A 56,929-nucleotide genomic window follows, 5' to 3' on the forward strand; every position below is an offset into this window, starting at 1 on the left:
CATTACCGTGACTACTATCTGAGTCTGAGACAAGCCATAAAGGGTCTATTCAAACACCAGCGCAGTTTTGACTACCTCCGAGACGTTGCAAAAAAATCACATAAAGATAAGCAAGATAACTACTCAAAGATCGCCGAGAATTTTATCACTTGGGCACAGGGGAAGAATATTTATCACTATGATCCCCCTAAAGCTAGTTACCGGTATAGAGATACGGAAGTTCTATGTAATCCTGAGCTTTACTATAAAGTGGATGGTGAGGATCGTTTGCTGAAGCTGCATTTCAATAGCACTAAAAAAATGAATCAGCAGCGGGCAAATATTATTTGCTTTCTTATCAGCGAGTCATGTGATGTTCCTCTCCCAGAGTGTCGTGTTCTTGATCTGAGCATGAGAAAAATCTATAGCTTTAAAGGGTCGCCTGATACCCAGCTTGAAATGGTGGAAAGTGAAATAAGGCGGATAGAAAGTGAGTGGGACGATCTTTAAGGCTGGCTTAGCAAAGCTTAAATGTCATTTTTATGGTTAGATGTTGCTGGAGATATTTTGATGCGTAAGTTTTCCGAGCGAGTTGGCTTAGTAAGTAATGCCGAAATAATCCAGAGAAGCTCTATGAATAATGAGTTGCGTAACTCTCTTTGGAATGTGATTTATTTATACTTTATAACAAATGGAGGAGACTATCGCTCTGCTTATAAAGATAAACAATATAATGATTTTTTCGTTTCATACTACGTTGATTTTTTAAAGCAACCGATTGATACTTTGTCTGACTACTCGTTTCAAGAAGTTTCAAAGTATAGAGATAACTTTTTCCGTTGTGCTTGGTTTGAGGTTTACGAAAATTTAGAGTTTTTATACAGCTGGTGTGTTGAGAGAACTAGCTATGGAGAGGATCTCAAGTATAATTTTAATCTTGTATTGGAAAAGGAGTCTTCAGCTTATAGATTTGTTGGCGATATTCTATCAGAAATAATTTCTGAAGAAGAAATTAATGAAGTTGAAAAAGCCTTAAGTAAAGAAAATAAATATTCATCTATAAAAGAACACCTTTCACAAGCTTTAATACTTATGTCTGATCGAAAGTCGCCAGATTACAGAAATTCTGGTAAAGAGTCTATCTCATCTATTGAGGCGCTAGTCAAAGTTGTGACGGGTAAGTCAGGCACATTAGGGCAGTTGATTAAGGAACTTGAGCGCGAGAAAATGATTCCGCCGACCTTAAAAACCGTATATTCCACTCTTTATGGGTATACATGTGAGGAAGATGGTATTCGTCATGCGCTCAATGAAGTTTCTAAGTTTGAATATCCTGAAGCTAGATATATGCTTATTGTATGTAGTGCATTTGTAAATTATGTAATTGAAGTTTATGAGCAAAAGTCACTAGAAGTCGCAAGCTCATAGCTTGCTACGCTTAGCTGTCCCCTTCATCCGCATACACCTTATCAGTTCACCCCAGTTAGTCGTGTAGCGCGCTCCGGTACACGCAGCGTAGGTGTCAGGTTCGTGCTTTTCTCGCAGCCACAGGCGAACCGTTCCCTTGCCCATCTTCTCGTTCAGTGCGTCCATGGCGGCCATTATCTTTTGGCTGCGCTGGCATTACTCTTCCGTTTGCGGTGTGTCCATCAGGCTGAGCTGGAGAAGAGCGCCAGCCTGCACGTAATTTTCGTCACGCTGTAAACACCGCATAGACCATCTGCAGCGCCAACCCCATCAACATAAAGGCGAACACGCGCTTGAGTAGGGCAACAGGCAGCTTATGGGCGAGCTTTGCGCCGATGGGAGCGGTTAGGATACTGAAGGGCGCCATTAGCACTAGGGCAGGCAGATAAACGTAGCCGAGCGCTGTGCTGGGCAGGCCTTGGGTAGACCAGCCGTTGATCACGTAGCCCAGCGCTCCGGCGACCGCAATCGGTAGCCCTACGGCTGCCGAGGTACCGATCGCGCGGGGAAGCTTTACGTTGCACCACGTTAAGAAGGGCACTGTCAGTGAGCCACCGCCAATGGCCACGAGGGCTGAAATACCGCCGATACCCAGGCCCACACCGCTTACGCCCACTGGGCCAGGTAGGCCACGGCTCGGTTTGGGCTTAATGTTTGCCAGCATTTGAAGCGACATTAGCACCATAAAGCAGGCAAAAAAGATGGCTAGGCCTCGGGTGGGGATTAGCGCGGCGATAAAGGTGGCCAAAAACGTGCCCACTAAAATGCCGGGGGTAATAAACCGAACGATGTCCCAACGAACCGCTCCGTGCCGGTGGTGGGAAAGCAGGCTGGCGGTGGATGCGGGAATGATCGCTGCCATAGCCGTCCCCAAGGCCAAGTGAGCGAGGTGCTCGTGGGGTACGCCTTGCAGTACGAAAAGCGACGTTAAAATTGGCACCATGATACCGCCACCGCCGATCCCCAGTAAGCCCGCCATCAGCCCCACAAAGCCGCCCAGTGCTATATACGCCAACCACCAAATGATATCCAAAGTCGCTACCCTCTAAAAATGTGTTGTTAGCATGATAAGCACATTGTACCGGAAGCGGGGTGCGTGGCGGGGCAGAAGAAGAGTATTCCACTGTGGCGGCGGCTATGCAGTGGTAAGCTGCAGATTAGGCAACGTTCTGGAGTATGTATGCGCAAAGTAATAAGCCGTGTTGGGGTGATGATGTTGTCCGTTGCGCTACTGGCAGGCTGTGGTGAAACACAGGAGTCGAGTGGGCCGGCATCAACCACCGAGCAAGCGCCAGCCTCTGAACCTTCGGTTACTGAAGCAGCAGGTGATCAAGCTGACGTTGAAGAGGCAGAAGTTGAGGAAGCGGAAGAAGTCGCGCCACTTGCTGTCGAGATATCGGCACACGTATCGCTACGTAGTGATCGGCGCCTAATGGTAGAGGGCGAAAGCAACTTACCCGACGAGACATTAGTGCAGATTATAGTCGAGCGTGAGATTAGTAGCGTGCGTTGGCGCGAGCGGACACGTATAGAGGATGGCATGTTCGCAGCGGGGCCCTTTGGCCCGGGCAGTGGTTTACCCGATGGTGGCTATGTCGTGCAGGTTGAGGTTTCCGAAGGAAGCGTGCAGCCGGAAGCCGTGCAAGCGCGTATTGGCCACAAGGGCCAGCACCTGGCGGGAGAGCTGGTAAGCCAATCCCGCCATGGGCTGGGCCAAGTGGCCACCTACTCACGGCGCTTCTTGGTGGGGAGTGAGCCAAGACAAACGCGTGACCAGGTGGAGGTGCTAGAGAGTCCGGGGAGGTAGACGCTTTAGGCAGGATGCCAATGGGCTAACAGTACTGCATGAATAGCGGTGTCGCTTGGGGCTTTTGCGAAGTGCTCAATGACGAAACGATCGTCGCGTTGCACTAAATAATGGCCCGCTTTGTGAAACACGAGGGTTGGCCCAAGCAGCATTAAGTCGCCTGCGCTAATGGGCGAAAAGTCAGTGCCTTTCCCAGGTGTTGCCATTACGCATGGCGCTTTCCAGTCAATGTTCAGCGGCAGATGACTAGGTACTTTAATGGTTGTTGCCTGTACCTGTTCCCAGGGGAGGGGGCCGGTATGGGTCAACGTTAATAGTTCTGGGGCGCTTTCACCTTCCAATAGTGTGGCCAGGGAACAGTCGAGAGCGTCAGCGAGCGCAACGAGGCGTTCATGACCGATCTGTTTGATTGCTCCGGATTCCCAATAGGAAATAGTGACATCTGAGACGCCAACTTTGCGAGCAAGGGCAGCTTTGTTGAGCTTGGCCCTAAGCCGGAGTTGCTTGATACGTGAGCCTAGCGATTCCATTTCGTCTTCCTGATGAATGAGCTAAAGAGCTCGTGAATGACTTCCACTATGGAATTTCTTCCAGTATAGGTTAGTGGCACTTTGAACACACAATATTCGTTTGGCTCGATCATGGGGTATGCCCCCAAGGTGATGTTGCAGAACCATATTAAGCGATTGTGCTTTAGCGCGCATTGTTCGATAAAATAACGTTGGGCTAATTTCTCTGACGCTTTCTAGCGGCAGTTGTTCCCTGCAGGGCGCTGTTGGTTACGCTTAAGGTGCGTATAATATCGCTAAGCATTTTTGCCAATAGGACGTTTTCATGACAGTACGTACTCGCATCGCACCTTCTCCGACAGGCGACCCCCACGTTGGTACGGCTTACATCGCGCTTTTTAATCTATGTTTTGCGCGTCAGCATGGCGGCCAATTTATCCTCCGTATAGAAGACACTGATCGGGTGCGCTCTACGCCTGAGTCGGAACAGATGATTCTCGATTCGCTGCGTTGGCTGGGGCTTGAGTGGGATGAAGGGCCCGATGTGGGTGGGCCGCATGGCCCTTATCGGCAAAGCGAGCGTGGCGATATTTATGCCCAATACGCCCAGCAACTGCTTGATAACGGACATGCATTTAAGTGTTATCGCACCAGTGAAGAGCTGGATGAGCTGCGTGAGGCACGCAAAGCAGCGGGGTTGCAGTTGGCTTTGAAGCCCGCAGACTTGGCGCTTGATGAGCAAGAACAAGCTCGCCGTGAGCAAGAAGGCTGGCCTTATGTGGTGCGTATGAACGTGCCTGCCGAAGGTGTTTGCGTGGTTAATGACATGCTGCGTGGCACGATTGAAGTAGAATGGGCACAAGTCGATGCACAAATTCTGCTTAAATCGGACGGCATGCCTACCTACCATTTAGCCAATGTGGTTGACGATCACCTGATGGCTATTACCCACGTATTGCGTGGCGAAGAGTGGATTAACTCGGCACCTAAGCACCAACTGCTGTATGAATATTTTGGTTGGGAAATGCCGCAACTTTGCCATATGCCGCTGCTGCGCAACCCGGATAAATCCAAGCTTTCGAAGCGCAAGAACCCAACTTCCATCAATTACTACCGTCGGATGGGGTTTTTGCCTCAGGCCGTGACCAACTATTTGGGGCGAATGGGGTGGTCGATGCCCGATGAGCGCGAAAAATTTAGCCTGCAAGAAATGATGGCTGAATTTGATGTTCAGCGTGTCTCGTTAGGGGGGCCTGTATTTGACCTGGAAAAGCTGACTTGGCTGAACGGCGTCTATATTCGTGAAGATTTGGATGACGATGCGCTGTTGAGCGCGCTGCGGGAGTGGGCCTTCAATGACGACTACGTTAAGCAGATATTGCCACAAGTACGGCCACGGGTAGAAACGCTCTCCCAGGTAATGCCGTTGGCAGGGCACTTTTTCTCGGGCTTACCAGTGCTGACAAAAGAGTCCTTTGATAGCGTGAAGCTTGAAGAAGATGAGTTGGTAAAGCTGCTCCAGTTCCTGGTCTGGCGATTTGAAGGTGTTTCGGCTTGGAATAAAGATGCGCTTTTACATGAAGTAAAGATACTGGCTGAGCACTTTGATTTAAAAATGAAGGCGTTTCTGGCGCCAGTGTTTATTGCCATTACCGGTAGTACGTCTAGCACCTCAGTGATGGATGCGATGGCGATTCTTGGCTCTGATGTCACCCGAGCACGGTTGCGAAGTGCTGTAGAGGTATTGGGCGGTGTTTCCAAAAAGCAGGCTAAGCGCTTTGAGAAGGAATTTCGTGAAATTGCGTAAACGCGGTTTACCGAAGCGCTAGCGATTACAAAAGCGTCTATTTTCTCTACGTAGTTTGTAGTGTAAATAGGCGCTTTTTTTATTGACGAAGATCAGCACAATCAGTATTATACGCTCCGTCTTCGCGACATGTGGGGCCTTAGCTCAGCTGGGAGAGCGCAACACTGGCAGTGTTGAGGTCAGCGGTTCGATCCCGCTAGGCTCCACCAATTCGCATAGCGATTGAAAGCTTGTGAATCGTTGCTCGTGAAGCCGCGCTTGTGATTGATTGTCATACGTCCCATTCGTCTAGTGGTCTAGGACACCGCCCTTTCACGGCGGTAACAGGGGTTCGAACCCCCTATGGGACGCCATCATTTAGTGACTCCTTTCCCGTTTGATTTTCTAGTAATGAGATTTCTCATTAGCTGGTTTTTTCGCATTCCTGCCATTTACAGAAAAGCTACAAATCGCCATTTTCTAGACGATTTTATGCTTGACTTGTCCACTTTTGCCACTCCGGCTTTGAGGTTGTGCACAACCCTTTGTTGTTGGCGCAAAAAATCTTGAACAGAACTTAAATCGTTTAAAAACAATTACTTATGTTAGATCAAAAAATGACCAATTTAAGGCTGGCCCACTGTCCATGGCGATTACGGGACGTTTTGAAGTGGTTGTGAACAGGGTTATCCACAGATAGTGTGGAAAACCCTGATCCAGGCCGAGAAGCAAAAAAGTCAAGCGTTATTAGGACCTGCTCAGGCGTTTTGATGATAGCCATATAGTCTAGAGGCTAAGCTAAAAACGGCTTGTTAAAGACGCTATTCAATAGAGCAATCTGTCTGTCGGCAGAGCGGACATAAAGAGGCTTTCTGCAAGGCAGTCTTACGCAAGGCATCCTTGGGTGTTGATAAGATCGTTAAGGCGTGTAGCGACGCATTGAGGCTTTCGTGGCTTTACGTTGAACAGCCTCTACGCAAAAGGCCGCCCGTAGGCGGCCTTTTGAAATGCAATCAACCATGCTGCCGTTGATTTTATTTTGCGGGATAGTCACGTTGGTCGTGGCCCACATAGAGCTGACGCGGACGACCGATTTTGTAGCTTTCGCTGAGCATTTCGTTCCAGTGAGAGATCCAGCCAATGGTGCGCGATACCGCAAAAATCACGGTAAACATATTGGTGGGGATGCCCATCGCTTTTAGAATGATGCCCGAATAGAAATCAACGTTCGGGTAGAGCTTGCGCTCGATGAAGTATTCATCTTCCAAGGCAATCTGCTCAAGACGCTTGGCAATTTTGAGTTGCGGGTCGTCGGCCATGCCGAGCTCTGCAAGCACTTCGTCGCAAGTCTCTTTCATTACCTTGGCACGTGGATCAAAGTTGCGATAAACGCGGTGTCCAAAGCCCATCAGCTTGAACGGGTCGTCTTTATCCTTGGCTTTATCGACAAAGCGCTGAATGTTCTCTTCCGAGTCTTCGCCGATTTCATCAAGCATGGCCAGTACGGCTTCGTTAGCACCGCCGTGCGCGGGGCCCCAAAGTGCCGCGATACCTGCGCTAATACAGGCGAACGGGTTAGCGCCCGTGGAACCTGCCAGGCGTACGGTCGATGTTGAAGCGTTCTGCTCGTGGTCCGCATGCAGCATAAAGATGCGGTCCATGGCTTTCGCGTATACCGGATTGATTTTGTACTCTTCGCACGGGTTGCTGAACATCATGTAGAGGAAGTTCTCTGCATAGCTCAGGTCGTTGCGCGGATAGTTGAAGGGCTGGCCCACATTATACTTGTGCGACATCGCCGCCAGTGTCGGCATCTTGGCAATCAGGCGAATAGCACTGATAACACGATCTTCTTCCTGAGTAATGTCCATGTGGTCGTGGTAGAAGGCCGCTAAGCCGCCCACTACGCCGCATAAAATGGACATCGGGTGCGCATCGCGGCGGAACCCTTTAAAGAAGTTATTAATTTGATCGTGAACCATGGTGTGATTACGAATACGCGATTCAAAGTCGGCGTACTGTTCGTCGTTAGGTAGCTCACCAAACAGCAGGGTGTAGCACACTTCTACGAAATTAGACTCTTTGGCCAGTTGGTCGATGGGGTAGCCGCGGTGTAGCAGCACGCCCTTGCCACCATCGATATAAGTGATGGCAGACTGGCAGGAAGAGGTGGCCATAAAGCCGGGATCGTAGGTGAACAGGCCTTCAGCGCCTAGGCCGCGTACGTCGATGACGTCGGGGCCAAGTGTGCCGGAATACATGGGTAGTTCGATCGGTTTATCCAGACCGTCTACCGTCAATGTCGCTTTCCTGTCAGCCATGCTGGCCTCCTTTCGAATTCGGGTTGGGACGTAAAGTCGTTGCTGCGCATACCGCGCCGGCGAAAAGGCTTGCCCACTATAGAAGTGTGCGACATTTTGTCAATTAGCCTAATCGCTAGCTGCAAGTTGTACAGGTGTTTTTGTTATGAGTGGTTTTGTATATGATGAGTAAGCCTACCTGATGGAAATATACCTAAAATTTTCGATAGGCTAACATAATATGTTAACAGGCTTATCAAACTGCTGGTCTACTCCTACTATAGCTATGCTGCAGCGCAAAATCGACTCAGTATGACGACAATTTTCTTGCACCATAGTCGTGTTAGACCTGAGTTCGGTTTGTAAGCGAGGGCGAAGGTTCTTATAATCCACGGCGCGCGACCGGCAGATAGGTGGTCGTGCCCGACTTGGCAACGGCCGAGCCCCTTCCAGCAACCACCGTCCGCTCGGGCCATGCCCGACCTGTCGCAGAGCGGGCCAAGAGAGTGTGTACAAAGCCGTGAATAGCAAACGACCCGTAAACCTAGATCTTTCTACAATACATTTCCCACTGCCGGCCCTGACGTCGATTACCCACCGCATCACGGGTGTCATCCTGTTCGTCGGGCTGATTTTCGCTTTTTGGGCGCTGGGTAAGTCCTTGTCATCTCCGGCGGGCTTCGACGCCGTTAGCGATGCGTTAGCCAATAATTTTTTGGCTAAGTTCATTGCTTGGGGTCTGTTGTCCGCCTTGGCATTCCATTTTGTAGCAGGTATTAAACACATGCTGATGGATGCCGATATTGGGGTAACCCTTGAAGGCGGCGTGCAAAAAGCGCAGATCACCGTCGTGGTCAGTGCTGTTCTGATTATTCTGGCAGGAGTTTGGGTATGGTAACCAACATTACAAGTTTTGGCCGTAGTGGGCTTTCTGACTGGCTGATGCAGCGCGTATCGGCTGTCATTCTGGCACTTTATACGGTCTTTATCGTTGCCTTCCTGCTGTTTAATCCGGACCTCGATTACTACGCGTGGAGTGGTCTGTTCAACCAGACGTGGATGCGTATTTTCTCGCTATTGGCCTTTATAGCCTTAGCCGCGCACGCCTGGATTGGCCTGTGGACCGTCACTACCGACTATCTCAAGTCCACCCGCCTGCGCGTGGGTGCCCAAGCTGTCATTATTTTGGGCATTTTCGTGTACTTGGTGTGGGGCATTCAAATTTTGTGGGGAGCTTGATTACATGTCTAATCTGCGTAGCCTGACGTTCGACGCCATTATCGTTGGCGGTGGTGGCTCTGGCCTGCGAGCCGCACTGGAACTGGCGAAGTCCGGTAAAAAGACGGCCGTGTTATCGAAAGTTTTCCCGACCCGCTCGCATACCGTTTCTGCCCAGGGTGGTATTACCTGTGCGATCGCGTCCGATGATCCGAATGATGACTGGCGCTGGCACATGTATGACACCGTTAAAGGCGGCGATTATATCGCTGACCAGGACGCGGCTGAGTATATGTGTTCCGAAGGGCCGAAAGCGGTATTTGAACTTGAGCACATGGGCCTGCCGTTCTCGCGTTTTGACAACGGCCGCATCTATCAGCGTCCGTTTGGTGGTCAGTCCAAGAATTTTGGTGAAGGTGGCCAGGCGGCACGTACTTGTGCGGCGGCTGACCGTACCGGTCACGCACTACTACACACGCTTTATCAGAATAACTTGAAGAACAATACCGTGTTCCTCAATGAGTGGTACGCGGTTGATTTGGTCAAAAACGCCAGCGGTGACGTGGTGGGTTGTATCGCCATGTGCATCGAAACCGGTGAAGTGGTTCACGTTAAATCCAAGGCCACGGTACTGGCGACCGGTGGTGCAGGCCGTATTTATGCCTCTACTACCAACGCACTGATCAATACCGGTGATGGTATCGGCATGGCGCTACGCGCTGGCTTCCCGATGCAGGACATGGAAATGTGGCAGTTCCACCCGACCGGTATCTACGGTGCGGGCACGCTGGTCACAGAAGGTTGCCGTGGTGAAGGTGGCTACCTGATCAATAAGGACGGCGAACGCTTCATGGAGCGCTATGCGCCGAACGCCAAAGATTTGGCGGGCCGTGACGTCGTCGCCCGTTCGATGGTGATGGAAATTCTGGAAGGTCGTGGCTGCGGCGAGAAGGGCGATCACGTCTTCCTGAAACTCGATCACTTGGGTGAAGAAGTACTTGGTAAACGCCTGCCCGGTATCGTTGAGCTTTCCAAGACGTTTGCTCACGTTGACCCGGCCAAAGACCCGATCCCGGTCGTACCGACCTGCCACTACATGATGGGCGGTATTCCGACCAACATTCACGGTCAGGCGATTACCATGGACGAAAACGGCAACGACCATATCGTTAATGGTCTGTTTGCCTGTGGTGAAGCGGCGTGTGTATCTGTGCACGGCGCTAACCGCTTGGGTGGTAACTCACTGCTGGATCTGGTGGTATTCGGTCGTGCCGCTGGCATGTTTATCGAAGGCGCGCTGAACGAAGGCATCGAGTACCTGGATGCTTCCGAGTCGGATATCGAATTCGCCATGAAGCGGATCACGCGCTGGAACGAGTCTGAAGGCGGCGAAAGCATTCCTGAGCTGAAAGCTGAGCTTCAGGACATCATGCAGACTTCCTTTGGCGTCTTCCGTGAAGAGAAAAACATGCTGGAAGGCGTCGATAAGCTAGCGCTACTGCGTGAGCGTATCGCTAACGCCCACCTGCCTGACAAGTCCAACGCCTTTAACACCGCACGTGTAGAAGCATTAGAGCTTGATAACCTAATGGAAGTGGCAGAAGCGACGGCGATCGCTGCCCTGGAGCGTAAAGAGAGCCGTGGTGCGCACTCGCGCTACGACTATCCAGACCGTGATGATGTCAACTGGCTAAAGCACTCGCTCTTCTTCCCAGCAACGAAAGAACTAAAGAAGCGCGACGTTAACTTTAAGCCGAAAACTGTTGATACGTTCGAGCCTAAGGTTCGTACCTACTAAACGCCGCATTGACGAGAGGGAGTCAAAATGTCCAACCTTCAGGTATCCGTATACCGTTACAATCCGGAAACCGACTCCGCACCTTACATGCAGGAGTTTCAGGTCGATACCAAAGGCCGCGATGTAATGGTGCTGGATGTTCTTCATATGATGAAAGAACAAGACAGCGGTTTGGCGTTTCGCCGCAGCTGCCGTGAAGGCGTTTGCGGTTCAGACGGCATGAACATGAACGGTAAAAACGGCTTGGCATGTATTACGCCGTTGTCAGACGTTGTGAAAAACAACAAGCTGGTGCTGCGCCCGTTGCCGGGTTTGCCGGTTATCCGCGATATGGTCGTGGATATGGGCTTGTTCTATAAGCAGTACGAGCGTATTCAGCCGTACTTGCAGAACGATACGCCAGCGCCGGCCATTGAACGCCTGCAGTCGCCGGAAGAGCGCGACAAGCTAGACGGCTTGTATGAGTGTATTCTATGTGCATGCTGTTCAACGTCTTGCCCGTCATTCTGGTGGAATCCGGAGAAATTCGTGGGTCCGGCGGGTCTGCTGCAATCTTACCGCTTCCTGGCCGATTCTCGTGATACGGCTACCCGCGAGCGTTTGAGCGACCTGGAAGATCCGTTCTCGGTATTCCGCTGCCGTGGCATCATGAATTGTGTGGCGGTTTGTCCAAAAGGGCTCAATCCCACGCGGGCGATCGGTAAAATTCGCGAAATGTTACTCGCGGATGCTACCTAAGCCACTGACATCTTAGTAAAAATGCGTGTGCCACTTAAGTTGGTTGATAATGCCACTTAAATCATGAGGCTTCGCTTGTTATCATAGGGTTTGTCACGTGGTGCGGCGTCGCGTCGCACCGCTGGTCAGACAAGTTTGAAAGCCGGTGCCTGGGGTACCGGCTTTCGAGCATGAACTGAAGACGAAACACCTTATGACCGCTAGATGTGACATAAAGTGTTAATGAAGAAAAGCGTTAGATGAAGAATAGCTAGACGAACAGGGTTTCCGGCCGTTGGCCGGCACCGCCGGCAAATGTCCCGCCCCGCCGGCAGGGCAATAGCGATGTCGCCGCACGTTTGCGACGATACCGATACCACCCCATCAGTGCAGGGTGACCGAGAGATGCAACAAGGCATAATGGAGTTGATGTGGCGTTCCTCACACGTTAGTGGCGGTAATGTTCACTACGTGGAAGCGCTTTACGAGCAGTACCTCGCCGATCCTGAGTCTGTCCCTAATGAATGGCGCAGCTATTTTGATGAATTGCCGCGTCCCGAGGGCAGTGCCTCCCACGATGTTCCACTAAGCCCAGTCCGTGATCAGTTCTACCAGTTGGGGCGCGAAAGTCGTCCGGGCCGTGTAGTCGCCGCTGCCGATAGCGGGGAAAACAAAAAGCAGGTGAAAGTCCTGCAGCTGATTAACGCATACCGCTTTCGTGGCCATCAAAAGGCCAATATCGACCCGCTAGGACTGCGTAATCCCACCCCCGTCCCCGACCTCGACCTGTCCTTTCATCAGCTCTCAAAAGCTGATTTGGATACCGAGTTCCAGACCGGTTCTTTCTTTTTAGGTATCGACAAAGCGCCTCTGCGTGACATCGTTGATGCGCTGGAGCGCACTTATTGCCGCTCTATCGGTTGCGAAATCATGCATATCGTCGATACCGAAGAGAAACGCTGGTTGCAGCGACGTTTTGAGTCGGTACGCAGTGCGCCTGATTTCAGCGCCGATGTGCGTAAACACGTGCTGGAGCGTCTGTCGGCTGCCGAAGGTTTGGAGAATTATCTGGCATCCAAGTATCCAGGTACCAAACGCTTTGGCCTCGAAGGCGGTGAAACATTTGTGCCGATGATGGATGAACTGATCCAACGTGCTGGTGGTTATGGCACCAAGGAAGTGGTCATCGGTATGGCGCACCGTGGGCGTCTGAACCTATTGGTCAATATTTTGGGTAAAAACCCAGCTGACTTGATTGATGAGTTTGACGGCAAGAAAGTCATTGAGCGCGGCTCAGGCGACGTGAAGTACCACCAGGGGTTCAGTTCAAACGTCATGTCCCCGGGTGGCGAAGTCCATTTGGCGATGTCGTTTAACCCATCGCACCTGGAAATCGTAGCGCCTGTCGTGGAAGGCTCGGTGCGTGCGCGTCAGGACCGTCGTAACGACGAAGAGGGCAGCAAAGTGCTGCCGATTAACGTTCACGGTGATGCGGCGTTTGCCGGTCAAGGCGTGGTGATGGAGACATTCCAGATGTCTCAAACACGTGCCTATAAAACCGGTGGCACGATTCATATCGTGATTAACAACCAGGTGGGTTTCACCACATCGCACCCACAGGATGCACGCTCCACCGAATACTGCACTGATATTGCCAAGATGGTTCAAGCGCCTATTTTCCATGTCAATGGCGATGACCCGGATGCAGTGTTGCACGCTACTCAAGTGGCTCTCGACTATCGCCAGCAGTTCAAAAAAGACGTGGTGATTGATCTTGTTTGCTACCGTCGTCGTGGCCACAACGAAGCTGATGAGCCGTCAGGCACACAGCCGATGATGTACGCCAAGATCAAAGATCATCCCTCTGCGCGTTCGTTGTATGCCCAGCGCCTGGTTGATCAGGGCGTGATCTCTGAAGAGTCCGCCAAAGCGATGGTCGAAACCTATCGCGATGATCTCGTCGCAGGCAATCACGTTGCCAACGCATTGGTGCAAGAGCCCAATGCCTCTCTATTCGTTGATTGGGCACCTTACCTGGGCCACGAATGGACCGGCGACGCCGATACAACGATGGACATGAAGCGTCTGCAGCAGTTGGCTGCTCGCATGTGCGAAGTGCCGGACGGCGTCGATGTGCAGCGTCAAGTAGCCAAGATTTACGAAGATCGCCGTAAAATGCAGGCCGGTGGTTTGGCGCTTAACTGGGGCTTTGCTGAAACGCTGGCCTACGCCACGTTGCTGGATCAAGGGCATCCGATTCGGATTACCGGGCAAGACGTAGGGCGCGGCACTTTCTCCCACCGCCATGCGGTGGTGCATAACCAGAAAGATGGCTCTACCTATGTGCCGCTTCAGAACATGGCCGATGGTCAGCCGCGTTTCACCATTCATGACTCCTTCCTATCGGAAGAAGCCGTGCTGGCGTTTGAGTATGGTTACTCAACCACCGCGCCGAATGATCTGGTGATCTGGGAAGCCCAGTTCGGGGACTTCTTTAACGGTGCCCAAGTCGTTGTGGATCAGTTCATCTCCTCGGGCGAGACCAAGTGGGGCCGGGTGTGTGGTTTAACCATGCTGTTGCCACACGGGTATGAAGGCCAGGGTCCTGAGCACTCTTCGGCGCGCTTGGAGCGCTTCCTGCAAATGTGTGCCGAGCACAATATGCAGGTCTGCGTACCGACCACACCTGCGCAGATTTATCATCTACTGCGTCGTCAGGTGATTCGTCCGCTGCGTAAGCCGCTTATCGTGATGACACCTAAATCGCTGCTGCGTCATAAAGAAGCGACGTCGAGCCTCGAAGATCTGGCCCACGGTAAGTTCCATATGGTGCTTGCTGACCAAGCGGATCTTGCGCCGGAGAAGGTCACACGCGTGGTGCTTTGTGCTGGCAAGGTCTATTACGACCTGGCTGCGTGGCGCGCTGAGAATGAGCGCCATGACACAGCAATTTTACGTCTTGAGCAGCTATATCCCTTCCCGAAAGAAGAGCTTCTGGAAGCGGTGCAAGGCTATGCCAACGTAGAAGACATCGTGTGGTGTCAGGAGGAGCCGCTGAATCAGGGCGCCTGGTACTCCAGTCAGCACAATATGCGTGCAGTGGCCGATATGCTGAAAGACGGCCTCGGACGTGAGTTGAAATTTGCAGGACGTCCTGCCTCTGCTGCACCAGCAGCTGGCTATATGTCCGTCCATACTGAACAGCAGCGCCAGCTGGTGGAAGACGCTTTCAATTTATAAGCGGCCACTGGATTTAGAGAACACATAAGGGAAACGACATGGCTACTGAGATCAAAGCGCCAACCTTTCCGGAATCCGTTGCCGAAGGCACAGTGGCGGCGTGGCATAAAAAGCCGGGTGACAGCGTTGAGCGTGACGAGCTGATTGTTGAAATTGAAACCGACAAAGTGGTGCTGGAAGTCGTCGCACCGGAAGCGGGTACCCTGACCGACGTGATGGCCGAAGAGGGCGATACCGTCGAGTCTGAGCAGGTGCTGGGTAAAATCGGCGAAGGCAGTGCGTCGGGCAGCAAAGAAGAGAAATCTTCTGGCGATGACAGTGCTGAAAAAACCGAAGAGAAGCCTGACGCAAAGGCGTCTGAAGAGAAGCAAGAAAAGCCTGCCAGTGGCGGTAACGGCGGCGGCAAGCAGCACGACGTAAAAGCGCCCAGCTTCCCTGAGTCAATCCAGGAAGGCACCGTGGCCACTTGGCACAAAAAAGTCGGTGAAGCGGTCAAGCGTGATGACGTTCTGGCCGACATCGAGACTGATAAAGTGGTGCTTGAAGTGGTTGCACCGGCCGATGGCGCCCTGGCTGAAATCAAAGCCGAAGAGGGTAGCCAAGTAGAATCCGAAGCGCTACTGGCAACCTTTGTTGAAGGTGGTGGCAGCGATCAGACAAGCGCCACTTCATCAACTCCCGCATCCAACAGCGATGCCGGTGACGATGGCGCCGATGAAAAAGTGGGCGATAAAATTCTTGCCCCGGCAGCACGCAAAATGGTCGCTGAACACGATCTGGACGTTTCCAAGATTGAGGGCACCGGCAAAGGTGGCCGCATCCTGAAAGAAGACGTTCAGAAAGCGGTCAAAGACGGTTCCGCCAAGAAAGCAGCCAAATCGGCTGCACCGGCGAAATCGGCTGCAGCCCCGGCGGCTGAGGGTGAGCGCATCGAGAAGCGCGTACCGATGAGCCGTCTGCGTCAAACCATCGCCAAGCGTCTGGTTCAGGCGCAGCAAACAGCGGCGATGCTGACCACGTACAACGAAGTGGACATGACCGAAATCATGGCCCTGCGTGCTCAATACAAAGAAACGTTCCTAAAAGCGCACGATATCAAGCTGGGCTTTATGGGCTTCTTTGTAAAAGCAGCGTCTGAAGGGCTCAAGCGCTTCCCGGACGTCAACGCCTCTATCGATGGCACCGACATCGTATATCACGGTTATCAAGATATCGGTGTTGCGGTCTCTACCGACCGTGGCTTGGTCGTGCCGGTACTGCGTGACACGGACAGCATGAAAATTGCTGATGTCGAACGCAAAATTGTCGATTTCGGCAAGCGTGGTCGTGACGGCAAGCTGGGCATGGACGACATGATTGGTGGTACCTTCACCATCACCAATGGCGGTACCTTTGGTTCCTTGATGTCGACCCCGATCATCAATCCGCCGCAAACCGCCATTCTGGGCATGCACAAAATCCAGGATCGTCCGATGGCAGTCAACGGCAAGGTCGAGATTCGCCCGATGATGTATCTGGCGCTCTCCTATGACCACCGTATGATCGACGGCAAAGACGCCGTCCAATTCTTGGTTACCTTGAAAGAATTGCTGGAAGACCCGGCACGTCTGCTGCTGGATGTCTAAAGTATAAGCGTCATCGTTATTGAAATAATGATTGAGTACGCTACTTGCTTAACCAGGATTTAACTGCACTCGCACACAGCCTCCCGCCCGGTTTACGTTAAAATGGGGGGAGGCCAGCAAGCTAAAGGAGCCAACATGGCTGATAAGTTTGATGTGATCGTTATTGGTGCCGGCCCTGGCGGTTACGTCGCCGCCATCCGTGCTGCACAGATGGGCTTGAAAGCGGCCTGTGTTGAAAAATGGATTGGTAAAGAAGGCAATGTTGTTCACGGTGGTACCTGCTTGAACGTAGGTTGTATCCCGTCTAAAGCACTGCTTGAAGCGTCACACAAGTTCGTCGAAGCCAAGCACGACTTCGATGACATGGGTATTCAGGCCGGCGACGTCTCCATGGACGTTACCAAGATGATGGCACGCAAGGACAAGATCGTTAAGAACTTGACCGGCGGCATCTCTGGCTTGTTCAAGGCCAACGGCGTTACCGCTATCGAAGGTACCGGTAAAGTGGTGTCTGGCAAGCAGGTCGAAGTCACCGACCAGGACGGCAATGCCACCACCTATGATGCCGATAACATCGTTATCGCTGCGGGCTCTGTGCCGGTGGAAATCCCACCGACCCCGTTAACCGAAGGCTTGGTCGTTGATTCTACCGGCGCGCTTGAATTCACCGAAACGCCGAAGCGTTTGGGTGTGATTGGTGCTGGCATTATCGGTCTTGAGCTAGGCAGTGTATGGAATCGCTTGGGTTCTGAAGTGACCGTGCTGGAAGCCATGGATTCCTTCCTGCCGATGGTCGACGCCACCGTTGCTAAAGAGACGCAAAAGCTGCTTAAGAAGCAGGGTCTCGATATCAAGCTAGGCGCGCGCGTTACCGGCTCGGAAACTAACGGTGAAGAAGTCATTGTTAAGTACACCGATGCCAACGGTGAGCAGGAGATGACCTTCGACAAACTTATCGTTTGTGTCGGTCGTCGCCCGTACACCAAAGGCGTGATTGCCGACGGCGTTAGCATTGAGCTGGACGAACGTGGCTTCATCTTTGTCGACGACCAGTGCCGTACCAACGTGCCGGGCGTTTACGCTATCGGCGACTGTGTACGCGGCCCGATGCTGGCGCACAAAGCGTCTGAAGAAGGCATCATGGTAGCTGATATCATTGCTGGCCATAAGGCCGAGATGAACTACGATACTATTCCTAGCGTCATCTATACCTATCCGGAAGTGGCGTGGGTCGGTATGACCGAGCAAGACGCCAAGGCGAAAGGTATCGAAGTCAAAACCGGCACCTTCCCGTTCGCGGCAAGTGGCCGCGCGATGGCTAACAACGCCACCGAAGGCAGTGCCAAAATTATTGCCGATGCGGAAACTGATCGTATTCTCGGCATGCACATCGTAGGTCAACACGCTGGCGAGATGATCGCCCAGGGCGTGATCGCCATGGAATTCGGCTCTAGCGCCGAAGACCTGGCCTTGACCTGCTACGCGCACCCGACTATGTCGGAAGCTGTTCATGAAGCAGCGCTTGCGGTGGAAGGCCACGCGATTCATATGGCCAACCGTAAGAAGCGTAAGTAATTCAGTCAGCAACAACGAAGCGCCACCTATGGGTGGCGCAACACTTTCGGCTTTGTAGTAATACACAAAGATCGAAAGAACGGGGATGACCAGTTCTTTTAAGACCGTTCTTGTAAGACTGCTCTTAAAAGAAAACTGATCATCGTTCGAGTCACATGCAACCAATGGCATGAATCGATGAATCTTCACGAGTATCAAGGTAAACAGCTGTTTGCCGACTATGGTCTACCAGTGTCTAAAGGCTTTGCCGTCGACACGCCCGAAGCAGCGGAAGAGGCTTGCAAAAAAATCGGTGGTGACATGTGGGTCGTTAAAGCCCAGGTGCACGCCGGTGGCCGTGGTAAAGCGGGTGGCGTTAAGCTGATTAAAGATCCGGCTGAAGCCAAAGCGTTTGCAGAAAAGTGGTTAGGCAAAAACTTGGTGACGTTCCAGACTGACGAAAAAGGTCAGCCGGTTGCCAAGATTTTGGTGGAAACGTGCACTGACATCGCCGATGAGCTGTATCTCGGTGCTGTGGTCGACCGTACTACCCGTCGTGTGGTCTTCATGGCCTCTACCGAAGGTGGTGTTGAGATCGAGACGGTTGCAGAAGAGACGCCAGAAAAGATTCTCAAAGCTGAAATCGATCCGCTGGTCGGCGCACAGCCGTACCAAGCGCGTGAACTTGCCTTTGCACTGGGCCTGAAAGGCGACCAGATCAAGCAGTTCACCAAGATTTTCCTAGGCCTGTCTCAGTTGTTCCACGACAAAGACCTGGCCTTGCTGGAAATCAATCCGCTGGTCGTCACTGAAGAAGGCAATCTACACTGCCTCGACGCCAAGCTGGGTCTGGATAGCAACGCGCTGTACCGTCACCCTGACCTGCAGGCCATGCGCGATCCTTCGCAAGAAGACCAGCGTGAAGCCGATGCGGCGAAGTGGGAACTCAACTATGTCGCGCTCGATGGCAACATCGGCTGCATGGTGAACGGCGCTGGTTTGGCCATGGGTACCATGGACATCGTCAACCTGAGCGGCGGCAAGCCTGCTAACTTCTTGGACGTTGGCGGCGGCGCCACCAAGGAGCGCGTGGCTGAAGCGTTCAAAATCATCCTCTCTGACGACAATGTTAAAGCCGTATTGGTTAACATTTTCGGCGGTATCGTACGTTGCGACATGATTGCTGAAGGCATTATCGGTGCCGTTGAGCAAGTAGGCGTCAACGTACCGGTTGTCGTACGTCTGGAAGGTAACAACGCCGAGCTGGGTGCTGAAAAACTAGCGTCTAGCGGTCTGAATATTATCGCGGCTACCAGTCTGACCGACGCGGCTCAGCAGGTCGTTAAAGCGGCGGAGGGCAAGTAATGAGCATCCTGATCGATAAGAACACCAAGGTCATCTGCCAGGGCTTCACCGGTGGCCAAGGCACGTTCCACTCCGAGCAGGCGATTGCCTACGGTACGCAAATGGTCGGTGGTGTTACGCCGGGTAAAGGCGGCCAGGAGCACCTCGGTCTGCCCGTTTTCAACACCGTGAAAGAAGCGGTAGAGAAAACCGGCGCGGACGCCAGCGTGATCTACGTACCGGCGCCGTTCTGTAAAGACTCAATCCTTGAAGCTGCGTTTGCTGGCATCAAGCTGATTGTGTGCATCACCGAAGGCATCGCTACGCTAGACATGCTCGAAGCTAAAGTGAAGTGTGACGAGCTGGGCGTACGCCTGATCGGCCCGAACTGCCCGGGTGTTATCACACCGGGTGAATGCAAAATCGGCATCATGCCGGGTCACATTCACCAGCCGGGCCGCGTCGGTATCGTATCGCGCTCAGGTACCTTGACCTATGAAGCCGTTAAGCAGACGACTGATCACGGTTTTGGCCAGTCTACCTGTGTCGGCATCGGCGGTGACCCGATTCCGGGCTCTAACTTCATCGACATCCTTGAGATGTTCGAGAAGGACCCGAAAACCGAAGCGATCGTCATGATCGGTGAAATCGGTGGTACGGCGGAAGAAGAAGCAGCGGCTTACATCAAAGCCAATGTTTCCAAGCCAGTGGTTTCCTACATTGCCGGTGTGACTGCACCTCCTGGCAAGCGTATGGGCCACGCGGGCGCGATCATCTCCGGCGGTAAAGGCACCGCTGACGAGAAGTTTGCTGCTCTTGAAGACGCCGGTGTTAAAACCGTACGTTCTTTGGCTGAAATCGGCGATGCGCTGAAAGAAGTCACTGGCTGGTAAGCTATTGACGTTTAGCTGCACGCTATAAGGGCGCCCCTCGGGGCGCCCTTATTCATTTCTAAACGGTCATCCTTAACGGTTATTGTGTCGGTGAGCGATGTAGCAGTCGGTAGCTATATAACAAAAACAGCGGTGCGCCTGCCGCCAAATATAAATGGTAGCTGACCAACCGCCACACCAATACCGCTGCGGCGGCCTGCTCGCGCTCCATCAAAGGCAGTAACAAGCTTCCCACACCCACCTCGGCAGCACCCGCGCCGCCGGGCAGAAAACTAAATTGGCTGGCTGCCATCGCCAGCATCTGGGTCAAGAATGTCCACATCCAATCTGCGTGCCCGCCTACCCCCAGTACTGCTAAATAGAGCAAACTATAGCGCATTAGCCAATGCGTAGCGGTCAGTAGCATCATCATGAATAGCGTCGAACGCGGCAGCTTAAGGGTCACCCTTAACGCATGTCGGCAGCGCAATAAGCGCCGCGCGAGCCAGCGGCGCCGATAGCGGCTCGGCCATGCCGTTTTTACACTGGGTGACCGCAATAGGCTTGGCAAATAGTGCATTACCACACTGATCAGTGTTGCCATAAAAGCTAAACCAACGAGTGCCCATTGCACTAATGATTGATGAGGCCACTGGGTATCGCTGACCAGTGAAAAGAGCACCAGGCCACTCAGCATGGTCAGGAAAAAAAGTAAGTCGCAGCCTTGATCGACCAGAAACACGGCTGCTCCTTTCGCTGGCGGAAAACCGCGCCGGGCAAGCAATAATAGCAGGGTGGCCGCGCCGCCACTCCCACCTGGGGTGGCACATAGTGCAAACTTGGACGCCAACTCAATGCCCAGGGCGCCGCGCTGGCCGAGCCTGCCGGCACGGCCGTTCAGCATCAAACGTAGCCTTGCGGCATTAAGGTTCCAACACAGGAAGGCCATCATCAGCATCAACAGTAACAACCCGAGCGGGAAGTGTTTTACGCGCTGCAGTGCTTCATCGCCACCCAGCCATGCGGTGAGCACCAGTGGCGCAATAAGCGCCAGGGCAATCATCAGCCCATGCACTGGCCGCCACTTTAGCAACTGCCGCTGATTAGCGGTGTTGGGGGAGAGCATAGGGTTGGCTGCCATGACAAAGAGACTGATAGTGCTCAAGCAGTGAGTGCATGACGCTATCCCAATTGAAATGGCGCTCCACATAACGACGCGCGTAGTGCCCACTGGCGGCGACATCGTTACTGAATAGCGCTGCGCAGGCCTCGGCCATCGCGGTAGGGTCAAGCGGTTTACATAAAATGCCAGCGCCCAGCGGCACGTTTTCTGCCAGCGCGCCTGCTCTGGCTGCGACCACTGGGATTCCGCTCGCCATGGCTTCTTGGGCAATTAAACCAAAGGTTTCCCGGGTGCCGGCATGCAGCAAGGCATCGCTACTGGCCAGTGCTTTCGCTACCTCATGGGTACCACAGCAGCGATCCACAACAGTGACATTGCTGGGTACGTGATGGGGCATGCCCGGGCCCATCAGCAGCAAGTGATAATCGCTGCCCAGCTTGCGCATCGTTGCAAGCAGTACATCAATATTTTTCTCGCGTGAGTTGCGGCCCACAAAGGTCAGTAACTTTTTATCGCTGGGGATGCCCATCGTCTGGCGAAAAGCAGGATCACGCTGCTGAGGGTGAAATTGCGTTAAATCAACACCTAGGGGTTGAACACGCACATTCTCGACGCCCCAGCCACGCAACCGATTGGCCATCGCGTTACAGGGCGCCAGTACACTATCAAACTGGCGATAGAGTTCCGCCACGTAGCGGGCTAAGCGCTTCTCAACGTAGCGGCCAAAACGATCGCCCATTAAGCGCGGAAGATCGGAGTGATAAAAACCTACCACCGGCACGCCGAGCCGCTGACCTGCTGCGAGGGCGGCCCAAGCGGTTACGTAGGGGTCGCCTGCCTCGATCAGATCAGGTTTTAGATCAATCAAGGCATCGCGCCATGGCGAGCCGCGTAGCGGAAAGCGATAGCCTTGCCCCAAAGGAAGACGTAACGCCGGTAGCGTGTGGTGGTCGCCCAAGCTATCGCGCTCCGCTCCCGGCACCAGCAGGCTGGTACGCAGCTGTGGAAGACGTGAAAAAACGCGGTGTTTGGCCTGTAGATAGGTTCGCACACCGCCGCTGGCGGGCGCGTGGAACATCGTCACATCGGCAATGTGCAAGCTGATCTCCAACCATAAAGACTGTCATCGTTTCACCATAAAGGAGAAATAAGTCAGTTCAGCGACAGTTGAGCCGAGCCTTTTATTTTTGCTTATTTATTGACTCTTGGCCGGGCTGGATTAATATAACATCCATATGGATGGTATATGGATTCTAATTGGATGCTTTTTGAACATAGGCAGATATTTTAATGAGCGTTGAAAGATGTTTTAAACCGCATCAAAAGGTGCCCGGTTACTAAGCGCAGCGAGGAAAGACACATGAGCGTGCATGAAATGCGCCGTAAGGGCGGTGATTCCAGCGAGAAGATCACCATTAATCTAGGGGTGGTCGACCTGGGGCAGATCGACCTACTGGTGCAGGAGGGGTTTTACTCCAATCGAACCGATCTGATCCGCACGGCCATTCGTAATCAACTAGCGACTCATGCTGAGGTCGTTAGAGAAACCGTTACCCGCAAGGCATTTGTGCTGGGGCTTGAGCACTATAGCCGTACGGACTTGGAAGCTCTCAAGTCGGCGGGCGAGATGCTGCAGATACAGGTCCTGGGCATGGCCAGCATTGCCGACGACGTCACACCGGAGCTTGCTTGTGACACCATTGAATCGGTGATGGTGTTGGGCGCGCTGCACGCTAGTAAGGCGGTTAAGGCTGCTCTTGCCGATCGCATCCACTGACTTAAACATTACTGAATTACTTAATAGGGACATTGACCATGATCGACGCGACTATGTCTAAGCGAATGGAAGAAGCAACGCGCCTCACCCGCGCGGGCAAACTGCAAGAAGCCATGGCCTTGCTTCAGGGCGGCGTGCCTGAAGCAAGGCAGGAGGAAGCACCGGATAATGCTTACCGAGGTGGTCAGACTTTCGATGGAACTTGTCAGGTCATCGATGAAGAAGAGCCGATAATAAAGCCAGCGTCAGAGGCATCAGCTTCCCAGCCTGGCCATGCTCGACAAACGGGTATGGGTACATTCACTAGCGGCCATTTTTCTAACCATGCCGGCGCGCGTGACTACAAGCTGTATATTCCCAGCGGCTATCACGGGCAGGCGCTACCGCTGGTGGTAATGCTCCACGGCTGTACGCAGAATCCCGATGACTTTGCCGCTGGTACCAATATGAACCGGCTGGCCGAAGAGCAGCTGTGTTGCGTGCTCTACCCAGCCCAGCCAATGACCGCCAACCACTCGAAATGCTGGAACTGGTTCAAAGCCGAAGACCAGCAGCGCGAGGGCGGTGAACCCGCGATTATTGCCGGTATGACCCGCCAGATCATTGAGAGCCATAGGCTAGATGCCTCCCGAGTCTATGTAGCAGGGCTATCGGCAGGTGCGGCCATGGCGACCACGTTGGCGATGACTTATCCAGATCTGTTCGCGGCAGTGGGCATACACTCTGGGCTGCCCCATGGAGTGGCGCAGAGCCTTCCCGATGCGTTAGGTGCCATGCAGGGTGGCACAGGGCCTCTTGGCGGAGGTAAAGCAAAAGGCGCTAGTTGGGCATCAGACGTGCCAGCGATTATCTTTCATGGCGACCGCGACACCACCGTGCACCCCAGCAATGCGGAACGCGTGGCTGCCCAGTACCGCACATCTCGACGAGCAGGGGCAGCGGTAGAGAAAGGGAAGGTAGCCAATGGCCACGGCTACACCTGTACTACGTACCCCAATGCGAAGGGCGAGCCACTTCTGGAGCAGTGGCAAATACACGGAGCGGGCCACGCTTGGTCAGGCGGCAGTACCCAAGGAAGCTACACCGATCCCAAGGGGCCCAATGCCTCCAAAGAGATGCTGCGCTTTTTCTTGCAGCACCGGCAGATCGGATCTTAGAGAAAGCCAATATGAGCAGTACGAACCGATTGATCAGTAAGTAAGCCCTAACACCGTATGGTTGTCATCCATGCGGTTAGAGATGGCTGATTTAGCATAAATATTAGTAATAATTTGTATATAAATAGAACTAAAGTTTATGTTTTTTATGCCGACAACCATATCTCGCTTACTTATTAGGACGTTTCCATGCTCTCACGGTTCAAGATCGGCACACGCTTAGCATTGGCGTTTGGTTTGGTTTCGCTATTTCTCCTGGGGACCTTAATAGCAGGGGTGATGGGAATCACCGTTACTAAAAATACCGCCCAGAGAACCTTGAACACGGATGTAGCGTTAGCGAGCAACGCAGCGGAGATCCAACGCCTTTCGCTGCAAGCGCGACGCTTTGAAAAGGATATCTTTATCAATATCGATAGTCCTGAGCGGGTGGTGGACTATCAGCAACGTTGGGTTGCCACCGTCGAGGAAATTCAGACTACCTTTGAGCTGGGGGGGCAGCTTTCTGAACAAAATAGCCTAGATGTTTTGTACCAACAGGCGCAAGGCGTTCTTCAAGGATACGTTGAGGGCTTTATGACGGTTTACCGTCAGATTGAGCGTGGGAGCATTACCGACACCTCCCAAGCCAACCTGGCGTTCAGTGAGCATAAAGACAGTATCTACCGGCTTGAGGAGCTGGCGGACGAAATCAGTCTAGTGGCTGATGCGGGTGTTAAAGCCGCCAATGAGGCGATAAATGCAAAGTATCGAGCCACCCTTTGGCAGCTTTGTATCTTTTCTGGGGTGGCGCTGTTGATGGCTCTGGCATTGGCCATTGCCATTACGCGCAGTATCGTATTGCCCTTGCGGAGAGCCGTTGAGGTCGCCCAGCGTGTAGCGGAAGGCGATTTGCGTCACGATATTACACTCACCGGGCGGGATGAAACCGCTCAGCTATTGAGTTCGATGGCCTACATGAGCAAGCAGCTTACGACGCTGGTCGCCTCACTACGTGATTCAAGCGAAAATGTCTTGAACGGGGCTAATGAGATTGCCCAAGGGGGGCAGGAACTTGCCGCTCGTACTGAGCAGCAGGCGGCTGCCTTACAGGAAACGGCTTCAAGCATGGAGGAGATGACGGCAACGGTTCGCCAGAACAGCGATTCAACCAAAGAGGCTGATACGTTGGCCCATAATGCTTCGCGGCAGATGCAAAGTGGTGGTGAAGAAGTGGCGCGAAGCGTGGAATTAATGCGCGAAGTGACGGCCGCATCGCTTAGCATGAACAAGATCGTTGAAGCCATCGATGCGATCGCCTTTCAGACCAATATTTTGGCCCTTAATGCCTCCGTGGAAGCGGCGCGTGCTGGTGAGAAAGGTCGTGGGTTTGCGGTAGTGGCAACCGAAGTTCGTTCGCTGGCAAGCCGCAGTGCCGCGTCAGCCAGCGAGATTCGCAGCATGCTGGATGATACGCGGGGCAAAATAAAGCTATGTTCTGATCAAGCGGAGCGAGGAGCAGCGACCATTGGTCAAACGGAAGCAGTGATTCAGCGTCTTGCTATGCTGATGGCCGAGGTATCCTCCGCCACTCGTGAACAAAGTAGTGGTATTGAGCAGATTAATACTGCTATTACCGAGATGGACTCTACCACTCAACAGAACAGTACGTTGGTTCAGCAGTCGACTAACGCGGCACTTTCCTTGGAAGATCAAGCTGGGCGTCTTCGCGAGTTGGTAGCTGCTTTCCAAATAGATGACGCTGTCGTGAGAAGTGAATCAGCGCATAAACCAGCAATGACCTTGCCCTCAGCGATAAGCCATACGGCGTTTTAATCAATCGCTAGTTTGCTTAAGTGTAGACAGCCTGATTATCAAAATAACCGCTCGCACGACAGAAACAACAACGGCGCCTCAAGGGCGCCGTTATTGTTTAACGTGGATGTAGCCTAGGCAACGGGTTTAGCTACCAACGAGCGGGTCTCTTCGCGGGCTTCGGTCAAGATAACGCGAAGCGGATCGCCTAACTTATAACGCTCTTCGCCTTCGATCTGGATACGTCCCTCTTTATCATCAATGACCACTTTACTGCGGTCACTGTGCATTAAAGGGGCGGGAACAAAGGCGGTTGCGCCATTTTCCAGCAGACGAACGCGCATACCGCCACGGTTGATGGCCATGATTTCGGCCTCAAAGGTGTCTTGGTTCTGCGCGGCGGGCGTCAGGTAGCGCACGTAGAGCCAGTCTTTCACGTCGCGCTCGGCCATGCGGTTCAGGCGGCGACGCTCCGTCAGTTGCTCGGTGAGCTGCTGGGTGGCTTCGGCGGGCGCCTGTTCGCCTTTCAGTACGCGCTTGATCAGGCGGTGGTTAACCATATCGCCATACTTACGAATCGGTGAAGTCCAAGTCGCGTAGGCGGCAAGGCCCAAGCCAAAGTGCGGGCCGGGCTGCGCGGACATCATGGTGAAGCCCTGGAAGCGGCGCAGGCGCGCATCCAGCCAGGCGTCATCGCGGCTTTCCAGCGCACGCTTGAGCTCGGTGTAGCGGGCCAGTTCGGTCAGTGCTTCGCGTTCGACCACGATCTCTTGCCCTGCCAGGAACTCCTGGGCGGCTTCGGCTTTCTCGGGCTCGAACGCGCGGTGCACATTAAAGATACCGTGGCCGATATGCTGGGCCAGGAAGTCCGCGCAGCAGGCATTCGCCACAATCATCGACTCTTCGATCATGCGATTGGCAATGCGGCGCTCTTCGGTGCGCACCGCCAATACGTTGCCAGCGGGATCGAGATCAAACACGTAGTCGGGGCGGTCTTTAAACACCAACGCGTGTTCGTTGCGCCAAGCTGTACGCGCCTCGGTCAAATCACGCAGCGCAGTCAACTGCTCGGCAATATCATCGGCGGGCGCCCATTCACCTTGGCCTTCGATCCAATCGGAGACGTTATCGTAAACGAGCTTGGCGTGGGATTTAACGTTCGCCGCAAAAAAGCGATACTCGCCCAGGCTGCCGTCGGCATTGATATCCAGCGTGCAGGCCAGCGCGGGGCGCTCTTTACCTTCCCATAGCGAGCAGAGATCGTCTGCCAGCTGCTCCGGCAGCATGGTGACGTTCTGGCCGGGCAGGTAAACGGTAAAGGCGCGGGTACGCGCTTCTAAGTCAGCGGCGTGGCCTTCTGCTACGTAAGCGGTAGGGTCGGCAATGGCCACGCTCAGGCGCCAGCCGCCTTCCTCGCGAGGTGCGATGTGCAGGGCATCGTCCATATCGCGGGTCTTCTCACCATCGATGGTGAAAAAGGGCGTGGCGGTTAAGTCTTCGCGAGTCAGGCCTTCATCCAGCAGCGGCCAATCGGTACCCGCATCGGGGCACTCTTGCTCTAGCGCGTGGCGTGCAAGCGTGACCCGCCACGGCACTGCCGGGTCATCGCTTTTGGCGACCAGCTCATCAATCTGGGCAAAGAAGGCGCGGTCATCGGCTTTCAGCGGATGACGCACCAAGCGTGCAACGACCCAATCGCCGTCAGCAATGCTCTCTTCATCAAGATTGTTCTTAATTCGCGCCTTGATAACGTTTTTAATCGACGGATGGTCGGGCACCACGGCCAGACGACCTTCGCGCTTCTGAACGCGGGCCACAAATCGATCCAGCCCAGCTTCAATCAGCTTTTCAGGCTCAACCGATTTTTTGTCACCGTTTTCGTGAATAACCGCTTCCACACGGTCACCGTGCAGCACTTGCTTCATGGCGGGCGGCGGCACGAAATAGGATTCATCGTCGTCAGTTTCGAGAAAACCGAAACCTTTGTCGGTGGCTTTGATCACCCCTTCAGCACGGGGGGTGGTTTGACGAATCTGTTGCTTGAGCTGGGCAAGCATGGCGTTATTCTGAAGCATGAGCTCAATCAGTTGGCGAGAGTTAGGGTGCCACTATACGGATTCCCGCTTGCCACGCCAATTGCCGCTATAGGAAGGTGACGCTGATGACGGCGCGTCAAAGGCTTACATGCGCTCGAAAGAATCGGTTAAGCTAAATACCCATGCTGATGGAGCGCACTATGACCCCCCGCCTGATTGTTTCTGACTTGGATGGCACGTTGCTGGGCAGCGATCACCGATTACACGCAGACACTATTGAGGTATTGAGAACGCTGGTGAACCACGGGCATCAGTTAGTGCTCGCCTCGGGCCGTCATTATGCCGACATGCGAGTGTTCAGGGACCAGCTCGACCTGCCTATACATCTGATCAGCAGTAACGGCGCCTACACCCACGACCCGGACGATCAGTTGCTGGATGCCAACCACGTTGACCCTCGCCAGGCCGCGGCACTGATTCGACTTCCACGTCCGGACGGCGTGCGCTTGAGCCTGTATATGGATGACGCCTGGTATATCGATGCCGAGATGCCAAGCTATCTGAACATGCACGCTGCCACAGGCTTTGCTTATCAGGTCGTGCCGCCTGAAAAGATGCCTACCGAAGGAATTGGCAAGATTCTTTATGGCGGGCCTCCTGATGCGCTGTTCAAGATCGAGACGTCGATCCGCGAGATCAGCGACGGCATGCTGCACGTGACTTACTCAACCAGCGATTCACTGGAGATCATGGCAGGGGGCGTCAATAAGGGAGTGGCGCTATCGGCGCTGCTCAAACGACTCTCGATTGCGCCTGAAGACTGTCTGGCCTTTGGCGATAACCTCAACGATGTCGAGATGTTGAGCCTAGTGGGCGAGCCGCACTTTATGCTGAACTCGCATCCGGAGATGGCCGGGCATCTGAGTGCCGCACGCCAGATAGGTCATCACGGCGAAGCGGCCGTGGCTGTGCTGTTGCGCGAGCGGTTTGGGCTTTAAGCGCTATAGTTCACGATGCTAATGCAACCTTGGTCGTAGCGGTATTGCTACTATTTAGCGTCTCCACCATCATCAAAGCCCAATAACGACAATAGTGTAGGGCTAAACCCGCTGCGATGACGACAATCCCCGCTACTTTAATTGTGGTCGACGATGACCCGGAAATTTGTGAACTGCTTGCTGACTACCTGGGGCGGCACGGTTACCGGGTCTTTACGGCAGACGGTGCCCAAGCGCTCCATTCGCTGCGCGCGGAACACACTCCTGACTTGCTGATTGTCGATTTAATGCTGCCCGGGGACGACGGCTTTACCATCTGCCGCGAGGTCCGTAAGCACAGCGATGTGCCGATCATTATGCTTACCGCCAGCGCCGATGAGACCGACCGTATTCTAGGCCTTGAACTGGGTGCCGATGATTATCTGGGCAAGCCGTTTAACCCACGCGAATTGCTGGCGCGCATTAAAGCGGTACTGCGCCGCACTCGCAGTGTGCCGCCTGCGCTGCCCGCCGGGCAGGCGCGCTGGGTCAGTTTTGGTAATTGGCAGCTCGACCGCATGACTCGCGAGTTGATTGACCTGCAGGGCGAGCGCGCCGCGCTTTCAGGGGCTGATTTTCAGCTATTGCAGGTGTTTTTAGAGCACCCGGCGAAGGTACTCACTCGGGATGATCTCTACGCGCTTACCCGTGGGCGGGATGCGCCACCACTTGACCGCTCCATTGATGTTCATGTCTGCCGCCTGCGTCAACGGTTGGGTGAAGATGCTCAGCACTCGCAGTTAATTCGCACGGTGCGCGGCGCGGGCTATGTGTTAACTGCCCAGGTAGACGCACTAACGTGAAACACGTTGGGTGGGCTGAGACCAGACGACGCTTATCCAGACGAGTGGCCCGCTGGCTGCCGGCGTCGCTGCGCGGGCGCTTTGTAATCATCATGATCGCTGGTGTGCTGGTCGCCCAAGGGGCCAGCTACGCGATCTGGACCTCCCAGGTGCGCTCCAGCCACTTGGCACAGCTTGATGAGCTCTCCACCAATATGGCGTTTAGTATCGCCTCCACCATGAAGTTTTTCCGCTCGCTGCCCGTCGACTACCGCCATATCGTGCTCGATCAACTGCGTAATATGGGCGGCACGCGTTTTTTCGTCAGCGTTAACGAGCGCAGGCTCACCATCGATGATATTGGTTCGGGACCGGAAAAAGAGGTGGTTGTTAACAATGTGCGCTCGGTGCTCACCCAGCAGCTTAATATCGATGATGTGATTGTCGAGTTTTCCCGCCCGGAAAACCTGCGGGTGCTGAATAATGAAGTGCTGCTCTATGATCTGCCGCCGCGGTGGGGGCAACATAGCCTGCTGATGGAACCGCTCTCGCCACCGATTCTGGTCGTCCAACTGGAGCTTGCCCCGGACACCTGGCTATATGTGGCCACGCTCTTGGGCGTACCGGATATTTTCAGCGGCTATCGCTGGCTCTCTGAGGAGCGTTTGCTGGTCGGGCTATTGGTGCTACTGAGCGTGCTGGCGCTCTCGCTATTGGGCATCACCAGTGTGACCCGCCCCTTGGCGCGGCTTTCGCGGGCAGCCAATCAATTGGGCGATGATTTGGATATGCCGCCGCTAAAAGAGAGCGGCCCCAAAGAGGTCGCTGCCACCGCCGTAGCGTTCAACCGCATGCAGCGGCGCATCCGCGAGCAGATTGAGGAGCGCGAGCGGCTTTTCTCGGCGATCTCCCATGATTTGAAGACCCCCTTAACCCGGATGCGCCTACGCGCCGAAATGCTCGAAGATGATTACCAGCGCGAGCGCTTTTGCGCTTCTTTGGATGAGCTGGATAGCCTGGTCAAGGGCGCCTTGGCCTCGGTGAAAGGCTTGGATCTGCACGAGGAGCCAGCGCCCGTCGACCTGGTGGCGCTGCTTGAAGAGCTGGCTGAAGAACTTAGCCTGCAGGGCGAACGACTGATTATTGAGAAAACCAATCATCCAGTTGCACCGCTGATCGCTAAACCGCTGGCACTTAAGCGCTGTCTGGCGAACCTGCTTGAGAATGCGGTGTTCTATGGCAAGCAGGCTGAAGTTCAACTGCTTGACGAGGGTGATGCGGTCACCCTGCGTATTCGCGATTACGGCCCTGGCATTCCCGAAGAGCAGCTAGGACGAGTGTTTTCGCCGTTTGTCCGCCTGGAACCGTCGCGCAGCCGACATACTGGTGGCAGCGGCCTGGGCCTAGGCATCGCTCGGCATATTGCCCGCGCCCACAGCGGCGATATTCAGCTCGCCAACCACGAAGAGCAAGGGCTGGTCGTGACCCTCTCGCTCCCCCGGCAGGAAACTATTACAGGCTTGTAATAAAACCCCAACACTTTGCAGCACTCAGTAACTCCCGTTGACGCTCGCCTTGGCGTAACCTCTTCGGTGTCGAACGTCCGAGCGGACAACAACAATATAAGGAGTTACTCCATGTCGACGTTGAAGAAAACGACTCTCACGCTTGCCCTGGCAGGCGTCACGCTAGCTTCTACCGCCCACGCTAACGAAGTGGAAGTGTTGCACTGGTGGACTTCCGGTGGCGAAGCCCGCGCCGCTAACGTACTCAAAGAGTTAATGGAAGCCGAAGGCTACGGTTGGCAGGATTTTGCCGTGGCCGGGGGCGGCGGTGAAACCGCCATGACGGTGCTTAAGTCTCGCGCCATGTCGGGCAACCCGCCTTCAGCGGCCCAGATTAAAGGCCCCGAGATTCAGGAGTGGGGCGAGTTGGGCCTGCTGGGTGACTTGAACGGCGTTGCCGACGCCGAAGGTTGGGATGAACTGCTGCCCGAAGTGGTGGCCGATGTCATGCGCTACGACGGCCAATACGTGGCGGTACCTGTTAACGTGCACCGGGTAAACTGGCTGTGGGCCAACCCCGAAGTACTGGAGGCGGCAGGGGTCGAAATGCCCACCACCTTGGATGAACTGTTCGAAGCCGGTGAGGCTATCCGCGAAGCGGGCTATGTACCGTTGGCACACGGTGGGCAAGCATGGCAGGACGCGACGGTATTCGAAAGTGTGCTGTTAGGTGGCCAAGGCGTTGAGTTTTATCAGCAGGCGTTGGTCGAGCTTGACCCGGAAGCGCTGGGTGGTGAGCAGATGATCGCTGCACTTGAAGACTTCAAACGTACTCGGGAGCTAATGGATGAGGGCATGCCTGGGCGCGACTGGAACATCGCCACGGCCATGGTGATTGAAGGGGACGCCGGGTTTCAGCTCATGGGCGATTGGGCGAAAGGCGAGTTTACTGCGGCAGGACTGACCGCTGGGGAAGATTACCTTTGTGCCGCAGCACCGGGCACCCAAGATGCGTTCACCTTCAATATTGATAGCCTCGCCATGTTCCGGGTCACCGACGAGGATGAGCGCGAGGCACAGCAGGCGCTTGCCCGCTTGGTGCTTGAGCCTACCTTCCAAGAAGCGTTTAACCTCGCCAAAGGCTCCATTCCAGCGCGGCCGGACCTGGATATGAACGAGTTCGATAGCTGTGCTCAGCAGTCGTTGGCCGATTTCCAGCGTACCGCCGAAGAGGGCGGTTTAGTGCCGAGTATGGCCCACGGTATGGCTGTGCGTGCGGATGTGCAGGGCGCTATTTTCGATGTGGTCACCAACTACTTCAACGACGCCGACATGCCCGCTGAAGAAGCGGCAGAACGTATGGTGAGCGCCGCCGAAGCGGCTTCTTTCTAGGTTTTCTAGCGCTTGCGTTCTCCAGGCGCCGCTGCAACGGCGGCGCCTATTCTGCTTAGCAAGAACACTATTTTGCTTAGTAAGAACATTATGCTGCTTGGCAAGGATACTTCTCCATGAGAGATTCCCTCCCCATGAAAAATACCTCTGCGACGCCTTTAGGGGCTGGCGCTAAGCGATCGACGCCCTCCGGTGGTTTGCAGGCGTGGTTGCCTCGCTTGGTGCTGGCACCGTCAGTGGCGATTTCGCTGTTCTTTGTTTACGGCTTCATGCTGTGGACGTTTGTGCTTTCGTTAACCAGCTCGCGCATGCTGCCTAGCTACGACTTTGTTGGCTTTGGCCAATATGCGCGCTTAATGACCAATGAGCGCTGGTGGGTCGCCTCGACCAATCTGATGATCTTTGGCGTTCTATTCGTACTCGTTTGTCTCGTCATTGGCTCGCTGTTGGCCATTCTGCTCGATCAGAAAATTCGCCAGGAAGGCGCGCTGCGCACGATTTACCTCTACCCCATGGCGCTGTCGTTTATCGTTACCGGTGTGGTGTGGAAGTGGTTGCTTAACCCACAGTTGGGTATTCAGGCGATGGTGCAGAGCTGGGGCTTTGAGTCATTCCGATTTGATTGGATCACTGACCCGGATATGGCGATTTATACCCTGGTAATTGCCGCCGTATGGCAGGCGTCAGGCTTTGTCATGGCGCTGTTTTTAGCCGGGCTGCGGGGCATTGACGACAGTATTGTAAAAGCCGCCCAGTTGGATGGCGCCAGCTTGCCGCGTATTTATTGGCGCGTGGTGATGCCGTGCCTGCGCCCCGTAGTGTTCAGTGCGGTGATGATATTGGCGCATATCGCCATCAAGAGTTTTGATTTGGTCGTCGCGCTGACCGGCGGTGGGCCTGGCTACGCTACCGACTTACCCGCCACCTTTATGTACGCCCACGCTTTTACCCGAGCGCAGATTGGCTTGGGCTCTGCCAGTGCCATGCTGATGTTGGGCGGTGTGTTGGCGATTTTGATTCCTTATCTCTACTCCGAATTAAGGAGCCGCAAGCATGGCTAATGTGATTCGTCGTCAGACGCCCGCTGCGCGGCTGGGCCGTGGCCTGCTCTATGGCGTACTGATCCTCGCCGCGCTGTTCTATATTTTACCGCTGGTGGTCATGCTGATGACCTCGGTGAAACCGCTGAGCGAAATCAGCGCCGGGTCGCTGCTGTCACTGCCACAAAGCCCGACCCTGGCGCCGTGGACAAAAGCTTGGGGAGAAGCCTGCACGGGAATGCGCTGCGATGGGGTAGGGGGTTACTTCTGGAACTCTTTTGCCATCGTCATTCCGGCTGTGCTGATCTCAACCACTATCGGTGCTCTGAACGGCTACGCGCTGACTAAATGGCGCTTTAAAGGCTCTGAATTAGTTTTTGCACTGATGCTGTTTGGCTGTTTTATTCCCTTCCAGGTGGTGCTGTTGCCGATGGCGCAAACCCTCGGCTGGCTGGGGATTTCCAGTTCCCGCGCCGGGTTGATACTGGTGCACGTGGTCTTTGGTATCGCCTTTACCACGTTGTTTTTCCGCAACTTCTATGTGGGCATTCCTAACGAGCTGGTATCGGCGGCGAAGTTGGATGGCGCGGGCTTTTTTCGCATCTTCTGGCGCATCCTGCTGCCAGTTTCCGCACCCATCATCGTGGTTTCGGTCATTTGGCAGTTCACTCAAATCTGGAATGACTTCCTGTTTGGTGTGGCGTTTTCAGCCCATAACACCCAGCCGGTCACCGTTGCGCTCAATAACCTGGTGAATACCTCTACCGGCGTTCGCGAATACAACGTGGATATGGCGGCGGCGATGATTGCGGCGCTGCCCACGCTGGTGGTGTACGTATTGGCGGGAAAATATTTTGTGCGCGGGCTGACGGCGGGCTCGGTTAAAGGGTAGTTATTTTAAAAGCCTAACAAAAATAGGATTTACATTATGGCAGCGTTAGAAATCCACAACGTGCGTAAAGAGTTCGGCAGCGAGCGGGTGCTCAAAGACGTCAGCATCTCAATCGATTCCGGCGAGTTTCTGATTCTGGTCGGCCCTTCAGGCTGCGGCAAGTCGACGTTGATGAACGCCATTGCCGGGTTAGAGCCGGTGACCTCTGGCAACATCTACATTGATGGCGAAGACGTGACCTGGCGTACTCCCGCAGATCGCGATATCGCCATGGTTTTTCAGTCCTACGCGCTCTACCCGAGCATGACCGTGCGCCAGAACATTAGCTTCGGACTGGAAATGCGCAAGGTGCCCAAAGCCGAGCGTGAGCAGGCGGTAGAGCGGGTTGCAGATTTGTTGCAGATTACCCATCTATTGGATCGCAAGCCCGCCCAGCTTTCCGGCGGGCAGCGTCAACGCGTGGCAATGGGGCGGGCGTTGGCGCGGGAGCCCAAGGTTTATCTGTTCGACGAGCCACTCTCCAACCTGGATGCCAAACTGCGCGTGGATATGCGCACCGAGATCAAAAAGCTCCACCAGCGCCTGGGCACTACCATTGTTTACGTGACCCACGATCAGGTCGAAGCGATGACCCTGGCCGACTGTATCGCGGTGATGCGCGACGGCCACATTTTGCAGCTGGGCTCGCCGGATGAGGTCTACAACAACCCGGTGGATATGTTTGTGGCGGGCTTTATGGGGTCGCCGTCAATGAACTTTATTCGCGCTACGCTGGAAGATAACAGCGGCGGTTATCAACTGCGCATTGCCACGCCGGGCGAGGATGATTTGGTGCTGCCCTGGCCGCAGGAGCGAATCGCTGCAGAGATGGCTGAACGGCTTAACCAGCCGGTCATTCTTGGCCTACGCCCAGAGCACTTCAGTGAAGAGGATGAGCGATTAACGTCCCAGGCGGAAGGAACGCTGCTGAGCGCTAGTGTTTCAGTGGTAGAGCCCACCGGGGCGGATATGCTGTTGCGCCTACCGCTGGGGGAGCAGGAAGTAACCGCCCGCGTCGGGCCTAAATGCGCGGTGGCGGCAGGAGAGCGCTTATCGCTGCGGGTCGATATGGGGCGGGCGATCCTGTTTGATGCACAGACTGAGCAGCGTATTGCCTAAGCGGCTTGATGTGAGCCGGCTGTAAAAATAGTAGGCCCCTTGCTGATGTTAGCGAAGGGGCCTTTTTTACAGTTGTCTCAAGGTGTCAGCTACTGGCGTCACTTACGAATAAGCCGCAGCTCGCCATTGAGCGCCTTGATGATCGAGTAGCACATCAGCAACAGTACAATGGAGAAAGGAATCGCAGTCGCGGTTACCCCCGCTTGAAGCGCTGTCAGGCCCCCGCCGATCAGTAACACAATCGCAATGAGACCCTCGACAATCGCCCAGAACATGCGCTGGGGCCGTGGAGCGTCGATTTTGCCGCCGGCGGTGATGGTATCGATCACCAGAGAACCGGAATCAGAGGAGGTGACGAAGAAAATCAGCGCCAGAATGATACCTAGCGTCGACATTAGCCCCGTCAACGGTAGCTCGTTTAACATGCCGAACAGCGACAGCTCGGGTCTATAGTTATCGATCACATACTCTTTAACCAGGCTGCCAGCGGGGTCAGCATACAGCTGTTCAAGCGCAGTTGACCCGAAGACGCCCATCCAGATAAAGATAAACAGGCTGGGAACCAGCAACACGCAGAGTACGAATTCACGTACCGTGCGGCCCCGTGATACCCGGGCGATAAACATACCGACGAAAGGTGCCCAACTGACCCACCAAGCCCAATAGAAAATGGTCCAGGCCTGGCGATAGGCGTCATCATCGCGACCGAAGGGCGCTGATAAAGGTAAGAACTCAGTCACATACGTTGATAGCCCTGACCAGAACCCGGTTAAGGCTATCAGCGTAGGGCCCGCAAACAGCACGAAAAAGAAGAACAATACAGCGAGCACCATATTGATTTCGGAGAGCTTCTTCACACCCCCTTCAAGCCCACGCCAAACGGAGACTAGGGCCACCGCCGTCACCAGTACGATCACAATAACCTGGGTGGTCGTGCTCACTTCCAGCCCAAAGACAAAATTCATCCCTGCATTGGCTTGCTGTGCACCAAGCCCGAGCGATGTGGCCAGCCCAAAGAGAGTGGAAAACACCGCTAGAATATCGATCGCATGTCCCCACCAACCCCAGACACGCTCACCGAGAATGGGGAAAAATGCCGAGCGAATTGAGAAAGGGAGCCCCTTATTATAGGTGAAAATGCTCAGCCCTAGCGCCATGACGACATACACCGCCCAGCCATGGATGCCCCAATGGAGATAGGTACCCGCAAGCCCCATCGCGCTGGCCTCAGGAATAGCCGCTGAATTTAGCTCGCCGTTATCGCCGAACGGGGATGTGACATTAAGGGGAAGTGAGACGTTAGCGTGATAAACCGGTTCCAGTACGCCAAAGAACAACAAGCCAATGCCTATGCCTGCGGTGAACAACAGCGCGAACCAAGAAAGGTAACTGTGCTCTGGGCGAGCGTCAGGCCCACCCAGCCTGACCGATCCATGGGGCAGGATGACTAACGCCAAACAAAACAGAATGAAAAAATCCACCAGGATCATGAAATACCAGTCCAGCGTTCCTGTCGAAAAGGCGACGATGGATTGGAAAGCGCTCCCTGCACGTTCTGGAAACAATAGCGTGAGAATGATGAAGAGGGTCGAGGCAAGGGCTGATACAACAAATACGCGGTTATGAATATCAAAACCGAAGGGACCAAAATTTCCCTTGATATTGTCCTGACCGACGACATAGTCGGTCTGCATGTCGCTAGACACGGAGGACGTCTCGGGGTCGCTGGGGTTGTTCATAAACTACCTCTCATTATTGGAGGATGCCATGTCGGTCTCTAATGATGACGCCAACTAACGTTGAATCCCAACTTACTGCCAGCAGAGATTTTCTAGCAACAGCGACTTACTAGCGACAGAAATTGGTCGTTGGCTGATTAGGTTGACGCTGATGAAGTTTTTTATTGTCGATGATCGCGTTCCTGAGGGACCGTCTCTTTGTCGAGTCGCTTGATCTGTCGCCATAGGTCTTGGCGTAAGTCGGCGATCTTGGGTTGCTCATCAAGCGTGAACGGCACCGGGCGGCAGAGGCGTTGCGCGCGCAGGCCCAGGCGTGCGCTAAGCAGCCCAGTGGCCAACCCTTGCCCGGCGCGAGCAGAGAGGCGTCCAGCCAAATCAAGCGAAAGCATGTCCATGCTGGCGTCGGCGGCCAGTTCACTGGCACCGGCAAACGCCATGTTATGCAGTACATTGCGGAACAACCGCAGGCGGCTGGCATAGCCCAGTTCAAGACCATAAAGGCGGCATAACCGATCTACCATTGCCAAACTGCGCCATGCCACCAGTGCCATATCCACCAATGTTAGCGGGCTAATAGCGACCATGATGGCAGTTTCGCCGGACATTCGCGTAATCAAGCGTTGGGCCTCACGGTCTCGCGGCGCTAGTAGGTGGTAACGCAATAGCGTCTGGATTTCCTCACCGCTATGGTGAGGCTGGCTGGCGCGTTGAAAGGCCAGCCAGTGTGGGTCATCGTCGGCTAGTTTGAGCTGACGCTTAAGCTGTCCAGCCATCGCGTGGGCCTGCTTCGGCGAGCGCAGTGGCAGCTCGGCAAGGTCACCGCGTAGTTTGTCGTGACGTTTTAGGCGGCGCAAACGTCCTAGCTCTTTAAGTAGTGAGATTCCCCCTAGGCCGATCAGGCTGATCCCGAACAGCTGCCAAGCCATGTTGAGCCACTGTGACTCCGCCAGCGCATCTGGAATACCGGTGACCAGCTCAGCGGTACCCAATCCGGCACCGCCTATTAGGGCGAAGAGTAGTCCCCAACGGCGCTTGCGCGGGGCACCTAAACTGGCAGTGGGTAAGGCTTTGTCTTCTGGAAGGGGCGCCAGCGGCTGGTGCTCGCTGGTGCCCGCAAAGGCTTCACGATGGCGAAGCGAAGTCTCCGCGTCAGCGGCCTCCTGCTGATCATCCAGCGTAAAATGACGGCGTGGCTGTGGGGTGGTCATGTCAGTTTATCTCCAATCAGCCAGTCGATGGCGGCATCCATGCGAATATGATCCAGCGCTTCCGAGGTGGATTGCATTGGGCGGAAGCCGGGAAAGTCGAAGCCTTGTTGTTGCCAAAAATCAGCAGTGGGAAGCCGTGCGGGTACATCGCCTGGGTACACCAGCACGTCTTCGCCTTCCAGGGTGGTACCACGCAGCGCTGGTGAACGCTTACCTTCGTGGGTTACCTCGCGGGCTTCGGTGGCACGAATCGATGCTAGAGAGAGCGCTTTGACCGGCACGTTGGCAAAGCGCAAATCTTTCAATGGCTCAGCCAGTAAGGCTTCCAGTAGCTGAACCACGTTGCCATGCTGGTCGGGGGTGACGTGATCGGCTTTGGTGGCAGCAATTGCGAGGCGATCAATTTTGGGCGCGAACAGGCGGGTCAGCAGGCTGCGTTTGCCGTAATCGAAGCTGTGCATTAACTGGCGCAGTGCACGGGAAAGGTCTTCAAACCGTTCCGGCCCGGCATTCAGTGCCCCGAGCACATCTACCAGTACGATCTGTCGGTCAAAGCGACGGAAGTGATCGCGATAGAAGGGCTTGACCACTTGCTGTTGGTAATAGCGAAAGCGGGCGGCCAGGGTGGCGTAAAGGCTGTTGGCAGGCAGTGCTTCCAGCGCTTCTTTCGAGGTGCTGTGGTGAGATGCATTCAGCTGTGGCAGCGGGAAAAACTGCAGCACCGGTGCACCTTCCAGCTCGCCGGGTAGCAAAAAACGCCCTGGCTGTAGGTCGGAAAAACCGGCTTGCTTGGCGCGTCGTAACCCTTGCGCGTAATCTTCAGCCAGGGTGGCGAGCTGGGCTTCATCGGCCTCGCCCGCGGGGTCGAGTGGTTCCACCGCGGCTAACCACTCGCTAAACAGACCCCGGCGTTGTTCGCCTTCATGGAGCGCCTGGACTTGGCTCCAGCTGTAAAAGTCGTGCTGTAGCAGGGGTAAATCGAGCAGCCATTCGCCGGGGTAATCGAACAAATCGAGGGTAAGGTGGGCAATCTCAGGCGTTAGCCAGCCGCTGCGGGCAGGGCGATAGCGTAGTTGCAAGCGTAGTTCACTAATGCCGCGGGTAGGGTCTGGCCAGCGTGGCGGGGTATCGCGTAGGGCGGCCATGCCGGGGTCGTAGGGAAAGCGTGGCACACCCAGGTCGGGCTGGTTAAGCCGCTGGGCGCCAAGTAGGCGGCCTTCACGCGCGGCAGGCAGTAAGTCGAGGCGCGCTTCAACGCCTGCATGGCGTAGCTGGTTGACCAGTGAGGTTAAAAAAGCGGTTTTACCTGCTTGAGAAAGGCCGGTTACCGCTAAGCGCAATTGGCGATCCCGTCCCCTCTCTAATAAATTGCTCAGTTCGCGACTTAACGGCTGGCGCATCCTATCGATCCCTCTGTGTTTCCGGTCCCAGTCTTTAAAGCGATAAGGGCAGAATGAACATCACTGGCGTAACATTAATATTAGTTGCGAAAGGACCGGTAGCATGGCAATCAAAAACCCTACCCCCGCCAATATATAGCCAGGCCAGCGACGCGCCATCTTTTGCGCCAGGGTAAGGCCAACCAAGCACACCACCATACCGATTAAATTAAATGCCAGTGTCGCCGCCTCTAACCATTGTTGTGGGTCCATCGGATCTCCTGAGCGCTTGTGAATGAACGCAGATTAACAAAGTATTGATGAACCGAAGGTTAACCGCGGCTTAGGGTAGTGCCTAGCAAGTGCTGAGCACCGGGTACGAGCCACACGGGATCCAAACGCGTATTGGCAGCTTCTACGCAGATAAAGTGGCGCGCTGCGTCTGCCGGTGTGTCTTTGGGCAGTACGCTGTCAGGATGCCATACCACCGTGGAATCACTGGACTGCTTACCGATGCGCAGGCTGCGTTCCCCATCGCTGAGTAGTACCGCTTCATTGGTGTGGTAAATACGGTCAATAGCGCCTTGGACTGCCAGGGTGCCTTGCTGTTCGCTTTCTGCAAAATCGCATAGTTTGTCGAGATAACGCGCGCCGGAAAGACCTTCCAGGCGGCACTGATGAATATCGGCAACGGCTAAGTAGGTGTGCAGCGCTCCGCTGGTTTTGATCGGCGTTTCGCCGATGTTTTCGCTAATCAACTCTACGTTTAACCGTTGGGCGTTGGCTTGTACCACCAAGCGTGCAGTCAGCTGAGTGTGTAAGCGTTGCTTGGGGGAAAGGTGGACTTCAATTCCTTCGGCATGCTCATCAACGGCGTCCAGGCGCCATTCGGCGTGGCGGGCGAGGCCATGAAAGGGACCATCGCGGTTGGGGCTTTCATCGGCATAACGTTCGTCGGCAAACCATGGCCAGCAGAGGGGGATTCCTCCACGAATAGCGCCTGGCATCGCCTGGGGCGTTGGGGTCAGCCAGAGCCAGCCAGTATCGCCGTGGGGGCAAAAATGCAGTACTTGAGCGCCTTGCAGGCTGATCGCCAATTCGCCCCAAGACATATTGAAAAGCACGATATCACGGCCTTCCCACTTGGCCGTTTGTTGACCATCAGTGCTTTTAAGCAATTGTTCGAGCGAGTCGGGGATCATGTATTTTCCTTTAAGAGTTGCCAAGCATCGATGCCGGTAGGCGCCGAACAGTAGCGCTGTGTGCTATGGTAGAACAAGCACGACTGGTAGGTAAAACACGTGACTAAAAACCCGAATTTAAATAGTAAGGAGACTATATGGGCTTTATTGCATGGTTAATCATTGGTGGCTTGGCTGGTTGGATTGCTGGCAACATCATGCGTGGCGGCGGTTTTGGCATCCTGGGTAATATCGGTGTCGGTATCGTTGGTGCGGTCGTGGGTGGTTTTTTGTTCAGCCTTCTTGGCCTTTCTTCCGGTGGCTTTATCGGTTCGCTAGTCACTGCGACAGTGGGTGCTGTGGTGCTCTTGTGGGTGATTAGTAAGGTTAAAAAAGCCTAGCTGTTTAGCCGCTAACCGTGTGACAACCGCCCGGCCTTGGCCGGGCGGTTGTCGTTTTAGCCTTGGGATGCCTCTGGCTATCGGTGTTCGCGCAACTTTCCGTTACACTAGGCGGCTTTATTCTGGCTCTTAGCTGGTGGTGATACTGTGCTTTTTCGAGGTGCCTCTTGATCGACGCGTTAAATGCCTGGTGGGCCCAACAGCTTGTGCTGTGTGATTGGGCATTTACTCCTCATCCGCTGGCGGTCGATGCAGGAGCAGCGGAACAACGCCTGCTGCAACTGGGGATAACCAGCCGGGGTGAATTGGCCGAACAGCTGTTTCACGGGCTAGGGGCACCCCCAGGCCATGCCGATCGGCTGCTAGGCGCTCTTGAATGGGCGGCTTTGGCCGGTGCTGCGGGTTGGTTAGAAGCCGACCAGGCACGTTGTTGGGCGCACCATCTAACTCGTCGCATCACCAGTGATTATAGTGACCTACGTGCGTGGCTGGCGGATTTGCGGCGTGCCTTGGGCGTCCGCGGTTGGGAAATTGGCGCCGACGATCGCTTTATCGATGCCTGCCAGGCGTTGGCGACTCTCGAAACCGATGGCGAGGGTATTACATGGGAGACACTCGGCAATACCCTAGCGAAGCTTCCTGCCCCCGCCCCGCTATGGCCCCAGCAGCCCCAGGCGCAAAGTTGGCGGCTATGCGCATTGTTTCGGCCAATTATTGTTTATCCTGCCCGCCAGGCTGACTGGCCAGAAGCCACCGAATGGCTAGCCCACGTATGGGATGTCCGTGATCGTGATGCCCTGCTCGGCGTAATGCTCTGGTTAGGCGCTCAGGGTGAGCGTCAGCGTTGGGATATCGAAGCCCGTGAGCTATTGAACATGGACAACGCCCAGCGCATGGAATGGCAGCGCAGTGTGGTGAATGAGTCGCCCTATGCACCGGTGTTAACTAAGTTCGTTACCCAAGGCGAGCCGCTAGAGTGGGCGGCTTGGGACTGGTTGCGGCTTGTTGAGCTCGCTTGGGCAGGTGCCTGCTGTGGCTGGCTCAGTCAGGAAGAAGCGGATGACTTGGCAGGGCACGCCGCTGATTTGATGAGTCGCCGTTACCATGACTGGTACGCTGTCCTTAACGCCTACGAACGCGGGCAAAGCCTGTTTGACGGTATCGATCGGCGGGGTAAAACACCCAGTGAGCGGCATCAATTACTGCTGCATAGTGCACATAGCCCATGGATGTGTCCGCCGGGCGAGTTATTAGATGACGCCACACGTAAAGCTTCTCAAACGCGCATTCGACAGTGGCGTAACACGTCTCACCACTGGTTGTTGGCGCTGGCCAGCGTACGCGAGCCGGATGCGATGCTACGCCAGATAGACCCGCTGGCTGCCCTGCCTGAAGAGCAACGTGCCGACGCGGCGCTCTACTTGCAGGAGTCGCTGGGGTTACATGCGGACGAGGGCGCCAGTGCACTGGCACGCTACTGGCTACCTGCGCAGGCACATCACCTTAATCAATTGGCTGCTGATGCGGTACACGGTGTATTGCCACCCTCGCAAAGCTGGTTTGGCCAGCCGACCCCGGAAGAGCTTAAGCAACGCAATGCCGTTAAGGGTGTGAGCCGGCATGCGGCGACGATCCATATGGCTGAAAAATTTGCTTTCTACCTGCATATGTCACTGGACAGCGGGCTATTGGATCGGGCACCGCTATTGGAGTACGCCAGCGCGCTGCGTAGCTGCCTATGTCGTTTTTACCCCAATGCAAAGCGCCTGCTCGACGCATGGTTTGCATGGGAAAGCTGTTTGCCAGAACCAGAACACACGTCGCTCATCAATGAAATTATTTGGCACATTGAGGACCCTGGCAGCCTGTTTCACTGGCTGGATTGGCGTCACGACGCTTGGTGTGAGCCTGGTCACCGACCCACGTTGAGCCACTTCACCGCCATGTCGCTGGTAGGGCCGCTGAACAGTGCTGTATGGAGTGAACCTCAACCTGAGAGTGCACGGGAGTGCGCCGAAATCCGTGAGTGGGTCGATAGCCACTACCACTTGAGCAATGCCGAGGATATGCAGGAGTTTTTGTCCTATATGCTCGAGTCGGGGGATCGCCAGGAGTATCAGATTAATTACGCTCCCTATACGCTTAACAAGGAGCGATTAGGCGCTGAGATCGCTATCCTCGAGTCCGGCGACTGCGCTGAAGACGAACGCCATCATTTGCTTCGCTTACGCCGGGTGCGTGATAACGAGGATGGCTGTAATGAGGTAGATATGGCCGCTTGGGATATCGCCCAGTTGGTCGATCTGGCAATTGCTGCACGGCAGCTTGGCTGGCTGGATAGCGTTGCCTTCGCGAAGGTGCTGGATAGCGCTTACCAGTTAGCCGCTGACCACTATGCCGGGTGGCAGGAGTATGCCATGGGGATGTACGCAGGCTTCTCGTTTTTTATGGGCGAAACCCCTGAGCGAGAAAGCTTTTTAGCGGGTTTCCGTCAGGCGCTGGTGGCGTGGGTATGTGGCGCGCCTGTCTTGGCTGGGCCGTGGGCTAGCCTGGATTTTCCCGGCAATAAACCACGCCATTTTGCGCCGCTACATATTGATACATTACCGGGCGATCAACGCACCTTACATTGAGGCTCGCCAAACATAGGATAACTAGCTTATAGTCGTGATTAGAAAAAATAATTTTGTTGTACCGCCCTCTTATCAATGTCACGAGGTTAATCACATGGTTGCGTTGCCACGCCCCGCTGTGACCGCTGTCCGTGTCGTAAGTGTTTGTTGTTTAGTTGCATTGGTCGCTGGCTGCGCAGGCTCTACTCGAGAGAGCAATATGCAAGCCCCCGAGAATTACTTCTCGATGACATTGCCGGGCATGGGGGCTAACCCGCAAATGTCCCCAATGGATCCCATCAATGCGCAACTGCGCAGCATGCAAGTGCCGCCACCAACAGTGGTTCGAGAGGCGCTGCTGACACAGCATCAACGCTGGGCAGGGACGCCTTATCGGATTGGCGGCACGTCAGAAAGAGGGATTGACTGCTCGGCCCTGGTTCGCAATGTTTATCGTGACACGTTTAATTTAGAGCTTCCGCGCTCCACCCGTGGCCAAGTACACGAGGGACGCTCGATCGACCGCCAAGAGTTGCAGGCGGGCGATCTGGTGTTCTTCCGCCCGCCGGGTCGTTACAACCACGTAGGTATCTACATGGGCGATGGCTATTTTCTTCACGCCTCGACCTCAAAAGGGGTCATTATCTCTCGCTTAGATAATAGTTACTGGCAGCGTTACTACTGGCAGGCGCGTCGTGCCCTGGAGCCAACCCATTTAGCCCAGCTAAGCAGTCGTGTTTTCTAATCGTCAGACTCTTCATTTTTTAGGGATGGCATGATCGAAGCCAAAACGCGCGCTTGGTGGCGCGCCACCTTGGCGCTTTGCCTTGGCTCTTTTCTTGTTTTTATTAATCTGTATGCACCGCAGCCGCTGTTGCCAGGGTTAAAGGAGACCTACGATGTCTCAACCCTGGGCGTCAGCCTGCTCATGTCAGTGTCAACGCTCTCCTTAGCCATGGCGCTACTGGTATTCGGCCCACTCTCGGATGCCATCGGTCGTGAAGGCATAATGCGAATTACCTTGCTGATGGCAGGCGGCTGTTCCATTGCCTTGGCATTCGCGCCCACTTTTGAAAGCTTACTGCTGCTGCGCCTTCTGCAGGGCTTTGTGCTGGGCGGGCTGCCAGCAGTAGCGATCGCCTGGATGGGCGATGAGTTTGATAAACCTGCCTTGTTAAGTGCTGTAGGCCTCTATATTGGGGCCAATTCATTGGGCGGGATCAGTGGGCGTATCGTAGGCGGCGCCGCGGCTGAGGTAGGCGGGCCTACGGCGGCCTTCTTGTCGGTAGGGTTAATAACGCTGATTGGCTGCGTGGTGTTTTGGCGACTGCTGCCTAATAGCCGTGCCTTTGCTCCCCAGCGTTTCGAGCTGCGTAAAGCTGTGGGGGACCTGCTCGGCCATATACGCAGTCCAGCCCTACTCGCGGCTTACTGCTTGGGCGGCATCAACTTTCTGATTTTCATAAACCAGTACAGCTATATCACCTTTCGGTTAGCCGCAGCGCCGTATCAACTGGCCGCGAGTGGCTTGGGGCTGATTTTCTTGACCTACTTAGGCGGCACCTTCGGGTCAATGATTTCCGGGCGTTTGGCGGGGCGGTTTTCTCCCGCTGCGTGCATGATGATGGGGGTGATGATTTTAATGCTAGGCACGGCCATCACGCTATTTGATTCTCTCGTGCTGATTATCGTTGGGTTAAGCGTCAATGCGTTCGGCTTTTTTCTGGCACATTCGTTGGCGTCTAGCTGGGTAGGGCGGTATGCCCAGGGCGCCCGGGGCAGTGCGTCGGCGCTCTATCTGGTGTTTTATTACGTGGGCGCCAGTTTAGGCGGCTTTTGGCTGGAGCCGTTCTGGCAGTGGGCCGGCTGGTCGGGGGTGAGCGTTGGCTCGTGGCTGTTGCTTAGCATGACGCTAATGATTGCCTTCGGCCTGTGGCGTTTTGAGCGTCGCCAAGCGGTTAGCTAAATTCGTTTTAGCAAACCGGCGCTTAGATGGTAACGGTGTTCGCATAATTGTTTTAATAGCGCTTCATCGTGACTAATCACCAGCACACCCAACTGGCGCTGTTCCGCCTCTCGTTTTAACGCCTGCCAAAGCTCAAGCTGAGTAATCGGGTCGAGCATTGTCGAGATTTCATCAGCGATCAGAAAGCGCACCCTGGGTACTAGCGCTCTCAGTACGCACACGCGCTGTAACTCCCCCCCTGAGAGCGATTGAGGGAAGCGCGACAGCCAATGGGTGTGTACGCCAAACGCTTCGCACTGGGCGTCAGAGGGCGTCCATGCTTCCCGCAGTATCTTACCGACTCGCCAGCGTGGGTTCACCGCCAGTTCCGGTGATTGCGGCAGCCACTGTACCGGCTGCACACCGTTTTTTGGCAGCGCCGCGCCATCCAGCGTGATATCGCCCACTTGCGGTGTTAAATAACCTGCCAGCAGTTTGCCCAGCGTCGATTTGCCTGAACCAGAGTCGCCGCTTAACCCTACCCACTGGCCTGCGTTCAGCATGAGTGAAACAGACTCGAGTAATGGCTCCCCGGGTGAAAAATGAAAACTCAGCTGACGCGCTTCAAGCAACGGTGGACTCCTGTTCAGTCTGTTGAGCTTGGCTACCCGCGTGGGTCGAAAAGTCATTGTCCGGCAGCGCTAACCACAATGCCTGAGCATAAGCACTGCTCAGCGAGCTGCCTTGGCCTTGAAAGGCAGAAGCTGATGCAGTCTCGACTGGCTTGCCGTTACGCATAATGGTAACGCGATCAGCAATCGGCAGAGCGTGGCGCAAGTCGTGGGTAATCAAGAGCACTGTTTTGCCTTGGTCAGCCAGTCCGCGCAGCGCATCCAAAACACGCTGGCGCTGGTGCGGGTCAAGGCCCACAGTGGGTTCGTCGGCAATCACTAGCTGGGCCTGGCTCACATGCGCCATGGCCGTTAATACACGACGGGCCATGCCGCCGGAAAGTTCATGGGCATAAGCCTGCTGGGCACGACCGTGTAGCTGATAGTGATCAAGGGACTGCTGAGACGCTTGCCACGCGTGCGCTGATGAGTGGCCAGCGCGCTGGGCTGCCCAGGCCACTTGGCGCTGGGTACGCACCAACGGGTCTAAAGCACTTAGCGATTGAGGGATCAGGGCTAGCTCACGGCCACGAAGCAGGCGTTGGCGTGACTCATCAAGCGGTATGCCATGGTAGCAAAGCTGTCCCGTAAGACGGGCATGCGCGGGCAATAGGCCCATCATCGCGTAAGCCAGTAAGCTTTTCCCTGCTCCCGACGCACCCACCAGGGCATGCACTTCGCCTGTGGCAAACGTCAATGAAACGTTATCCAAGCAGGTGACCCACTCACGCTTCCACCAGGAAGCATACAAGGGTAGCTGTAGCGACAATTGGTCAATCGTGAACACGGTATGCCTCCCATTAGTGGTTTGCTTAACAGCGTTAAAGCGCACGGCGGAGGTGGCTGGAAAGGCGCTCGAACATCAGCACCATGAGTAACAACCCCAAGCCCGGAAATACTCCTAACCACCAGTACCCGCCGTTCAAGTAGCGCATTGCCTCGGCCAGCAGTACGCCAATAGCCGGTTGGCTGGGGCTTAAGCCGAAGCCCAGAAAGGTCAGCGCGGCTTCGTGCAAAATCGCGTGGGGGAACAGCAGCAGGGCACCCACCAAGCAGTGGGGAAGCAGATGGGGAAGTAGGTGGCCGTGGAGTACAAACCAGCGCGACTTGCCGAGCGCTCGCGAAATGCGTACATAGGGGGCTTGCCGCAACTGCCACAGTTCGGCGCGCAGCACCCGGGCAAGGCTTGGCCAGTGGGTTACCGCCACGGCAATGATCACTGCCTGGGTGCCGCCGCCCAGCGCAAAGGCGATCAGCATCAATAGAATCAGATGTGGAACACTCAGCAGGGTGTCAATCAGCAGGCTCACCAGCGCATCCAGCCGCGCCGAGAGCGTGGCTAGCGCCGCCAAGCTCAGCGCAATCAAGGTACTCAGCAGCGCGGCCAGGCAGCCCACCCAAAAACTCAGTGCCAACCCAGCCAGGGTGCGCGCCCAGAGTTCCCGGCCCAGGGCGTCGGTGCCCAGCCAGTGTTCAAGGCTCGGCGGGGCCAAGCGAGCGTCAAACTGCATCTGTTGTGCTGAATCGGCCAACAGCCACTGACTGGCGATAAGCCCTACGATAAACACAGCGGTGATGCTCAGGCTGAGCATTGCGCGCAGGCGCGGCTGGGTAGCGGTCATGAACCACCTGTCGTAAGGCGTGGATCGATAACGCCATACAGCGTATCGGCGACGAGGTTGCCGATGCTGACAAACAGGGCGGTAAACAGGGCAATCCCCAGCAGCAGCGAAATATCACTGCGCAGGCCCGCGGCGACGGTGGCTTGCCCCAAGCCAGGGTAGGCAAATACTTGTTCAATCAGAATAGAGCCGCCGAAAAGCTCCCCCAGTGATGCGAACGCTAGCGTCACTGCCGGTAAACTGGCGTGACGGAGGCCGTGCCGCCAGGCGACATCGAATCGGCTAGCGCCCTGGGCGAAGGCGTGGGTAGCAACATCTGAGCGCATTAATTCAATCATGCGGGTGCGGGTGTGCAAGGTGATATTCGCGATACCCAGCAGCGCCAGTGTGGCGACCGGCAGCACTAAGTGATGCAGCCGTGTGGCGAGGGTGACATCTTGATCCAATACGCCGGCCGGGCCAGCGCAGCAGGTAGGTGCCCACCCCAGCGTGACTGAAAACAGCAGCACGGCGAGCATGGCCAGCCAAAAGGCAGGCGTGGAAGCGGTTAAATAAGCGTAGGTGCTGATCACGTTATCCAGCGGCGAGCCCTCTTTCGCACCCGCCATGACACCCAGTGCAAACCCCAACAGTGCCGAGACGAGCCACGCGCCTGCCAGCAGCACGATGGAGCGCTGAAAGCGCTGGCCGATGACGTCACTGACCGGCTGGTTATACACATGGCTCCAACCCAGGTCACCACTCGCGAATTGACGCAGCCAGTGGCCAAGCTGTACGGCGGGAGGGGCATCAAACCCCCAGCGTTCGGCAATCAGCGCGCGCTGTTCGGGGCTGACCTGGGCCACCTGTGGGCCTAGATAGGCATCCACCGGATCAATGGGTGAGAGCATCATGAGCCCAAACGAGACCAGCGCGACGCACAGCAGTACCAGCGCCAGGCGGCCTAGGCGCTTAGCAATGCGCGGTATCAATCGCATGCCCAGCGCCACTCAAGCAGGTTGGCCGTGATGGGCCAGCCATGGCCGTGGGGGGCTACGCCCAGCTCGCCCACGTCCAGGCAAGTGTCGGCAAAATAGACATGCTCCAGATTGACCAGCCAGGCCCAGCTAGCGTCTCCGCGCAAGCCGTAACCAGTAGTGCCGTCCCACTGGGCGGCCTGCCAGTGGCGGTTGGCTTGTTCGGTACTGGGCGCCGCCTGGGCGGCATCCAAATGGGCATCTACTTCCGAGTTGGTATAAAAGCCGCTGTTGTAGTAACCGTTACCGGCGTGCTGGCTGTGGAAGAGGTAGTAAACCTCTTGAGGGCTGTGGCTACCAAAACCAAACAGAATAGCGTCTTGGTGCAAGGCATGACGCTGGATATCATCCCAGTGGCGGCCCGTTGGCTGCATCTCGATGCCCAGCGGGCGAACCATTTCGGCACTTACTTCGGCAAGCAGCTGCCGGGTGGTATCGCTTGACGGGTAAGTGAGCCGAAAACGGGCAGGCAGGCCCTCCTTATAGCGCAGGCCATCGTCTTGCAACTCCCAGCCGGCGGCATCGAGTATGTCCTTCGCTTGGGCAAGATCAGGGGCATCTATTCGTTCTTCATCGCTACTCCAGGGAAGGCCGTCAGCCGGGCCAAAGGCAGGGCGACCAAAGCCGTGCAGGGCCACTTCAACCAGCATATCGCGATCAACCGCCAAATTGATCGCCTGACGGATGGCGGGATCTGCCGTGACATCGTTACCAATTGGCGCGCCAGAGGCCGCATGCTCGCCATTACTCGGCTGCATGGGAAAAAGAATGCCGCGGTTATCGACGCTTTCCATGATTACGCGCTGCATGTCTGCTGGCACATTGGCAGCCAATGCTGGTGGGATGGCGGCAATATCTGCCTGACCGGCATGAGCTGCACTCAGCGTGGCGTCTTCGCCGGTAAACAGAAATACCAGGCGGTCAAAAGCGGGGGAAGGACCATAGAAATAGGGGTTGCGTTCAACAATTAACTGCTCGCCTTCCTGCCACTCGACCAACTGGTAGGGCCCAGAACCCAGGGGGTAGCGACCATAGGAATCGTTATAGCCGTTTTTACGCTTGGCATGGGGCACGATGCCAAGGGTCAGTAACTGATCAATAAAAGTAATGCGCGGGGAGTGGAGGCGAAGCGTGACAGTCTTTTCATCTACAGCTGCTGCTTCAGCAAGTGCACTAAGATCCGCACGACCACCCGCCTGCGCCGCTGTATTGAACGTGTAAGCCACATCAGCCGCGGTCAGTGAGGTTCCATCGGAAAAGCGTGCGTCGTCGCGCAGGGTCAATGTCCAGGTGAGGCGATCTTCAGAAAGTGACCACTCGGTGGCCAGCTCTGGTTGTGGTGAAAGATCCTTGTCTCGTGAGAGTAATGTCGATTGAAACAGCGGATTGCCGTACTGCCCCCAGCCCAACAGCGGATCAAAGCCCTGTTCGGGTTCGCCGCCAATCGCCAAAATTAGCTGTTCTTTTGCCTGTGCGTTGCTAATGGCGGCTAAACAACTTAGCGCAATACCCAGTAAGATAGGCCGAGTTGTTTTAGTCATCGCTTTATCCTTTGCGCTAGTCGCGGTGCTAGTATGATGTTTTTGCAATAACATCATACTAACGGGCCAAGCAGTCTATGGAAAGCGGGCCATTATTAGAGGAGGCGTGAATGCAGCGTGTAACGGTAACGCTCGATGAGGAGCTGTTGGCAGAAGTGGATGCGCTGATGCGCGCACGTGGCTATCAAAACCGCTCAGAGGCGATTCGCGACTTGACCCGCAGTGGTTTAAAGCAAGTGAGAGAAGAAGTTGCACCGGAGGCGCCTTGCATGGGGGCGCTGGTATATGTCTACGATCATGCCGCTCGCGAGCTATCCAAGCGCTTAACGCGTCACTCGCATGATCATCATAACCTCACGCTTTCGACCTTGCATGTGCATATTAACGCCGAAAGCTGCCTGGAAGTGGCGTTGCTTAAAGGGCAGGGGAACGCGCTCAAACAGTTTGCCGCTGAAGTTACGTCGTCGCGAAGCGTTCGTCATGGGCAGCTAGTGCTGATACCTGATGAGTAAGGGCGGCACCGTTAGGGTATAAAACGGTAACGCATAAAAAAAGGTAACCCGTAGGTCACCTTTTCTGGTTGGTAGCGAGAGCCTCTTAGTGCTCAACGCCGCCTTCGCCGTGTACATGGCCGTGCTCAACTTCTTCAGCACTCGCTTCACGTACTTCAGCGATCTCAACATCAAAGTTGAGCTTCTGGCCTGCGAGCGGGTGATTGCCGTCAACAACGACGGTATCGCCTTCGACTTTCTTCACGGTAACCATCAGCGGGCCGCCTTGAGTCTGGGCTTGGAACTGCATGCCCGGCTCAATGCTTTCAACGCCTTGGAACGCATCGCGCGGTACTTCTTGCATTAGCTGCTCTTGCAGCTCGCCATAACCTTCTTCCGGCGAAACGCTAACGTTCAACTTTTCACCAGCTGCATGGCCTTCCAGCTCTTTCTCAAGGCCCGGGATAATATTACCGGCGCCATGGAGATAGGTTAGCGGCTCACGGCCTTCAGAACTGTCCAGCACTTCACCTTCATCGTTAGTCAAGGTGTAGTGGAACGCGACAACCGAGTTTTGCGCAATTTGCATGGAATAACCTTTCGGTGAGTGCATGTTCCAATATGGTAACGCGTGTTTGCCGACTTGTCAGGGGGTAGCGGCGCTTTTTCCTATCCACCACCTTTGACGGTGTTGCGCACCAGCATGACCAGAGATACCCTACGTTCATCATTTTTCCCCTTTGCCCTATCCTCCATGGGAGCTCGTTATGACAGTATTGATTATTTGGCTTATCGCGTTTTGCCTGATTGCTTACTTTGTTTACCAGCGCTGGAATAGTGGTGTTAGTCAGGGGTTGGATAAGCTATTGCCCAGCTTCCTGAAAAGCCATGGTAATAACCGCTACTTATGGGTGATAACGCTCGCCGTGTTGGGGGCGACCACGTTGGTTCAGCCGGTAGATATGCTGCTGGTGGTTTTACTGCTGGGCTTAATTGGCTGGGGCGTCATGGCATTGGTCAACTGGGCAGGCAACAAGACTCACCGCTAAATTAATATTTATTAAAAAGCCCGGTCATTTCGTAAATGACCGGGCTTTTTTTTGCATTAAGGCGCTAACAATCAGCTAATTTAATTAATACGGTGCAACGCTCATGCTGGCGCCGTTACCAATCAAGCGTACTCGCTGACCGGCCTGGAACTGGCGGTCTGCACGCTGAACAACGACCACATCGGTGCCGTCATCACGACGTATTTCCATTTCTAGTGCATCGACGCGGTTAGCGGCATCTTCCGTTGCTGTGCCTGCCACCGCACCACCCAGGGCGCCTGCAACCGTGGCTAGCTGACGGCCTGAGCCGCCACCCACTTGGCTACCTAAAAGACCACCGATAACGGCGCCGCCGCCACTGCCCAACAGGCCACCAGCACGGCTTTCAGCTTGAATCTGTACCGGACGAATCGCCACGATAGTGCCGTAAGTAACGCTTTGGCCCGTCTTTGCTTGGCTGCCGCGATAGACATCACCCGAGTAGCCCGAGGTATTGGCACACCCAGCCAGCGTGAGAATGCTTAAGGCTACAGCCGGTAGAAGAAGACGTTTCATTAAAACCTCCAGGGCATCTATTGGTTTACTGTCGTTCCCATCACGGCCATCCGCATGGCAGTCAGTGGAACGGTAGCAGTTATAGAACGGTGTTCGTTAAAGATAACTGATGCTAACATTTTTGACCAGCAAACGTCTGAAAAGATCAAAGCTGTCAAAATAAATAGCTAGAAATAGCTTAACCGAGAGTGTAACAGCGTATTAAGAAAACAGTGTGCAAATATATGAGGCAAGCAAAACAGGAGGCCGAGAGGCCTCCTGTTGCAGGGTTGGTTAGGTGTGTTAGACCCTATAAGGGCAAGCTGTTAGCCAAACTGGTTCATGGTGTTATCTTTGCCACCAGCCTTGAGCGCGGCGTCACCGTGGAAAAACTCTTTATGGTCATCACCGATATTGGAGCCCGCCATATCCTGGTGGCGTACCGTGGCGATACCCTGGCGAATTTCCTGGCGCTGTACGCCTTTTACATAAGCCAGCATACCTTCGTCGCCGAAGTAGCCTTTCGCCAGGTTGTCGGTAGACAGGGCGGCCGTATGGTAGGTCGGCAGGGTGATTAAGTGGTGGAAAATGCCCGCTTCGCGAGAAGAGTCGCGCTGGAAATTGCGCGTCCATTCATCAGCCAACTGGCCAAGTTCGGTGTCGTCGTATTCGGCACTCATTAGCTTGTCACGCTGGTAAGCCGAGACATCTTTACCCTCTTCCTGCCACGCATCGAATACCTGCTGACGGAAGTTCAGCGTCCAGTTGAACGACGGTGAGTTGTTATAAACCAGTTTGGCATCCGGTACGACATCGCGAATCCGGTTAACCATGCTGGCGATTTGGCCAACGTGGGGCTTTTCGGTTTCGATCCACAGCAGGTCTGCGCCGTTTTGCAGGCTGGTGATGCAGTCAAGAATCACGCGGTCTTCGCCAGTACCTGGTTTGAACTGGTATAGGCCTGACGCGAGGCGCTTGGGTTTAACCAGTTTGCCGTTCTGCTTGATGACCACGTCGCCGTTATTGATATCGGCAGCGTTTTCAATCACATCGCCATCCAGGAAGCTGTTGTACTGATCGCCCAGATCGCCTGGCTCATTGGTGACGGCAATTTTTTGCGTTAAACCAGCACCGAGCGAGTCGGTGCGCGCCACGATAACGCCATCTTCAATGCCGAGTTCCAGAAAGGCATAACGTACAGCGTTGATTTTGGCGAGGAAGTCCTCATGGGGTACGGTGACTTTACCGTCCTGGTGTCCACATTGCTTCTCGTCAGAAACCTGGTTTTCCAACTGGATGCAGCAGGCACCCGCTTGGATAAACTTCTTGGCCAGCAAGTAAGTGGCTTCTGCGTTACCAAAGCCTGCGTCAATATCAGCAATAATCGGCACGATATGGGTTTCATAGTTATCGATTTTGCTGATCAGTTCCTGCTCTTTGCCGCTATCGCCAGCCTCTTTGGCTTCATCGAGAGCACGGAACAGATGGTTAAGCTCCCATGCGTCAGCTTGCTTTAAGAAGGTGTAGAGCTCTTCGATCAGGTTGGCGACAGAGGTTTTTTCGTGCATTGACTGATCAGGCAGCGGGCCGAACTCAGAGCGAAGCGCAGCGACCATCCAGCCAGAAAGATAAAGGTAGCTACGTTTAGTGGTGCCAAAATGCTTTTTAATCGAAATAAGCTTCTGCTGACCAATAAAGCCATGCCAGCAACCCAGCGACTGAGTGTACTGTGCGGTATCAGCATCGTAAGCAGCCATGTCTTCGCGCATTACCTTGGCGGTGTAGCGAGCAATGTCCAAGCCGGTGTGAAAGCGGTTTTGAGCGCGCATACGAGCGGCGTATTCAGGTTTAATAGCTTCCCATTTGCCAGCTTGTGCTTCGCGCAGTTGCGCCATGGCTTTGATATCTTCGAGCAGTCCTGACATGAGCTTACCCTCTTTGGTCTGGAGTGTGTTTCGCAAATCAGCACTTGCTTATGCTGCACCTGCGAAGCTGTGTTTAGCATCATTGAATTCTGTGGCTGTGTCTCTAGCCTTATCGTCTCTTAACCAATCGTCTTGGCGCCCAGACACAGCATGACTAGAGATACCTGCTACAGCGTTGCAGGCTAGGTGTATCGACCCAATCGCCTTAACGCTGCAATGCAATAACTATCCACGAGGATGGCGCATTCAACAATTGACACTTCGGGTCACAGGGGGTTGTAACCCGACTACAGCGAGGGGAGAAAACGGTGGGTTTGTGTAGTGGTTTTTCGTCAGAGGGGGTTATAAGAGGGGCATAAAAAAGCACTGCCAAAGCAGTGCTATGTCTTTTTAAGAGCAGTCGGATCTGAACAGCTCTCTGCGGGGGCGCTGTGAACCCTTCCATGGGCGCTACTTTCGCCATCCAGGGCGAAAGACCCCCGCTTCAAGCTAATTCCGATCCTGCTTTTAGTTAACTTGTAATGGAGTAAGCGAAAGCGTCATTTCTCGGTGAGGGATGCCCGCATCCAAAAACTCATCGCCGTGGGCAACAAAGCCCAGCCGCTCATAAAACGCCAGCGCTTGCACCTGCGCGCTGAGGGCCACCTGGGAATGGCCCGCATGGCGGGCCGCCTCAATGGCGGCTTGCATAAGCAGTACGCCAATGCCAGTGCCACGGGCGTTGGCAAGCACCGCGACTCGGCCAATATGTGCGTCGGGCAGCAGGCGCGCAGTGCCTACTGGCTGCCCATCAAGCATGGCCAGAAAGTGCTGGCACTCGGGGTCCAGCCCGTCCCACTCCTCTTCCTGTGGCACGTTCTGCTCATCGATAAACACCTTGCGGCGGATCTCGCTGGCCGCCGGGCCGAGTGTCTCCCAGTCACCAACACTGATGTGGGTAATCGCCATTAATACGCCTCGTCGTCATCACCTTCATCGCCCATAAAGCCTAAGCTGCCGGTATTGACCAACTGTGTAATAAGCGCCGCTGCACCATCAAGTTCCAGCTCGTCGGCGTAGAGCGGGGCGGTGTCGGCGAGGCGTTGAGCTAGTTCAGGCGAGCAGGCGTGGCCATCACCATCGACGAATAGGGTGGTGCCGCTGGCGTCGTGTCGCCAAGCAAAGCGTGAGCCAGGCATATGATAGAGCGGTTCGCCCTCTTGTAGTTGAGCAACAAGCGCCGTTTCGGTTAGCGGCGTTTCAAGCGGTACCACTTGATCGACATATTTAGGCTGGGTCATTACCCGGCCAAACCACTGGGCGATTTGGGTTGGGTTATCAAGCGTCGACATAATTAGCTGCCGCATACGTTCAACGGCAGCGTCGTCCAGCTCGCCGGTATGCTGAGCAGGCGCCATACCTGCATCACTGTAACGCTTTGAGGCAGGAAGCTGCTCGCCCAAGTAGTCCGCGTAAGAGGTAATAGCTTCGTCGGCGGAAGGTGCGCGGAAGCCAACCGAGATGGTCATGCAATCATCGCTCTGGCTAACGCCGTGATGCGCCCAGCCGGGGGGAAGATAAAGCATGTCGCCTGGGTCAAGTACCCAGTCGGAGTCAGGCTCGACAGTGAATTCTTTCAGAATACGTAGATCAATGCCTGAGATAATCGGTGCATCTTCCCTCAGTCTGCCTCCCAATTGCCAGCGGCGGTGACCGCTGGCTTGGAG

Annotated in this window: 51 protein-coding genes and 2 tRNA genes (2 of these 53 only partly in view); 31 read left to right on the forward strand and 22 right to left on the reverse strand. The window is 54.9% G+C overall.

Annotated features, from left to right (window positions below; all coding sequences use genetic code 11):
• Together ACW44H_RS04800 and ACW44H_RS04805 are read left to right on the forward strand one after the other, a co-directional pair.
• Positions 1-489, forward strand: partial view of a hypothetical protein gene (locus tag ACW44H_RS04800; protein ID WP_457507332.1) — the 3' portion only. It extends 102 nt beyond the left edge of the window; the window shows 489 of its 591 coding nt (coding positions 103-591); its start codon lies off the left edge, out of view; the stop codon is at positions 487-489.
• Between the two features lie 60 nt (positions 490-549).
• Positions 550-1,407, forward strand: a complete 858-nt coding sequence (locus tag ACW44H_RS04805; protein WP_457507334.1) for an AbiJ-NTD4 domain-containing protein — start codon at positions 550-552, stop codon at positions 1,405-1,407.
• On the opposite strand, the gene ACW44H_RS04810 is transcribed toward ACW44H_RS04805, so the two are convergent.
• Positions 1,402-1,581: a DUF4113 domain-containing protein gene (locus tag ACW44H_RS04810; protein WP_457507335.1), complete on the reverse strand. Its 180-nt coding sequence runs from the start codon at positions 1,579-1,581 to the stop codon at positions 1,402-1,404. The genes ACW44H_RS04805 and ACW44H_RS04810 overlap by 6 nt on opposite strands.
• A gap of 91 nt (positions 1,582-1,672) precedes the next feature.
• On the reverse strand, positions 1,673-2,479 hold the full coding sequence (locus ACW44H_RS04815; protein WP_457507337.1) for a sulfite exporter TauE/SafE family protein: 807 nt from the start codon (positions 2,477-2,479) through the stop codon (positions 1,673-1,675).
• Between the two features lie 147 nt (positions 2,480-2,626).
• Here ACW44H_RS04815 and ACW44H_RS04820 point away from each other — a divergent pair, with 147 nt between their 5' ends.
• Positions 2,627-3,253, forward strand: a complete 627-nt coding sequence (locus tag ACW44H_RS04820) for an LptM family lipoprotein (RefSeq protein WP_457507339.1) — start codon at positions 2,627-2,629, stop codon at positions 3,251-3,253.
• A 5-nt stretch (positions 3,254-3,258) separates the two neighbouring features.
• Here ACW44H_RS04820 and ACW44H_RS04825 read toward each other — a convergent pair whose 3' ends face one another.
• Positions 3,259-3,783, reverse strand: a complete 525-nt coding sequence (locus ACW44H_RS04825; RefSeq protein ID WP_457507341.1) for a helix-turn-helix domain-containing protein — start codon at positions 3,781-3,783, stop codon at positions 3,259-3,261.
• A gap of 304 nt (positions 3,784-4,087) precedes the next feature.
• Between ACW44H_RS04825 and gltX the strand changes: the two genes are divergently transcribed.
• From gltX to ACW44H_RS04840, 3 genes are all read left to right on the forward strand, one after another.
• Complete coding sequence (gene gltX, locus ACW44H_RS04830) at positions 4,088-5,569, forward strand: glutamate--tRNA ligase (protein WP_457507343.1); 1,482 nt, start codon at positions 4,088-4,090, stop codon at positions 5,567-5,569.
• Between the two features lie 133 nt (positions 5,570-5,702).
• Positions 5,703-5,778 (forward strand) — tRNA-Ala (locus tag ACW44H_RS04835).
• A 68-nt stretch (positions 5,779-5,846) separates the two neighbouring features.
• A tRNA-Glu gene (locus ACW44H_RS04840) sits at positions 5,847-5,922 on the forward strand.
• Between the two features lie 660 nt (positions 5,923-6,582).
• On the opposite strand, the gene gltA is transcribed toward ACW44H_RS04840, so the two are convergent.
• Positions 6,583-7,869, reverse strand: a complete 1,287-nt coding sequence (gltA, locus tag ACW44H_RS04845; protein ID WP_457507345.1) for a citrate synthase — start codon at positions 7,867-7,869, stop codon at positions 6,583-6,585.
• 499 nt (positions 7,870-8,368) lie between these two features.
• Here gltA and sdhC point away from each other — a divergent pair, with 499 nt between their 5' ends.
• The 9 genes from sdhC to sucD all read left to right on the forward strand — a co-directional run bounded on the left by sdhC (position 8,369) and on the right by sucD (position 20,237).
• Entirely contained in the window at positions 8,369-8,746 is a 378-nt protein-coding gene (gene sdhC, locus ACW44H_RS04850; protein ID WP_206604564.1) for a succinate dehydrogenase, cytochrome b556 subunit, read from the forward strand.
• Positions 8,740-9,087, forward strand: a complete 348-nt coding sequence (sdhD, locus tag ACW44H_RS04855) for a succinate dehydrogenase, hydrophobic membrane anchor protein (protein WP_113270364.1) — start codon at positions 8,740-8,742, stop codon at positions 9,085-9,087. Before sdhC ends, sdhD begins: the two co-directional genes overlap by 7 nt.
• Positions 9,088-9,091: 4 nt before the next feature.
• Positions 9,092-10,864, forward strand: a complete 1,773-nt coding sequence (sdhA, locus tag ACW44H_RS04860) for a succinate dehydrogenase flavoprotein subunit (RefSeq protein WP_113270365.1) — start codon at positions 9,092-9,094, stop codon at positions 10,862-10,864.
• A 27-nt stretch (positions 10,865-10,891) separates the two neighbouring features.
• Entirely contained in the window at positions 10,892-11,602 is a 711-nt protein-coding gene (locus tag ACW44H_RS04865; protein WP_113270366.1) for a succinate dehydrogenase iron-sulfur subunit, read from the forward strand.
• 384 nt (positions 11,603-11,986) lie between these two features.
• Positions 11,987-14,821: a 2-oxoglutarate dehydrogenase E1 component gene (locus tag ACW44H_RS04870; protein ID WP_457508932.1), complete on the forward strand. Its 2,835-nt coding sequence runs from the start codon at positions 11,987-11,989 to the stop codon at positions 14,819-14,821.
• A gap of 38 nt (positions 14,822-14,859) precedes the next feature.
• Entirely contained in the window at positions 14,860-16,446 is a 1,587-nt protein-coding gene (gene odhB, locus ACW44H_RS04875; protein ID WP_457507347.1) for a 2-oxoglutarate dehydrogenase complex dihydrolipoyllysine-residue succinyltransferase, read from the forward strand.
• Positions 16,447-16,581: 135 nt separating this feature from the next.
• The gene (gene lpdA / locus ACW44H_RS04880; RefSeq protein WP_447042503.1) at positions 16,582-18,021 is read left to right on the forward strand and encodes a dihydrolipoyl dehydrogenase; all 1,440 of its coding nucleotides are present in this window, start codon (positions 16,582-16,584) and stop codon (positions 18,019-18,021) included.
• A 177-nt stretch (positions 18,022-18,198) separates the two neighbouring features.
• On the forward strand, positions 18,199-19,365 hold the full coding sequence (gene sucC, locus ACW44H_RS04885; protein ID WP_113270369.1) for an ADP-forming succinate--CoA ligase subunit beta: 1,167 nt from the start codon (positions 18,199-18,201) through the stop codon (positions 19,363-19,365).
• On the forward strand, positions 19,365-20,237 hold the full coding sequence (sucD, locus tag ACW44H_RS04890) for a succinate--CoA ligase subunit alpha (RefSeq protein WP_113270370.1): 873 nt from the start codon (positions 19,365-19,367) through the stop codon (positions 20,235-20,237). The genes sucC and sucD overlap by 1 nt, the downstream gene beginning before the upstream one ends.
• A 79-nt stretch (positions 20,238-20,316) precedes the next feature.
• Here sucD and ACW44H_RS04895 read toward each other — a convergent pair whose 3' ends face one another.
• Positions 20,317-21,342, reverse strand: a complete 1,026-nt coding sequence (locus ACW44H_RS04895) for a lysylphosphatidylglycerol synthase transmembrane domain-containing protein (protein WP_457507350.1) — start codon at positions 21,340-21,342, stop codon at positions 20,317-20,319.
• The gene (locus ACW44H_RS04900) at positions 21,320-22,438 is read right to left on the reverse strand and encodes a glycosyltransferase family 4 protein (RefSeq protein ID WP_457507352.1); all 1,119 of its coding nucleotides are present in this window, start codon (positions 22,436-22,438) and stop codon (positions 21,320-21,322) included. Before ACW44H_RS04900 ends, ACW44H_RS04895 begins: the two co-directional genes overlap by 23 nt.
• 261 nt (positions 22,439-22,699) lie before the next feature.
• Here ACW44H_RS04900 and ACW44H_RS04905 point away from each other — a divergent pair, with 261 nt between their 5' ends.
• From ACW44H_RS04905 to ACW44H_RS04915, 3 genes are all read left to right on the forward strand, one after another.
• On the forward strand, positions 22,700-23,116 hold the full coding sequence (locus ACW44H_RS04905) for a CopG family transcriptional regulator (RefSeq protein ID WP_457507354.1): 417 nt from the start codon (positions 22,700-22,702) through the stop codon (positions 23,114-23,116).
• A gap of 38 nt (positions 23,117-23,154) precedes the next feature.
• Positions 23,155-24,273, forward strand: coding sequence for an extracellular catalytic domain type 1 short-chain-length polyhydroxyalkanoate depolymerase (locus ACW44H_RS04910; RefSeq protein WP_457507356.1), 1,119 nt, complete (start codon positions 23,155-23,157; stop codon positions 24,271-24,273).
• Between the two features lie 189 nt (positions 24,274-24,462).
• Positions 24,463-26,088 (forward strand): methyl-accepting chemotaxis protein, encoded by a 1,626-nt coding sequence (locus tag ACW44H_RS04915; protein WP_457507358.1) that lies wholly within the window; start codon positions 24,463-24,465, stop codon positions 26,086-26,088.
• Between the two features lie 113 nt (positions 26,089-26,201).
• On the opposite strand, the gene ACW44H_RS04920 is transcribed toward ACW44H_RS04915, so the two are convergent.
• Positions 26,202-28,142: an exoribonuclease II gene (locus tag ACW44H_RS04920; RefSeq protein ID WP_457507360.1), complete on the reverse strand. Its 1,941-nt coding sequence runs from the start codon at positions 28,140-28,142 to the stop codon at positions 26,202-26,204.
• 161 nt (positions 28,143-28,303) lie between these two features.
• Here ACW44H_RS04920 and ACW44H_RS04925 point away from each other — a divergent pair, with 161 nt between their 5' ends.
• The 7 genes from ACW44H_RS04925 (at position 28,304) to ACW44H_RS04955 (ending at position 35,909) form a co-directional block, all read left to right on the forward strand.
• Positions 28,304-29,101: an HAD family hydrolase gene (locus ACW44H_RS04925; RefSeq protein ID WP_457507362.1), complete on the forward strand. Its 798-nt coding sequence runs from the start codon at positions 28,304-28,306 to the stop codon at positions 29,099-29,101.
• 116 nt (positions 29,102-29,217) lie between these two features.
• Positions 29,218-29,943 (forward strand): response regulator, encoded by a 726-nt coding sequence (locus ACW44H_RS04930; RefSeq protein WP_457507364.1) that lies wholly within the window; start codon positions 29,218-29,220, stop codon positions 29,941-29,943.
• Positions 29,940-31,448: an ATP-binding protein gene (locus tag ACW44H_RS04935; protein ID WP_457507366.1), complete on the forward strand. Its 1,509-nt coding sequence runs from the start codon at positions 29,940-29,942 to the stop codon at positions 31,446-31,448. The genes ACW44H_RS04930 and ACW44H_RS04935 overlap by 4 nt, the downstream gene beginning before the upstream one ends.
• Before the next feature lie 111 nt (positions 31,449-31,559).
• The gene (locus ACW44H_RS04940) at positions 31,560-32,819 is read left to right on the forward strand and encodes an ABC transporter substrate-binding protein (RefSeq protein WP_457507368.1); all 1,260 of its coding nucleotides are present in this window, start codon (positions 31,560-31,562) and stop codon (positions 32,817-32,819) included.
• 134 nt (positions 32,820-32,953) lie between these two features.
• A complete protein-coding gene (locus ACW44H_RS04945) occupies positions 32,954-33,880 on the forward strand; it encodes a carbohydrate ABC transporter permease (protein ID WP_457508934.1) in 927 nt (308 codons plus the stop codon).
• A complete protein-coding gene (locus ACW44H_RS04950; RefSeq protein ID WP_457507370.1) occupies positions 33,873-34,751 on the forward strand; it encodes a carbohydrate ABC transporter permease in 879 nt (292 codons plus the stop codon). The genes ACW44H_RS04945 and ACW44H_RS04950 overlap by 8 nt, the downstream gene beginning before the upstream one ends.
• 36 nt (positions 34,752-34,787) lie before the next feature.
• Positions 34,788-35,909 carry an ABC transporter ATP-binding protein gene (locus ACW44H_RS04955; protein ID WP_113270380.1) on the forward strand — a complete coding sequence of 374 codons (1,122 nt, stop codon included), beginning with the start codon at positions 34,788-34,790 and terminating at the stop codon, positions 35,907-35,909.
• A 98-nt stretch (positions 35,910-36,007) separates the two neighbouring features.
• Here ACW44H_RS04955 and ACW44H_RS04960 read toward each other — a convergent pair whose 3' ends face one another.
• From ACW44H_RS04960 to ACW44H_RS04980, 5 genes are all read right to left on the reverse strand, one after another.
• The gene (locus ACW44H_RS04960) at positions 36,008-37,648 is read right to left on the reverse strand and encodes a BCCT family transporter (protein ID WP_457507372.1); all 1,641 of its coding nucleotides are present in this window, start codon (positions 37,646-37,648) and stop codon (positions 36,008-36,010) included.
• Positions 37,649-37,809: 161 nt separating this feature from the next.
• On the reverse strand, positions 37,810-38,856 hold the full coding sequence (locus tag ACW44H_RS04965) for a YcjF family protein (RefSeq protein WP_457507373.1): 1,047 nt from the start codon (positions 38,854-38,856) through the stop codon (positions 37,810-37,812).
• Complete coding sequence (locus ACW44H_RS04970; RefSeq protein ID WP_457507375.1) at positions 38,853-40,256, reverse strand: YcjX family protein; 1,404 nt, start codon at positions 40,254-40,256, stop codon at positions 38,853-38,855. The genes ACW44H_RS04965 and ACW44H_RS04970 overlap by 4 nt, the downstream gene beginning before the upstream one ends.
• 60 nt (positions 40,257-40,316) lie before the next feature.
• Entirely contained in the window at positions 40,317-40,508 is a 192-nt protein-coding gene (locus ACW44H_RS04975; RefSeq protein ID WP_113270384.1) for a hypothetical protein, read from the reverse strand.
• Between the two features lie 59 nt (positions 40,509-40,567).
• A complete protein-coding gene (locus ACW44H_RS04980) occupies positions 40,568-41,437 on the reverse strand; it encodes a D-hexose-6-phosphate mutarotase (protein ID WP_457507377.1) in 870 nt (289 codons plus the stop codon).
• Between the two features lie 137 nt (positions 41,438-41,574).
• On the opposite strand from ACW44H_RS04980, the gene ACW44H_RS04985 reads away from it, so the two are divergent.
• The 4 genes from ACW44H_RS04985 (at position 41,575) to ACW44H_RS05000 (ending at position 46,395) form a co-directional block, all read left to right on the forward strand.
• On the forward strand, positions 41,575-41,817 hold the full coding sequence (locus ACW44H_RS04985; protein WP_035555944.1) for a GlsB/YeaQ/YmgE family stress response membrane protein: 243 nt from the start codon (positions 41,575-41,577) through the stop codon (positions 41,815-41,817).
• A 167-nt stretch (positions 41,818-41,984) separates the two neighbouring features.
• A complete protein-coding gene (locus ACW44H_RS04990; protein ID WP_457507379.1) occupies positions 41,985-44,450 on the forward strand; it encodes a DUF1266 domain-containing protein in 2,466 nt (821 codons plus the stop codon).
• Positions 44,451-44,649: 199 nt separating this feature from the next.
• A complete protein-coding gene (locus tag ACW44H_RS04995; RefSeq protein WP_113270387.1) occupies positions 44,650-45,174 on the forward strand; it encodes a C40 family peptidase in 525 nt (174 codons plus the stop codon).
• Between the two features lie 30 nt (positions 45,175-45,204).
• Entirely contained in the window at positions 45,205-46,395 is a 1,191-nt protein-coding gene (locus tag ACW44H_RS05000) for an MFS transporter (RefSeq protein WP_457507381.1), read from the forward strand.
• On the opposite strand, the gene ACW44H_RS05005 is transcribed toward ACW44H_RS05000, so the two are convergent.
• Genes ACW44H_RS05005 through ACW44H_RS05025 form a run of 5 tightly spaced genes read right to left on the reverse strand, consistent with a single transcriptional unit; the run spans position 46,392 to position 51,224 of the window.
• Entirely contained in the window at positions 46,392-47,006 is a 615-nt protein-coding gene (locus ACW44H_RS05005) for an ABC transporter ATP-binding protein (RefSeq protein WP_457507383.1), read from the reverse strand. The two genes, ACW44H_RS05000 and ACW44H_RS05005, sit on opposite strands and share 4 nt — an antisense overlap.
• Positions 46,999-47,832 (reverse strand): ATP-binding cassette domain-containing protein, encoded by an 834-nt coding sequence (locus ACW44H_RS05010; protein ID WP_457507385.1) that lies wholly within the window; start codon positions 47,830-47,832, stop codon positions 46,999-47,001. Before ACW44H_RS05010 ends, ACW44H_RS05005 begins: the two co-directional genes overlap by 8 nt.
• Positions 47,833-47,866: 34 nt before the next feature.
• On the reverse strand, positions 47,867-48,667 hold the full coding sequence (locus tag ACW44H_RS05015; RefSeq protein ID WP_457507386.1) for an ABC transporter permease: 801 nt from the start codon (positions 48,665-48,667) through the stop codon (positions 47,867-47,869).
• Positions 48,664-49,644 carry an ABC transporter permease gene (locus tag ACW44H_RS05020; RefSeq protein ID WP_457507388.1) on the reverse strand — a complete coding sequence of 327 codons (981 nt, stop codon included), beginning with the start codon at positions 49,642-49,644 and terminating at the stop codon, positions 48,664-48,666. Before ACW44H_RS05020 ends, ACW44H_RS05015 begins: the two co-directional genes overlap by 4 nt.
• The gene (locus tag ACW44H_RS05025) at positions 49,635-51,224 is read right to left on the reverse strand and encodes an ABC transporter substrate-binding protein (protein WP_457507390.1); all 1,590 of its coding nucleotides are present in this window, start codon (positions 51,222-51,224) and stop codon (positions 49,635-49,637) included. Before ACW44H_RS05025 ends, ACW44H_RS05020 begins: the two co-directional genes overlap by 10 nt.
• A 110-nt stretch (positions 51,225-51,334) precedes the next feature.
• On the opposite strand from ACW44H_RS05025, the gene nikR reads away from it, so the two are divergent.
• The gene (gene nikR / locus ACW44H_RS05030; RefSeq protein ID WP_113270394.1) at positions 51,335-51,736 is read left to right on the forward strand and encodes a nickel-responsive transcriptional regulator NikR; all 402 of its coding nucleotides are present in this window, start codon (positions 51,335-51,337) and stop codon (positions 51,734-51,736) included.
• Positions 51,737-51,821: 85 nt separating this feature from the next.
• Here nikR and ACW44H_RS05035 read toward each other — a convergent pair whose 3' ends face one another.
• Positions 51,822-52,304 (reverse strand): FKBP-type peptidyl-prolyl cis-trans isomerase, encoded by a 483-nt coding sequence (locus tag ACW44H_RS05035; RefSeq protein ID WP_447042475.1) that lies wholly within the window; start codon positions 52,302-52,304, stop codon positions 51,822-51,824.
• 178 nt (positions 52,305-52,482) lie between these two features.
• Here ACW44H_RS05035 and ACW44H_RS05040 point away from each other — a divergent pair, with 178 nt between their 5' ends.
• On the forward strand, positions 52,483-52,764 hold the full coding sequence (locus ACW44H_RS05040; RefSeq protein ID WP_457507392.1) for a hypothetical protein: 282 nt from the start codon (positions 52,483-52,485) through the stop codon (positions 52,762-52,764).
• Between the two features lie 84 nt (positions 52,765-52,848).
• On the opposite strand, the gene ACW44H_RS05045 is transcribed toward ACW44H_RS05040, so the two are convergent.
• The 4 genes from ACW44H_RS05045 to ACW44H_RS05060 all read right to left on the reverse strand — a co-directional run.
• Positions 52,849-53,319: an outer membrane lipoprotein gene (locus tag ACW44H_RS05045; RefSeq protein ID WP_113270397.1), complete on the reverse strand. Its 471-nt coding sequence runs from the start codon at positions 53,317-53,319 to the stop codon at positions 52,849-52,851.
• 305 nt (positions 53,320-53,624) lie between these two features.
• Positions 53,625-55,223 (reverse strand): isocitrate lyase, encoded by a 1,599-nt coding sequence (locus ACW44H_RS05050; RefSeq protein WP_113270398.1) that lies wholly within the window; start codon positions 55,221-55,223, stop codon positions 53,625-53,627.
• Positions 55,224-55,730: 507 nt separating this feature from the next.
• Positions 55,731-56,171, reverse strand: coding sequence for a GNAT family N-acetyltransferase (locus ACW44H_RS05055; protein WP_457507394.1), 441 nt, complete (start codon positions 56,169-56,171; stop codon positions 55,731-55,733).
• Positions 56,171-56,929: the 3' portion of a JmjC domain-containing protein gene (locus ACW44H_RS05060; RefSeq protein ID WP_457507396.1), read on the reverse strand. The gene runs 432 nt beyond the window's last position; 759 of the gene's 1,191 nt are visible here — the last part of the coding sequence; the start codon falls outside the window, past its right edge; the stop codon is at positions 56,171-56,173. Before ACW44H_RS05060 ends, ACW44H_RS05055 begins: the two co-directional genes overlap by 1 nt.

The sequence above is a fragment of the Vreelandella sulfidaeris Esulfide1 genome (genome assembly GCF_054072535.1).

What these genes read in the sequence shown, in the direction of transcription:
- ACW44H_RS04925 (WP_457507362.1), top strand. Translation starts at nt 28,304, where the DNA reads ATGACCCCCCGCCTGATTGTTTCTGACTTGGATGGCACGTTGCTGGGC.
- sdhA (WP_113270365.1), top strand. Translation starts at nt 9,092, where the DNA reads ATGTCTAATCTGCGTAGCCTGACGTTCGACGCCATTATCGTTGGCGGT.
- sucD (WP_113270370.1), top strand. Translation starts at nt 19,365, where the DNA reads ATGAGCATCCTGATCGATAAGAACACCAAGGTCATCTGCCAGGGCTTC.
- ACW44H_RS04865 (WP_113270366.1), top strand. Translation starts at nt 10,892, where the DNA reads ATGTCCAACCTTCAGGTATCCGTATACCGTTACAATCCGGAAACCGAC.
- ACW44H_RS05055 (WP_457507394.1), bottom strand. Translation starts at nt 56,171, where the DNA reads ATGGCGATTACCCACATCAGTGTTGGTGACTGGGAGACACTCGGCCCG.
- lpdA (WP_447042503.1), top strand. Translation starts at nt 16,582, where the DNA reads ATGGCTGATAAGTTTGATGTGATCGTTATTGGTGCCGGCCCTGGCGGT.
- ACW44H_RS04995 (WP_113270387.1), top strand. Translation starts at nt 44,650, where the DNA reads ATGCAAGCCCCCGAGAATTACTTCTCGATGACATTGCCGGGCATGGGG.
- sdhD (WP_113270364.1), top strand. Translation starts at nt 8,740, where the DNA reads ATGGTAACCAACATTACAAGTTTTGGCCGTAGTGGGCTTTCTGACTGG.
- ACW44H_RS04895 (WP_457507350.1), bottom strand. Translation starts at nt 21,342, where the DNA reads ATGCTCTCCCCCAACACCGCTAATCAGCGGCAGTTGCTAAAGTGGCGG.
- ACW44H_RS05040 (WP_457507392.1), top strand. Translation starts at nt 52,483, where the DNA reads ATGACAGTATTGATTATTTGGCTTATCGCGTTTTGCCTGATTGCTTAC.
- ACW44H_RS04910 (WP_457507356.1), top strand. Translation starts at nt 23,155, where the DNA reads ATGATCGACGCGACTATGTCTAAGCGAATGGAAGAAGCAACGCGCCTC.
- ACW44H_RS04825 (WP_457507341.1), bottom strand. Translation starts at nt 3,783, where the DNA reads ATGGAATCGCTAGGCTCACGTATCAAGCAACTCCGGCTTAGGGCCAAG.
- ACW44H_RS04905 (WP_457507354.1), top strand. Translation starts at nt 22,700, where the DNA reads ATGAGCGTGCATGAAATGCGCCGTAAGGGCGGTGATTCCAGCGAGAAG.
- ACW44H_RS04810 (WP_457507335.1), bottom strand. Translation starts at nt 1,581, where the DNA reads ATGGCCGCCATGGACGCACTGAACGAGAAGATGGGCAAGGGAACGGTT.
- ACW44H_RS04820 (WP_457507339.1), top strand. Translation starts at nt 2,627, where the DNA reads ATGCGCAAAGTAATAAGCCGTGTTGGGGTGATGATGTTGTCCGTTGCG.
- ACW44H_RS04955 (WP_113270380.1), top strand. Translation starts at nt 34,788, where the DNA reads ATGGCAGCGTTAGAAATCCACAACGTGCGTAAAGAGTTCGGCAGCGAG.
- ACW44H_RS04950 (WP_457507370.1), top strand. Translation starts at nt 33,873, where the DNA reads ATGGCTAATGTGATTCGTCGTCAGACGCCCGCTGCGCGGCTGGGCCGT.
- ACW44H_RS05020 (WP_457507388.1), bottom strand. Translation starts at nt 49,644, where the DNA reads ATGCGATTGATACCGCGCATTGCTAAGCGCCTAGGCCGCCTGGCGCTG.
- odhB (WP_457507347.1), top strand. Translation starts at nt 14,860, where the DNA reads ATGGCTACTGAGATCAAAGCGCCAACCTTTCCGGAATCCGTTGCCGAA.
- ACW44H_RS05035 (WP_447042475.1), bottom strand. Translation starts at nt 52,304, where the DNA reads ATGCAAATTGCGCAAAACTCGGTTGTCGCGTTCCACTACACCTTGACT.
- gltA (WP_457507345.1), bottom strand. Translation starts at nt 7,869, where the DNA reads ATGGCTGACAGGAAAGCGACATTGACGGTAGACGGTCTGGATAAACCG.
- ACW44H_RS05000 (WP_457507381.1), top strand. Translation starts at nt 45,205, where the DNA reads ATGATCGAAGCCAAAACGCGCGCTTGGTGGCGCGCCACCTTGGCGCTT.
- gltX (WP_457507343.1), top strand. Translation starts at nt 4,088, where the DNA reads ATGACAGTACGTACTCGCATCGCACCTTCTCCGACAGGCGACCCCCAC.
- ACW44H_RS05025 (WP_457507390.1), bottom strand. Translation starts at nt 51,224, where the DNA reads ATGACTAAAACAACTCGGCCTATCTTACTGGGTATTGCGCTAAGTTGT.
- ACW44H_RS05050 (WP_113270398.1), bottom strand. Translation starts at nt 55,223, where the DNA reads ATGTCAGGACTGCTCGAAGATATCAAAGCCATGGCGCAACTGCGCGAA.
- ACW44H_RS04975 (WP_113270384.1), bottom strand. Translation starts at nt 40,508, where the DNA reads ATGGACCCACAACAATGGTTAGAGGCGGCGACACTGGCATTTAATTTA.
- ACW44H_RS04930 (WP_457507364.1), top strand. Translation starts at nt 29,218, where the DNA reads ATGACGACAATCCCCGCTACTTTAATTGTGGTCGACGATGACCCGGAA.
- ACW44H_RS04960 (WP_457507372.1), bottom strand. Translation starts at nt 37,648, where the DNA reads ATGAACAACCCCAGCGACCCCGAGACGTCCTCCGTGTCTAGCGACATG.
- ACW44H_RS04985 (WP_035555944.1), top strand. Translation starts at nt 41,575, where the DNA reads ATGGGCTTTATTGCATGGTTAATCATTGGTGGCTTGGCTGGTTGGATT.
- ACW44H_RS04805 (WP_457507334.1), top strand. Translation starts at nt 550, where the DNA reads ATGCGTAAGTTTTCCGAGCGAGTTGGCTTAGTAAGTAATGCCGAAATA.
- ACW44H_RS05015 (WP_457507386.1), bottom strand. Translation starts at nt 48,667, where the DNA reads ATGACCGCTACCCAGCCGCGCCTGCGCGCAATGCTCAGCCTGAGCATC.
- ACW44H_RS04920 (WP_457507360.1), bottom strand. Translation starts at nt 28,142, where the DNA reads ATGCTTCAGAATAACGCCATGCTTGCCCAGCTCAAGCAACAGATTCGT.
- ACW44H_RS04940 (WP_457507368.1), top strand. Translation starts at nt 31,560, where the DNA reads ATGTCGACGTTGAAGAAAACGACTCTCACGCTTGCCCTGGCAGGCGTC.
- sucC (WP_113270369.1), top strand. Translation starts at nt 18,199, where the DNA reads ATGAATCTTCACGAGTATCAAGGTAAACAGCTGTTTGCCGACTATGGT.
- nikR (WP_113270394.1), top strand. Translation starts at nt 51,335, where the DNA reads ATGCAGCGTGTAACGGTAACGCTCGATGAGGAGCTGTTGGCAGAAGTG.
- ACW44H_RS04945 (WP_457508934.1), top strand. Translation starts at nt 32,954, where the DNA reads ATGAAAAATACCTCTGCGACGCCTTTAGGGGCTGGCGCTAAGCGATCG.
- ACW44H_RS04980 (WP_457507377.1), bottom strand. Translation starts at nt 41,437, where the DNA reads ATGATCCCCGACTCGCTCGAACAATTGCTTAAAAGCACTGATGGTCAA.
- ACW44H_RS05045 (WP_113270397.1), bottom strand. Translation starts at nt 53,319, where the DNA reads ATGAAACGTCTTCTTCTACCGGCTGTAGCCTTAAGCATTCTCACGCTG.
- ACW44H_RS04870 (WP_457508932.1), top strand. Translation starts at nt 11,987, where the DNA reads ATGCAACAAGGCATAATGGAGTTGATGTGGCGTTCCTCACACGTTAGT.
- ACW44H_RS04915 (WP_457507358.1), top strand. Translation starts at nt 24,463, where the DNA reads ATGCTCTCACGGTTCAAGATCGGCACACGCTTAGCATTGGCGTTTGGT.
- ACW44H_RS04965 (WP_457507373.1), bottom strand. Translation starts at nt 38,856, where the DNA reads ATGACCACCCCACAGCCACGCCGTCATTTTACGCTGGATGATCAGCAG.
- ACW44H_RS04970 (WP_457507375.1), bottom strand. Translation starts at nt 40,256, where the DNA reads ATGCGCCAGCCGTTAAGTCGCGAACTGAGCAATTTATTAGAGAGGGGA.